Annotated in this window: 46 protein-coding genes and 1 pseudogene (1 of these 47 running past the window's edge); 31 read left to right on the top strand and 16 right to left on the bottom strand. The window is 72.8% G+C overall.

Going from position 1 to position 57,671, the window contains the following annotated elements; all coding sequences use genetic code 11:
* Positions 1-406 carry the 3' end of a sensor histidine kinase gene (locus tag PV410_RS30915; RefSeq protein WP_500329051.1) on the top strand. 983 nt of this gene lie to the left of the window's left edge, so the window shows 406 of its 1,389 coding nt (coding positions 984-1,389); the start codon falls outside the window, past its left edge; it ends in the stop codon at positions 404-406.
* Here PV410_RS30915 and PV410_RS30910 read toward each other — a convergent pair.
* Positions 381-1,148 carry a GntR family transcriptional regulator gene (locus PV410_RS30910; RefSeq protein WP_499514398.1) on the bottom strand — a complete coding sequence of 256 codons (768 nt, stop codon included), beginning with the start codon at positions 1,146-1,148 and terminating at the stop codon, positions 381-383. The two genes, PV410_RS30915 and PV410_RS30910, sit on opposite strands and share 26 nt — an antisense overlap.
* A 277-nt stretch (positions 1,149-1,425) precedes the next feature.
* On the opposite strand from PV410_RS30910, the gene PV410_RS30905 reads away from it, so the two are divergent.
* The 5 genes from PV410_RS30905 to PV410_RS30885 all read left to right on the top strand — a co-directional run bounded on the left by PV410_RS30905 (position 1,426) and on the right by PV410_RS30885 (position 7,245).
* Positions 1,426-2,586 (top strand): ABC transporter substrate-binding protein, encoded by a 1,161-nt coding sequence (locus PV410_RS30905; RefSeq protein ID WP_500329050.1) that lies wholly within the window; start codon positions 1,426-1,428, stop codon positions 2,584-2,586.
* The gene (locus tag PV410_RS30900) at positions 2,583-3,491 is read left to right on the top strand and encodes an ABC transporter permease (protein ID WP_500329049.1); all 909 of its coding nucleotides are present in this window, start codon (positions 2,583-2,585) and stop codon (positions 3,489-3,491) included. The genes PV410_RS30905 and PV410_RS30900 overlap by 4 nt, the downstream gene beginning before the upstream one ends.
* A complete protein-coding gene (locus tag PV410_RS30895) occupies positions 3,479-4,315 on the top strand; it encodes an ABC transporter permease (RefSeq protein WP_500329048.1) in 837 nt (278 codons plus the stop codon). Before PV410_RS30900 ends, PV410_RS30895 begins: the two co-directional genes overlap by 13 nt.
* 7 nt (positions 4,316-4,322) lie before the next feature.
* Complete coding sequence (locus tag PV410_RS30890; RefSeq protein WP_500329047.1) at positions 4,323-5,414, top strand: ABC transporter ATP-binding protein; 1,092 nt, start codon at positions 4,323-4,325, stop codon at positions 5,412-5,414.
* 94 nt (positions 5,415-5,508) lie between these two features.
* Positions 5,509-7,245, top strand: a complete 1,737-nt coding sequence (locus PV410_RS30885; protein WP_500329092.1) for an HAD-IA family hydrolase — start codon at positions 5,509-5,511, stop codon at positions 7,243-7,245.
* Positions 7,246-7,281: 36 nt separating this feature from the next.
* Here the strand turns inward: PV410_RS30885 and PV410_RS30880 are convergent, their stop codons facing one another.
* Positions 7,282-9,120, bottom strand: coding sequence for a bifunctional serine/threonine-protein kinase/glutamate ABC transporter substrate-binding protein (locus PV410_RS30880; protein WP_500329046.1), 1,839 nt, complete (start codon positions 9,118-9,120; stop codon positions 7,282-7,284).
* A 121-nt stretch (positions 9,121-9,241) separates the two neighbouring features.
* Entirely contained in the window at positions 9,242-10,225 is a 984-nt protein-coding gene (locus PV410_RS30875; protein ID WP_500329045.1) for a TAXI family TRAP transporter solute-binding subunit, read from the bottom strand.
* Positions 10,226-10,356: 131 nt separating this feature from the next.
* On the opposite strand from PV410_RS30875, the gene PV410_RS30870 reads away from it, so the two are divergent.
* The 4 genes from PV410_RS30870 to PV410_RS30855 all read left to right on the top strand — a co-directional run bounded on the left by PV410_RS30870 (position 10,357) and on the right by PV410_RS30855 (position 13,942).
* Positions 10,357-11,244, top strand: coding sequence for an MBL fold metallo-hydrolase (locus PV410_RS30870; protein WP_500329044.1), 888 nt, complete (start codon positions 10,357-10,359; stop codon positions 11,242-11,244).
* Positions 11,245-11,356: 112 nt separating this feature from the next.
* Entirely contained in the window at positions 11,357-12,847 is a 1,491-nt protein-coding gene (miaB, locus tag PV410_RS30865; protein ID WP_500329091.1) for a tRNA (N6-isopentenyl adenosine(37)-C2)-methylthiotransferase MiaB, read from the top strand.
* A 44-nt stretch (positions 12,848-12,891) separates the two neighbouring features.
* Entirely contained in the window at positions 12,892-13,221 is a 330-nt protein-coding gene (locus tag PV410_RS30860; RefSeq protein WP_499514407.1) for a hypothetical protein, read from the top strand.
* 25 nt (positions 13,222-13,246) lie between these two features.
* Positions 13,247-13,942, top strand: coding sequence for a class III extradiol ring-cleavage dioxygenase family protein (locus PV410_RS30855; RefSeq protein WP_500329043.1), 696 nt, complete (start codon positions 13,247-13,249; stop codon positions 13,940-13,942).
* A 31-nt stretch (positions 13,943-13,973) separates the two neighbouring features.
* Here the strand turns inward: PV410_RS30855 and PV410_RS30850 are convergent, their stop codons facing one another.
* On the bottom strand, positions 13,974-14,213 hold the full coding sequence (locus PV410_RS30850) for an antitoxin (RefSeq protein WP_499514409.1): 240 nt from the start codon (positions 14,211-14,213) through the stop codon (positions 13,974-13,976).
* A gap of 108 nt (positions 14,214-14,321) precedes the next feature.
* Between PV410_RS30850 and miaA the strand changes: the two genes are divergently transcribed.
* The 6 genes from miaA (at position 14,322) to hflX (ending at position 22,220) form a co-directional block, all read left to right on the top strand.
* Positions 14,322-15,263 (top strand): tRNA (adenosine(37)-N6)-dimethylallyltransferase MiaA, encoded by a 942-nt coding sequence (gene miaA / locus PV410_RS30845; protein WP_500329042.1) that lies wholly within the window; start codon positions 14,322-14,324, stop codon positions 15,261-15,263.
* A 99-nt stretch (positions 15,264-15,362) separates the two neighbouring features.
* Positions 15,363-15,839: a hypothetical protein gene (locus PV410_RS30840; protein ID WP_500329041.1), complete on the top strand. Its 477-nt coding sequence runs from the start codon at positions 15,363-15,365 to the stop codon at positions 15,837-15,839.
* Positions 15,840-15,855: 16 nt separating this feature from the next.
* A complete protein-coding gene (dapF, locus tag PV410_RS30835) occupies positions 15,856-16,734 on the top strand; it encodes a diaminopimelate epimerase (protein ID WP_499514411.1) in 879 nt (292 codons plus the stop codon).
* A gap of 152 nt (positions 16,735-16,886) precedes the next feature.
* Positions 16,887-19,019, top strand: coding sequence for a RelA/SpoT family protein (locus PV410_RS30830; protein WP_500329040.1), 2,133 nt, complete (start codon positions 16,887-16,889; stop codon positions 19,017-19,019).
* A 72-nt stretch (positions 19,020-19,091) separates the two neighbouring features.
* A complete protein-coding gene (locus PV410_RS30825) occupies positions 19,092-20,576 on the top strand; it encodes a M1 family metallopeptidase (RefSeq protein WP_500329039.1) in 1,485 nt (494 codons plus the stop codon).
* Positions 20,577-20,720: 144 nt separating this feature from the next.
* Entirely contained in the window at positions 20,721-22,220 is a 1,500-nt protein-coding gene (gene hflX / locus PV410_RS30820; protein ID WP_500329038.1) for a GTPase HflX, read from the top strand.
* A gap of 69 nt (positions 22,221-22,289) precedes the next feature.
* Here hflX and PV410_RS30815 read toward each other — a convergent pair whose 3' ends face one another.
* The gene (locus tag PV410_RS30815) at positions 22,290-23,465 is read right to left on the bottom strand and encodes a trypsin-like serine peptidase (protein ID WP_500329037.1); all 1,176 of its coding nucleotides are present in this window, start codon (positions 23,463-23,465) and stop codon (positions 22,290-22,292) included.
* 203 nt (positions 23,466-23,668) lie between these two features.
* On the opposite strand from PV410_RS30815, the gene PV410_RS30810 reads away from it, so the two are divergent.
* The 4 genes from PV410_RS30810 to PV410_RS30795 all read left to right on the top strand — a co-directional run bounded on the left by PV410_RS30810 (position 23,669) and on the right by PV410_RS30795 (position 29,823).
* Positions 23,669-25,051 carry a diaminobutyrate--2-oxoglutarate transaminase family protein gene (locus PV410_RS30810; RefSeq protein WP_500329090.1) on the top strand — a complete coding sequence of 461 codons (1,383 nt, stop codon included), beginning with the start codon at positions 23,669-23,671 and terminating at the stop codon, positions 25,049-25,051.
* Positions 25,052-25,118: 67 nt separating this feature from the next.
* Positions 25,119-26,984: an IucA/IucC family protein gene (locus tag PV410_RS30805; protein ID WP_500329036.1), complete on the top strand. Its 1,866-nt coding sequence runs from the start codon at positions 25,119-25,121 to the stop codon at positions 26,982-26,984.
* Positions 26,985-27,005: 21 nt separating this feature from the next.
* Positions 27,006-27,755 (top strand): GNAT family N-acetyltransferase, encoded by a 750-nt coding sequence (locus PV410_RS30800; RefSeq protein ID WP_500329035.1) that lies wholly within the window; start codon positions 27,006-27,008, stop codon positions 27,753-27,755.
* Positions 27,756-27,834: 79 nt separating this feature from the next.
* On the top strand, positions 27,835-29,823 hold the full coding sequence (locus tag PV410_RS30795; RefSeq protein ID WP_500329034.1) for an ATP-dependent DNA helicase: 1,989 nt from the start codon (positions 27,835-27,837) through the stop codon (positions 29,821-29,823).
* A gap of 105 nt (positions 29,824-29,928) precedes the next feature.
* Here PV410_RS30795 and lexA read toward each other — a convergent pair whose 3' ends face one another.
* Positions 29,929-30,699 carry a LexA family protein gene (lexA, locus tag PV410_RS30790; RefSeq protein WP_499514419.1) on the bottom strand — a complete coding sequence of 257 codons (771 nt, stop codon included), beginning with the start codon at positions 30,697-30,699 and terminating at the stop codon, positions 29,929-29,931.
* A 535-nt stretch (positions 30,700-31,234) separates the two neighbouring features.
* On the opposite strand from lexA, the gene nrdR reads away from it, so the two are divergent.
* The 5 genes from nrdR (at position 31,235) to PV410_RS30765 (ending at position 38,840) form a co-directional block, all read left to right on the top strand.
* A complete protein-coding gene (gene nrdR, locus PV410_RS30785) occupies positions 31,235-31,747 on the top strand; it encodes a transcriptional regulator NrdR (RefSeq protein ID WP_499514420.1) in 513 nt (170 codons plus the stop codon).
* 126 nt (positions 31,748-31,873) lie between these two features.
* Positions 31,874-34,777, top strand: a complete 2,904-nt coding sequence (locus PV410_RS30780) for a vitamin B12-dependent ribonucleotide reductase (protein ID WP_500329033.1) — start codon at positions 31,874-31,876, stop codon at positions 34,775-34,777.
* Between the two features lie 409 nt (positions 34,778-35,186).
* Entirely contained in the window at positions 35,187-36,554 is a 1,368-nt protein-coding gene (locus tag PV410_RS30775) for a dipeptidase (protein ID WP_500329032.1), read from the top strand.
* Between the two features lie 174 nt (positions 36,555-36,728).
* A complete protein-coding gene (locus tag PV410_RS30770) occupies positions 36,729-37,196 on the top strand; it encodes a hypothetical protein (protein ID WP_500329031.1) in 468 nt (155 codons plus the stop codon).
* A gap of 51 nt (positions 37,197-37,247) precedes the next feature.
* The gene (locus tag PV410_RS30765) at positions 37,248-38,840 is read left to right on the top strand and encodes a serine/threonine-protein kinase (RefSeq protein ID WP_500329030.1); all 1,593 of its coding nucleotides are present in this window, start codon (positions 37,248-37,250) and stop codon (positions 38,838-38,840) included.
* Here PV410_RS30765 and PV410_RS30760 read toward each other — a convergent pair.
* Complete coding sequence (locus tag PV410_RS30760; RefSeq protein WP_500329029.1) at positions 38,837-39,817, bottom strand: hypothetical protein; 981 nt, start codon at positions 39,815-39,817, stop codon at positions 38,837-38,839. The genes PV410_RS30765 and PV410_RS30760 overlap by 4 nt on opposite strands.
* Before the next feature lie 601 nt (positions 39,818-40,418).
* Here PV410_RS30760 and PV410_RS30755 point away from each other — a divergent pair.
* The 3 genes from PV410_RS30755 to PV410_RS30745 all read left to right on the top strand — a co-directional run bounded on the left by PV410_RS30755 (position 40,419) and on the right by PV410_RS30745 (position 43,451).
* On the top strand, positions 40,419-41,120 hold the full coding sequence (locus PV410_RS30755) for a DUF4232 domain-containing protein (RefSeq protein ID WP_500329028.1): 702 nt from the start codon (positions 40,419-40,421) through the stop codon (positions 41,118-41,120).
* A 607-nt stretch (positions 41,121-41,727) separates the two neighbouring features.
* Positions 41,728-42,678, top strand: a complete 951-nt coding sequence (locus PV410_RS30750) for a helix-turn-helix domain-containing protein (RefSeq protein WP_500329027.1) — start codon at positions 41,728-41,730, stop codon at positions 42,676-42,678.
* A complete protein-coding gene (locus PV410_RS30745) occupies positions 42,675-43,451 on the top strand; it encodes a GNAT family N-acetyltransferase (RefSeq protein WP_500329026.1) in 777 nt (258 codons plus the stop codon). Before PV410_RS30750 ends, PV410_RS30745 begins: the two co-directional genes overlap by 4 nt.
* Before the next feature lie 73 nt (positions 43,452-43,524).
* Here the strand turns inward: PV410_RS30745 and PV410_RS30740 are convergent, their stop codons facing one another.
* From PV410_RS30740 to PV410_RS30700, 9 genes are all read right to left on the bottom strand, one after another.
* Positions 43,525-44,109: a Pvc16 family protein gene (locus tag PV410_RS30740; RefSeq protein ID WP_500329025.1), complete on the bottom strand. Its 585-nt coding sequence runs from the start codon at positions 44,107-44,109 to the stop codon at positions 43,525-43,527.
* 210 nt (positions 44,110-44,319) lie between these two features.
* Entirely contained in the window at positions 44,320-44,910 is a 591-nt protein-coding gene (locus PV410_RS30735; RefSeq protein ID WP_500329024.1) for a hypothetical protein, read from the bottom strand.
* A 137-nt stretch (positions 44,911-45,047) separates the two neighbouring features.
* Positions 45,048-47,990: an AfsR/SARP family transcriptional regulator gene (locus PV410_RS30730; protein ID WP_500329023.1), complete on the bottom strand. Its 2,943-nt coding sequence runs from the start codon at positions 47,988-47,990 to the stop codon at positions 45,048-45,050.
* 80 nt (positions 47,991-48,070) lie between these two features.
* On the bottom strand, positions 48,071-48,919 hold the full coding sequence (locus PV410_RS30725; RefSeq protein WP_500329022.1) for a GNAT family N-acetyltransferase: 849 nt from the start codon (positions 48,917-48,919) through the stop codon (positions 48,071-48,073).
* 233 nt (positions 48,920-49,152) lie between these two features.
* Positions 49,153-49,542 (bottom strand): putative quinol monooxygenase, encoded by a 390-nt coding sequence (locus PV410_RS30720; protein ID WP_500329021.1) that lies wholly within the window; start codon positions 49,540-49,542, stop codon positions 49,153-49,155.
* A 168-nt stretch (positions 49,543-49,710) separates the two neighbouring features.
* Positions 49,711-51,030 (bottom strand): MFS transporter, encoded by a 1,320-nt coding sequence (locus PV410_RS30715; protein WP_500329020.1) that lies wholly within the window; start codon positions 51,028-51,030, stop codon positions 49,711-49,713.
* 28 nt (positions 51,031-51,058) lie between these two features.
* On the bottom strand, positions 51,059-52,642 hold the full coding sequence (locus PV410_RS30710; protein ID WP_500329019.1) for a hydantoinase B/oxoprolinase family protein: 1,584 nt from the start codon (positions 52,640-52,642) through the stop codon (positions 51,059-51,061).
* Positions 52,643-52,644: 2 nt separating this feature from the next.
* The gene (locus PV410_RS30705; RefSeq protein WP_500329018.1) at positions 52,645-54,651 is read right to left on the bottom strand and encodes a hydantoinase/oxoprolinase family protein; all 2,007 of its coding nucleotides are present in this window, start codon (positions 54,649-54,651) and stop codon (positions 52,645-52,647) included.
* 25 nt (positions 54,652-54,676) lie between these two features.
* Complete coding sequence (locus tag PV410_RS30700; RefSeq protein WP_500329017.1) at positions 54,677-55,267, bottom strand: helix-turn-helix domain-containing protein; 591 nt, start codon at positions 55,265-55,267, stop codon at positions 54,677-54,679.
* A gap of 447 nt (positions 55,268-55,714) precedes the next feature.
* Between PV410_RS30700 and PV410_RS30695 the strand changes: the two genes are divergently transcribed.
* The 3 genes and pseudogenes from PV410_RS30695 to PV410_RS30685 form a co-directional block, all read left to right on the top strand.
* Complete coding sequence (locus tag PV410_RS30695; RefSeq protein ID WP_500329016.1) at positions 55,715-56,818, top strand: ricin-type beta-trefoil lectin domain protein; 1,104 nt, start codon at positions 55,715-55,717, stop codon at positions 56,816-56,818.
* 308 nt (positions 56,819-57,126) lie between these two features.
* A complete protein-coding gene (locus PV410_RS30690; RefSeq protein WP_500329015.1) occupies positions 57,127-57,387 on the top strand; it encodes a DUF3311 domain-containing protein in 261 nt (86 codons plus the stop codon).
* Positions 57,384-57,671 (top strand): annotated as a pseudogene (locus PV410_RS30685) (sodium:solute symporter); the annotation flags it as partial. The gene PV410_RS30690 and the pseudogene PV410_RS30685, both read left to right, overlap by 4 nt.

Raw genomic sequence — 57,671 nt, 5'->3', positions numbered from 1 at the left:
GGTCGCCGAGCGCGACGGCGTGGAGCTCTCCTACGGGGGCGCCGCCGCCGTGACCGGCTGGGCCGACCCGGTGGCGCTGTCCAGCGCCCTCGACGCCGTGATCGACAACGCCGTGAAGTTCACCCCGGACGGTGAACGCGTGCGGGTCACCACCGAACTGCGCGGCCGCCCCGGCGCGATCGACGTGACCGTCGCCGACGGCGGGCCGGGCCTCACCGAGGACGAACTCGCCCGCATCGGCGACCGTTTCTGGCGCAGCCCGCGTCACCAGAACGTCGAAGGCTCGGGCCTCGGCCTGTCCATCGCACGGGTGCTGCTGGCGCAGGGCGGCGGCAGCATCGCGTATGCGCCGAACGAGCCGCACGGACTGGTGGTGACCCTCACGGTGCCGCGTACGGCTCCCTGAGTCCGGGGCCGGCCTGGCGGGCCAGCGGGTTGGAGCCGATCGAGTTGTGGATGCTGAAGTTGACGGCGTCCGAGCGGTAGCGGTCGTCCGACCACTCCACCGGGCGGCCCTTCTGCGTGGTGGTGACCCGGCGCACCCGCAGCAGCGGGCTCCCGCGCCGCACGCCCAGCAGTTCGCTGTCCCGGGTGCCGGCCGCGACCGCGTCGATCAGGTGCTCCCCGTAGGCGAAGACCAGGCCCGTGTCGTCGTACAGCCGCTGGGTGACCGACTCGCAGTCCGGCTCTATGCGCAGCACCGCGGGGGCGATCCAGTCGGCGTAGACCGTGCGCTCCACCAGGACGTGCTCACCGTCCAGTCCGCGCACCCGCAGCACGTACAGCACGTCCGCGCCCGTGCGCAGGTGCAGGCGCGTGGCGTCCTCCGCGGTGGCCGGACGGGTCTCGGTGCGGACCACGGTGCCCGAGGCGGCGCGCCCCATGGCCCGCGCCCACTGGGCGAAGCTGCGCAGCTCCGCGAAGCTCTGGCTGCGCCGGCTGGCCAGCACGACGCGGCGGGCGCCCTGACGGGAGCCGATCAGCCCCTCCGCGGTCAGCGCGGCCACGGCTTGGCGCACCGTGCCGCGGGAGACGCCGTACCGGGCGGCCAGTTCGGTCTCCGGGGGGAGCAGGGCACCGACGGTGTACTCCTCGTCGTCGATGGCCCGCCGGAGCTCCTCGGCGATCTCCTCGTGCCGCGCCGCCACCGCGCCCCCTTCCGTTCATTCACCGTCTGCGCACAACATCGCTCAGCGTAGACGAGCCGCGCGCCGATCGCGCGCAGGGGTTCCCGGCGTCCGGGGCCGCTCCCGGGGTCCTTGGCTGAAACGGGACGACTGCCCTCTGCAGGCTTGCCGAGGTTTTCCCGCCGTTTACGGAAAGGCCATTGACGCACGGCCTACTGAAGGCCAACTTGTTCGGACAAGTTGAACCGCCCCGACCTCCCTGGCCCTCAGGACCCGACTTCCCCTCCAGGAGACTTCCGTGCCCGCGTCCCTTCCGAAGGCGGCCGTACTCGCCGCCGGCCTCGCCGTGACCGCGCTGGCGCTCAGCGCCTGCGGCTCGGCCCCCACCACCCAGACCGCCGCCGACGGCAAGAACGGCAAGAGCGCGGCCACCGCGACCTCCGCCGAGGAGTTCGGCGGCATGGACGCCCTGGTCGCCGCCGCCAAGAAGGAGGGCACGCTCAACGCGATCGCCCTGCCCCGCGACTGGGCGAACTACGGCGCGCTGATCGACGGCTTCACCAAGAAGTACGGCATCAAGATCCAGAACGAGACCCCGGACGCCGCCAGCCAGGACGAGATCAACGCCGTCACCTCCCGCAAGGGCCAGGACCGCGCCCCCGACGTCCTCGACCTCGGCGCGTCCTTCGCGATCAGCGGCGCCCAGCAGGGCCTGTTCGCCCCCTACAAGGTCGCCTCCTACGACGACATCCCGGCCGCCCAGAAGGACGCCCAGGCCCGCTGGTACAACGACTACGGCGGCTACGTCTCCATCGGCTGCGACGCCAAGCGCGTCAAGAACTGCCCGACCACCTTCGCCGACCTCCTCAAGCCCGAGTACAAGGGCCAGGTCGCCCTCAACGGCAACCCGACCAAGTCGGGCTCGGCCTTCGGCGGCGTCTACGCGGCGGCGCTGGCCAACGGCGGCTCCTTCGACGACATCCAGCCCGGCATCGACTTCTTCGGCAAGCTGAAGAAGAACGGCAACTACAACCCCGTCGAGTCCACCCCGGCCACCGTCGAGAAGGGTGAGACCCCGATCAGCATCGACTGGGACTACCTCAACGCCGGCTACGCCGAGGAGTTCGCCAGCAAGGGCGTGGACTGGAAGGTCTCCGTCCCGAGCGACGGCGAGTACGCCCAGTACTACGCGCAGGCGATCAACAAGGACGCCCCGCACCCGGCGGCCGCCCGCCTGTGGCAGGAGTACCTGTACAGCGCCGAGGGCCAGAACCTGTGGCTCGCCGGCTTCGCCCGCCCCGTCCTGATGCCCGCGATGGACACGGCCGGCACCCTCGACAAGACCGCCGCCGGCAAGCTCCCCGCGGTCAGCGGCACCCCGTCCTTCCCGACCGACGCCCAGCAGAACAAGGCCAAGGAAGTGCTGGCCCAGGGCTGGGGCAAGGCTGTCTCCGGATGACCGACCCGATGACCGCCACCGCGGCGCCCGTCGCCGCCGCTGCCGGGGCCACCGCCCCGGCGCGGCGGCGCTCGGCCGGCTGGCTCGCGGTGGTCCCGCTGCTCGTCTTCGTGGCGATCGGTTTCGGGGCCCCCGCGGTCGCCATGCTCAACGGCGCCTTCACCGTCAAGGACCCCGCGACCGGGGCCACCTCGTACACCACGGCCAACCTGACCACCTCCCTGCAGGGCGCCTACCTGACCGCCCTGTGGGGCAGCGTGAAGCTGTGCGGGCTCTCCGCCGCCATCGGCGCGGTGTTCGGTCTGCTGCTCGCCCAGGCCGTGGTGACCTCGCGCTTCCGCGCGCTGCGTGAAGCCGTGCTGACGGCCTCCGGCGTGCTCGCCAACTTCGGCGGGGTGCCGCTGGCCTTCGCCTTCGTGGCGACCCTGGGCAACGCCGGCGTCCTCACCCGCCACCTGGGTCTCGCCGACCACGGCTGGAGCCTCTACAGCTTCTGGGGCCTGGTCATCGTCTACCTCTACTTCCTCATCCCGCTCATGGTGCTCACCGTGACCCCTGCGCTGGAGGGGCTGCGCGTCCAGTGGCGCGAGGCGGCCCAGAACAACGGCGCCACCAACGGGCAGTACTGGCGGTACGTCGCCCTGCCCGTGCTGGCCCCCTCGCTCCTCGGCGGCCTGGTCCTGCTCTTCGGAAGCGCCTTCGCCGCCTACGCCACCGCCGCGGCGATGGTCGGCAGCTCCGTGCCGCTGATCACCCTGCAGATCGCCGACGCCATCTCCGGCAACGTCCTGGTCGGGCAGGAGAACGTCGCCCTCGCCCTCAGCCTGGACATGGTCGTCGTCGCCGGCCTGGTCATGGCGGTCTACCTGCCCCTGCAACGACGGAGCGCGCGATGGCTGGTCTGACGAGCACCCGGATCCGGCCCTGGCGCGGCATCGTCCTCGCCGGTGCCGGCCTCTACTTCCTGGTGCCGCTGGCCGCCTCGGTGATCTTCACCGTGGACGTCCCCGGCCAGGGCATCACCTTCGACGCGTACGGGCAGATCCTGGGCGCCGAGGGCTTCACCTCCAGCCTGCTGCTCTCCCTGGAGCTCGGGGCCGCCACCATCGCCGTCGTCCTGCTGCTGATGGTGCCGGCCATGGTCGCGCTGCGGCTGTCCGCGCCCAGGCTGCGCCCGGTGGTCGAGGTCGTCTGTTCGCTGCCGCTGGTCGTGCCGCCGATCGCGCTGGTCGCCGGGGTGAGCAACGTGCTGCGCTGGGGCCCCGAGCACCTGGCCACCACGCCGCTCTTCCAGACCTTCGTGGCCATCCAGAACCCGTCCTTCCCGGTCGTCCTGGTGCTCACGTACGTCGTGATGGCGCTGCCCTTCGTGTACCGGGCCCTGGACGCCGGACTGCGGGCGGTGGACGTCCGCACCCTGGTCGAGGCGGCCCGCTCCTGCGGCGCCGACTGGCCGCGCGCGCTGGTCCGGGTCGTGCTGCCCAACCTGCGCGGGGCGCTGCTCAACGCCTCCTTCCTCACCCTCGCCCTGGTGCTCGGCGAGTTCACCGTCGCCCAGCTGCTGGGCTTCCAGCCCTTCGCGGTGTGGATCGTCACGGTCAGCGGCTCGCAGGCCCAGCTGTCCGTGGCCGTCTCGGTGCTCAGCCTGCTGGTCACCTGGGTGCTGCTGCTCATCCTGGCCGCCGTCGGCGGACGCCGCCCGACCTCACGTACCGCCTCCCGGAAGTGACCGAGACATGACCGACACCGTCCCCGCCCCGGCCGACGCCGCGCCGACCGTGCCCGGCGGCGCCACCGTCGAGTTCCGGGCGCTGCGCCGCGCCTTCGGGCCCACCGTCGCCCTCGACGGACTGGACCTGACCGTCCGGCCCGGAGAACTCCTCGCCCTGCTCGGCCCGTCCGGCTGCGGGAAGACCACCGCGCTGCGGATGCTCGCCGGATTCGAGCACCCCGACTCCGGTCAGGTGCTGGTCGACGGCAAGGACATCACCAAGATCCCCGCGCACCGCCGCGACGCGGGCATGGTCTTCCAGTCCTACAGCCTCTTCCCGCACCTGAGCGCCGCCGACAACGTCGCGTTCGGGCTGCGCATGCGCAAGGTCGGCACCGCCGAACGGCGCGCCCGCGCGGCGGAGCTGCTGGAACTCGTCGGCCTGCCGGACCACGGGGACCGCTACCCCCACCAGCTCTCCGGCGGTCAGCAGCAGCGCGTGGCCCTCGCCCGCGCCCTGGCGCTGCGGCCGCGCGTCCTGCTCCTGGACGAGCCGCTGAGCGCGCTGGACGCCAAGGTGCGCACCAACCTGCGCGAGGAGATCCGCCGTCTCCAGCTCGAACTCGGCATCACCACGTTGTTCGTGACGCACGACCAGGAGGAGGCGCTGTCCATGGCGGACCGCGTCGCCGTCATGAACGCCGGGCGGATGGAGCAGTGCGCCGCCCCCGCCGAGCTGTACGACCGCCCCGCCACCGCCTTCGTCGCCGAGTTCGTGGGCACCAACAGCCGCCTGCCGGGCCGGCTGACCGACGGCGGCACCGTCGAGGTCCTCGGCCGGCGGCTCCCCGCCCAGGGCGACGTGCCCGCGGGCACCGAAGTGGACGTTCTCGTCCGTCCCGAGGCGGTGCGCCTGACCGCCGACCCCGCCGGCGACGCGCGCGTCGTGGCGACCGCCTTCCTCGGCGCCGTCACCCGGGTGACCGTGCAACTGGCCGACGGCGCCTCCGTCAAGGCCGACGTGGCCGGCTCCGACGCCGCCGCCCTCCCGCCGGGGGCGACCGTCACCGTCTCCCTGCCCGACCGGCCCGTCCTGGTCACCGCGCGCACCGCCTGACCCCGATCGCACCTCCCATCCCCCCACACCCCCGAGGAAAGAGAGCCCCGTGACCCACCCACCGCACCACCCGCTCCAGGCCGTCCTGTTCGACATGGACGGCACGCTCGTCGACACCGAGGAGCTGTGGTGGGAGGCGGTCGCCGAGGTGGCCGCCGGGCTGGGGCACGTGCTCGGCGACGCGGACGTGGCCGAGGTCCTCGGCCGCGCCGTCGAGCACACCGCCGCCCACCTGGCCACCACGACCGGGACGGCGGCCGGTGCCGACGAACTGGCCGCCCTCCTGCACCGGGAGTTCGCCGAGCGGGTCCGTGCCCGCACGGTGCCCCGCCCCGGCGCGCTGGAGCTGCTGGACGAACTCGCCCGGCACGAGATCCCCATCGCCCTGGTCTCGGCGTCCCCGCGCGAGGTCGTGGACATCGTGCTGGCGGTGCTGGGCCGCGAGCGCTTCGCGGTCTCCCTGACCGCCGACGACACCCCCCGCACCAAGCCCGCCCCCGACCCCTACCTCGCCGCCGCCCACGCCCTCGGCGTGGACCCCGGCGCGTGCGTGGCCGTCGAGGACACCCCGACCGGTGTGGCCTCCGCCGAGGCCGCCGGCTGCCGCGTGCTGGCCGTGCCCTCCCTGGCGCCCATCGCCCCCGGCGCCGGACGCGCGGTGCTCGGCAGCCTGGAACGGGCCGACGTCTCTGTGCTGCGGGCCCTGGTCGCGCGGCCCCCGTCCTTCCTCGTGCCCGCCTTCACCAGCCGGCGCGCCCGCGTCGGCGAGCCATTCCGCGCCACGGTCGCCGGGCTCCTGCGCGGCGCCCCCGTCACCTACGCCGGGACCGCGGGCCCCGACTGGGCGCGGGTCTCCGCCGACGGCACCATCACCGGCACCCCCGACGCACCCGGCGACGCGGAGGTCGCCGTCACCGCCACGGACGCCGACGGCCGCTCCACCACCGTCACCGTGCGTGTGCCGGTCGTCGCGGCGGGTGAAACCGTCGTGCGCGAGCTGCGCGTCATGAGCTGGAACCTGTGGCTCGGCGGCACCCGCGTCGACGACCACCGGGACAAGCAGCTGCGCGTGCTGCTGGAAGCCGACGTGGACGTCGTCGGCCTGCAGGAGACGCGGACGCACTCCGCCAAGGAACTGGCCGAGGCGCTGGGCTGGGACCACCACCAGGCGGGCGACAACCTCGGCGTCATCAGCCGCTACCCGATCGTCTCCCGCCACGGCCTGCCCGCGAGCCCGTTCTACGGTGGCCTCGGTGCCACCGTCCGGCTCGACGAGGGCCACGACGTCACCTTGTGGAGCGCGCACCTGAACTACACCCCGTACGGCCCCTACGACGCCCTCCACGACCGGCAGCCGGTCGAGGTGCTCGTCGAGCACGAGGCGGCCTCGGGACGCGTGGACCAGATCCGGGACATCCTGCACGACATGGCCGGCGACCTCGCCGCCCGCGACACCACCCCGGTCGTCCTCGTCGGCGACTTCAACGTCCCCTCCCACCTGGACTGGACCGCCGAGGCGGCGCCCCTGCACGGCGGGTACGGACCCGTGCCCTGGCCGGTCACCCTCGCCGCCGAGGCCGCCGGACTGCGCGACTCCTACCGCGAGGCCCACCCGGACCCCGTGCGCGAGCCCGGCACCACCTGGTCACCCGTCACCCCCGAGCCCGAGCCGCAGGACCGGATCGACTACGTCCTGTACGCCGGGCGGGGCCTGCGGGTACTGGACTCCACCACCCTGGTCACCGGGGAGCCCCGCCCCGAACCGGACGTGGCAGGCAACGCCTGGCCCTCCGACCACGCCGCCGTGGTCACCACGTTCGCCCTGTCGTAACGGGCGGGCCCGCGCGACCGGCCGGTCGCGCGGGCCTCAGTCGCACTCGCTCATCTCGTCCAGCCGCGGCCGCTGGTCCGCCACCTCCTGTGAGGCCAGCGGCTTGAGGTGCTTGACGTACGAGGCGCGCCACGCCCCGGAGGAGATCTCGTCCTTGATGGCGTCGCATATGGCGTGCTTCAGTTCGGGCTCGTTCTGGGCCAGCCCCACGCCGTACTCCTCGGTCCCGAAGGGGACGCCCAGCAGCCGCAGTTGCCCGGTGTGCTGCGCGCGGTATCCGGCCAGGATGATGTCGTCGGTGGAGACGGCGTCGACCTTCCCCGCCAGCAGCTGGCCGACGCACAGCCCGTACGAGGTCTGCTGCTCGGTCCGTATCTGCGGGTACTCCTTGCGGAGCCGCTCGGCCGGCGTCGAGTCGGTGACGGTGCAGACGTGACGGCCGAAGAGGTCCTGCACGCTGTGGACGGGGGCGTCCTCGCGGACGAGGAAGTCCTGGCCGGCCTGGTAGTAGGGGCCCGCGAAGTCGACGGACTTCTTGCGTTCCTCCGTGATGGAGTAGCTCGCCACTATGAAGTCGACGTACCCGGCGCGCAGGAAGTACTCGCGCGACTGGGTGTCCACGACCGTGAACTGCACCTTGTCGAAGCCCAGATGCCTGGCGATGGCCCTCGCGAGGTCGATGTCGAACCCCTCGTACCCGTCCTTGGCGGTGCTGGAGGCCTCGCTGAGGCCCGGCTGGTCCTTCTTGACGCCGACCACGAGGTAGCCGCGGTCGCGCGCCGTCCGGTAGGTCGGCGAGGAGGAGAGGTCGGGGCCGTCGTCCCCCAGCCGGTCGACGGCGAACCACCCGCCCGCGGCCAGGACCGCGAGGGCGACCCCGCCCGCCGCCAGCGCGTACCAGCGTCGCCGGGAGGGGCGCGGTCGCGGGGGCCGCGGATCCTGCGACGGGGCCACGGAGTCGGGAACCTGCTGTGCGGTGCCGCCGGACCCGTCCGTCCGCGTGGCGTCCGGGTCGTAGTCCGGGTAGACGCCGACCGGGAACTGCGGGGTCTCCTGGGCCACGTGCTGCAGCAACTGCTCGGTGCGCTCCGCCGACAGCCGCGCCCCCGGCTCCTTGACCAGCAGCCCGTCGATCAGCGGGCGCAGCGGCCCCGCGTGCGCCGTCGGCGGCACCTCGGCCGTGCGGACGGCCTCCAGCACCTCGTACGGCGTCGGGCCGCGGAAGGGGGCCCGGCCCTCGACCATCTCGTAGAGGGTGACGCCCAGCGACCACAGGTCGGAGGCGGGCGTGGGCGGCAGCCGGTTGGCCAGCTCCGGTGCCAGGTACTGCGGGGTGCCGACGGTCTCGTGGACCCGCGTCACCTGGGCCGCGCCCTCGAAGGTGGCGATCCCGAAGTCCATGAGCACCGCCCGCCCGTCCCGTCGGAACAGGATGTTGTGCGGCTTCACGTCCCGGTGCAGCACCCCGGCCGCGTGCACCGCGCGCAGTCCGCGCAGCACCTCCAGGCCGATCCGCGCCGCCTGCAGCGCCGGGATCCGGCCCTGCTCGCGCAACTGGTCCGCCAAGGAGTGCGGGTTGACCTGCTCCATGACGATCCAGACCTGGCCGTCGGCCTCGATCACGTCGTGCACGGCGACCACGTGCTCGTGCCCGATCCGGGCGATGGCCTGCGCCTCCCGGCGCGCCCGCTCCACCCACTGTGCCTGCGTCTCCGGGTCCAGCGCGCCCCGGAACAGCAGCTCCTTGACGGCGACCTGACGGCCGAGCCGGTTGTCGTAGGCCTCCCACACCACGCCCATGCCGCCGCGCCCCAACTGCCGGCGCAGTTCGTAGCGGCCGTCGACGAGGGTGTGCGGCATCCCCCCAGTACTCATGCGTGTTCCCCCATCGGTACGTGGTCCGCTACAGGTTAGGGGGCTCTGACGGTGATGAACATCGTCCCCGGGGTGGTGGACGATCACATGTCGGGCGCAATGGTCCGTACCGGTCCAGGGCTCAGGGCTTCACGGACTGGTAGTAGCGCTCGGCGCCGGCGTGCAGCCTCAGCGGGTCGGTGAAGACCGCCGTCCGCAGGTCCATCAGCTGCGCGGCGTGCACCTCCTGACCGATCCGGTCACGGCTGTCGATCACCGTGCGGGTGAGGCGCTCCACCAGCCCGGTGTCCGTCCGGTCCGTGGTGATCAGCAGGTTGGCCACGGCGATCGTCTGCACCGCGCGGCCTCCCTGGACCATGGGGTACGCGTCCGCCGGCATGACGGCCTGCCGGTAGTAGGCCGACTCGTCGCTCTCGGCGTGCAGCCGGGCCACCAGGTCGCCGAGTTGCACCAGCTTCACGTTGGTGGTCTCCGCCAGGTTCGCGATGGTCTTGGTCGGCAGTCCGCCCGACCAGAAGAACGCGTCCAGCTTCCCCTGGCGCAGCATCTCTGGCGCCCGGTCGATGCCGACCGTCCGGCGCCGCACGTCCCCGGGCTCCCCGAGGTCCGCCGCCTCGAGCAGCCGCTGGGCTATCAGGCTCACCCCGGAGCTGGGCTGGCCGATCCCCACCCGCAGTCCGCGCAGGTCCTTCGCCGACCTCACGGGCGAGTCGGCGGGCACCACGAGCTGCATGTAGTCGTCGTACAGCCGGGCGCAGGCACGCAGCCGCCCCGCGCCCGGGCCGTCGTAGTCGGCGACGGCGTCGGCCGCGGCGATCGCGAAGTGGGCCTTGCCGGTCGCCACCCGCCGGACGTTGTCCACGGACCCCTCGGACCGCACCAGGCGCACCGGCACCCCGGGCAGGTCGGTGTGCAGGTAGGGCTGGAGCCGCTTGCCGTACGTGTCGTACACGCCGTTGCGCACACCGGTGGCGAAGTCGACCCGGTCCTTCGGGTACGACGGCCCGTCGGAGGGCAGCACCCACCACAGCAGCAGCGCGACCGCCGCCGCCACCGCCAGCACGGCCTGCACTGCCCTGCGTCTGCCGATACGGGGGAACTCCATCCCCGCGATAGTGCCAGGCCCGGCGCCGCGCTGGCCAGTGCCTCCGGCCGCGTCCGGTCACCGCAGGTGACGGCCCGCCCCGCGGGGAACACTCGTCCCAGGGCGCACCCCGCCCGAAGGGAGGCCCCGCCATGGGACGCAACGTGAGCTGGACGGTGGGCGACCTCGTCGTGCACCGCGTCGACGAGACCACGCTGCCCGCGGCGACCGGACGGCGGCTGCTGCCCGCCGCGACCCCGCAGGTGGTGGCGGCGGCGCCGTGGCTGCGGCCGGACTTCGCCGCCCCCGACGGCACGCTCCGGCTGGCCACCCACACCTTCGCCGTGGTGGCCGGCGGCCTGCGCGTCCTGGTGGACACCGGGATCGGCAACGGCAAGACCCGGTCCGACCCCGCGTGGCACCGGCTCGCCACCGACTACCCGCGGCGGCTGGCGGAGGCGGGCTTCCCGCCGCACGCCGTGGACCTGGTGATCCTCACCCACCTGCACACCGACCACGTCGGCTGGAACACCCGTGACGACGGCGGCACCTGGGTGCCCGCCTTCCCCCGCGCCCGTTACCTGGTCTCCCGTGCCGAATGGGACCACTGGGCGGGCACGGACCTGGACGACGACCACCGGCAGGTCTTCCGCGACTCGGTGCTGCCGGTCCGCGACGCCGGACTGCTCGACCTGGCCGACGTCGCCGACGCCCCCGTGGAGGCCGCCCCCGGCATCCGTCTCCTGGCGGTGCCCGGGCACACCCCGGGGCAGGTCGCGGTGGAGCTGCACGGTGCCGGGCGGTCCGCGCTGGTCACCGGCGACAGCTTCCACCACCCCGTGCAGATCGCCGACCCCGCGATCACCAGCACCGCCGACTCCGACGCGGCCCTGGCCGTGCGCACCCGCCGCGCGCTGCTCAGCGCGTACGCGGGTACGGACACCCTGCTGCTCGGCACCCACTTCCCGCCCCCCACCGCGGGAAGCGTCGTCCCGGGGGCGGGCGGCCACCGCCTCCTCGCCGAGCCACCCGGCACCTGATGCGGCGGGCGCCGCCCGGTGCCGCCCGGCGCCGTCCGCGCGGGGGCGGGCGCGGGCACGAGCGCGCGCGGCGCGCCCTTACCCTGGATGGGTGCAGCGTGAAGAGCAGGATGTGAAGAGCTACGAGATCCGCACCTACGGGTGCCAGATGAACGTCCACGACTCCGAGCGGCTGGCAGGCCTCCTGGAGGCGGCCGGCTACGTCCGCGCGCCCAAGGACGAGGACGGCACGGTGTCCGCAGATGTCGTCGTCTTCAACACCTGCGCGGTCCGGGAGAACGCCGACAACCGCCTGTACGGCAACCTCGGCCGCCTGGCGCCGCAGAAGGCCGCCCGGCCGGGCATGCAGATCGCCGTCGGCGGCTGCCTGGCGCAGAAGGACCGGGACACGATCGTCAAGAAGGCCCCCTGGGTCGACGTCGTCTTCGGCACCCACAACATCGGCAGCCTCCCCGTGCTGCTGGAGCGCGCCAGGATCGCGGAAGAGGCGCAGGTCGAGATCGCCGAGTCGCTGGAGACCTTCCCGTCCACGCTGCCGACGCGGCGCGAGTCGGCCTACGCGGCGTGGGTGTCGATCTCGGTCGGCTGCAACAACACCTGCACGTTCTGCATCGTCCCCGCGCTGCGCGGCAAGGAGAAGGACCGCCGCCCCGGCGACATCCTCGCCGAGGTCGAGGCGCTGGTCGCCGAGGGCGTCACCGAGGTCACCCTGCTCGGCCAGAACGTCAACGCCTACGGCTCCGACATCGGCGACCGCGAGGCCTTCAGCAAGCTGCTGCGCGCCTGCGGGAAGATCGACGGCCTGGAGCGGGTCCGCTTCACCTCGCCCCACCCGCGCGACTTCACCGACGACGTGATCGCGGCCATGGCCGAGACCCCGAACGTGATGCACCAGCTGCACATGCCGCTGCAGTCCGGCTCCGACGCCGTGCTGCGCGCGATGCGCCGCTCGTACCGGCAGGACCGCTACCTCGGCATCATCGAGAAGGTGCGCGCGGCCATGCCGGACGCCGCCATCTCCACCGACATCATCGTGGGCTTCCCCGGCGAGACCGAGGAGGACTTCGAGCAGACGCTGCACGTCGTCCGCGAGGCGCGCTTCGCGCAGGCCTTCACCTTCCAGTACTCCAAGCGCCCGGGCACGCCCGCCGCCGAGATGGAGGGGCAGGTGCCGAAGGCGGTCGTCCAGGAGCGCTACGAGCGGCTGGTCGCGCTGCAGGAGGAGATCTCCTGGGCCGAGAACAAGAAGCAGGTCGGCCGCGTCCTGGAGGTGCTGGTCGCCGAGGGCGAGGGCCGCAAGGACGACGCCACGCACCGCCTGTCCGGCCGCGCCCCCGACAACCGCCTGGTGCACTTCGCGCCGCCCGCCGAGCCGGTCCGCCCCGGGGACATGGTCATGGCGGAGATCACCTACGCCGCGCCGCACCACCTGCTCGCCGAGAGCCCGGCCTTCGGCGTCCGCCGCACTGCGGCGGGCGACGCCTGGGAGCGGCGTACCTCGGCCGCGGCGGCCAAGCCCGCGGGTGTCATGCTGGGCCTGCCGACGATCGGCGCGCCCGTTCCCGCAGCGGCGGTCGCCGCGCCGGGCTGCGGCTGCGACTGACGGAGCGGGGTCCGCGAGGACCGCGGAGACGAGGGGGGACACGGATGGCTCGTTGGGGGCTCTTCGCCGAGGAGACCGTGGGCAGCGGCGACGCCAGGCGCTGGGAGTTCGAGCTCCTCGGCCACGCCGAGGGCACGCGCGAGGAGGCGCTGGGCAAGCTGGAGGAGGCGGCGCTGGCCTACCGGCCCAGCAAGCCGTTCAGCGTGCGGCGCAGCTGGCTGTACCGCTCGGGGGAGGGGTTCGTCCAGGTCAACGAGGGTGTGACCACGACCTACATCTGCCGTTTCACGGTCGCCGAGCTGGTCCGCGACAGCAAGGACCCGAAGGTCGCCGCCACGGCCGAGCCCTGGGACCGCGTGCCCGAGGGCTTCTGAGACGGCGGACGGTAGGGTTCCGATCATGCTGGTCGCCGCCGCCGTCTGCCCCTGTCCGCCGCTGCTCGTGCCCGACGTCGCGTCGGGCGCGGCGCCGGAACTGGACCCGCTGCGCGCCGCCTGCGCCGACGCGTTGGCCGTGCTGGCCGCCGCGCGTGCCGATCTGCTGGTCGTGGTGGGTGCCGCGGACTCCGCGCACGTCTGGGAAGGCGGCGGTACGGGCTCGCTGCGCCCGTACGGCGTCAACCTGACGGTGCGGCTCGGCGACGGCAGCGACCCCGAGCCCCTGGCCCCGTCGCTGACGCTCGCGGCCTGGCTCCTGACGCAGGCGGGCTCCGCGGCGCCCCTGCACGCCTGCGCCGTGCCCGCGCACGCGCCGGCGGCCAGGATGCTGGAGCTGGGACAGGGACTGGCGGGGCTGGCCGACCGGGTGACGCTGCTGGTCATGGGCGACGGCACCACGTCCCGCACGCTCAAGGCTCCCGGCTACCTCGACGAGCGGGCCGAGCCCTTCGACGCGTCCGTGGCGCGCGCCCTCGGTGCCGCCGACACCGGGGCGCTGGCGGCCCTGGACGCACGGCTCGCCACCGACCTGGGGGCGGCAGGCCGCGCCCCGTGGCAGGTCCTGGCCGGCGCCGCGGACGGCGCCGGGCTCGGTGGCCAACTGCTGTACGACCAGGCGCCCTACGGCGTCGGCTACTTCGTGGCGGCCTGGTCGTAGACCGGCCGGTCCCCGGGGTCCGGGACCGTCCTCAGGGCGTGCCCTTGGAGCCGCCCTCCTTGAGGTGCTCCATGGCGTCCTTCGTCTTGTCCACGCCCTTGTGGATCTTCCCGCTGTACTTGTGCTTGGTCTTCTCGTCGACCGTGCGCGCGACCTTGTCCAGGCGGGAGCCGATCGACTCGCCGTGGTGCTCCATGAAGTCGCCGGCCTTCGCGCCGGCCCTGGCCTTGGCGTGCTCGGCCTTGGCCTTCAGCGTGTCCTTGAAGCTCATGCGTCACCGTCTCCCGTGGATGCCTTTGCCGGAAATGACCCCTTTCCCGTAAAGATCTTACCCGTCCACCGGTGAATCCGCGCCGCCGGAATTTGCGAAACTGTGCACGTGAGAATCGACGTCCCCCACGTGATCGCCGTCGTCGGCCCCACCGCGGTCGGCAAGTCCGACCTCGGAGTCGCCCTTGCGCAGGCCCTCGACGGCGAGGTGGTCAACGCGGATTCCATGCAGCTCTACCGCGGCATGGACATCGGCACCGCCAAGCTCACCGAGGACGAGCGGCAGGGCGTGCCGCACCACCTGCTCGACATGTGGGACGTCACCCAGGCCGCCAGCGTCGCCGAGTACCAGCGCCTCGCCCGCGCCGAGATCGACCGGCTGCTGGCCGCCGGTCGCACCCCCGTGCTCGTCGGCGGCTCGGGGCTCTACGTGCGCGCCGCCATCGACGCCCTGGAGTTCCCCGGCACCGACCCGCAGGTGCGCGCCCGGCTGGAGGCCGAGCTCGACACGCTCGGCTCCGGCCCGCTGCACGCCCGCCTGGCCGCCGTGGACCCGGAGGCGGCCCGCGCGATCCTGCCCAGCAACGGCCGGCGGATCGTCCGCGCGCTGGAGGTCGTGGAGATCACCGGCCGCCCCTTCACCGCGAACCTGCCCGGGCACGACTCCGTGTACGACACCGTCCAGATCGGCGTCGACGTCCCCCGCCCGGAGCTCGACGAACGCATCACGCTGCGGGTCGACCGCATGTGGGAGGCCGGACTGGTCGGCGAGGTGGCCGCCCTGGAGACGGCCGGCCTGCGCGAGGGGCGCACGGCCTCCCGGGCGCTCGGCTACCAGCAGGTGCTGGCCGCGCTGGCCGGGGAGTGCACGGACGCGGAGGCGCGCGCCGAGACCGTCCGCGCCACCAAACGCTTCGCGCGCCGGCAGGACTCGTGGTTCCGCCGGGACGGCCGGGTGCACTGGCTGGCGGGCCGTGGACAGGAACTGGTCGGCCAGGCGCTCGCCCTGCTCGGCCCCGCCCGGTCGGGCGGTCACAGCCTGATCACGTGATGGCATCGGGACGCCCCAGCGGCACTTGACGCCTCTTCGAGCGTGCCATCATCGAGCATCGGAGCTACGGTGTCGGACTTCTTGGGAGGGCGCGTGGCGATGGAAGCCGGCCCTCGCAACGGACCGCAGCCGGAACACACCGAGCGCACCTCTGGCGAGGAGCTCGAGCCGCGCGACCGGCTCGTGGTGGACGGCCCCCTGGAGGACCCACTGGACGGGCAGACCCTCGCGGAGGAGGAGCAGTCCTTCCGCGAGCTGCGTCCCGAGCGGCGCCTGCGCGCGTGGCAGCTCGCCCCGATCGTCGCCCTCGGCGTGCTCGGCTCGCTCATGTTCGCCTTCCCGCTGGCCTTCGAGACCGGCGACGGCGGTGCCGTCGTCGCGATGCTCGGCCTCCTGCTGGGCTGCTGCGCCGCGGGCTGGGGGATCATGGCCGCCCGGCGGGTCGGCTACACCTGGCCGGGGCTGCCGGCCCGCGGCTCCGGCCGCCGCCCGGACTGGCGCTTCGTGGCGCTGTACGCGGCGATCACGGTGGTGCTGACGCTGCTCGCCTTCTGGCGGGTCGCCCGTCTGCGCTGACCCGTAGACTCGGCGCATGACCAGCGCAGCACCGCAGGGCCTGCCCTTCCTCAAGGGGCACGGCACGGAGAACGACTTCGTGATCATCCCCGACCCCGACGGGGCCCTCGACCTGACCGCGGGGACCGTCGCGCGCCTGTGCGACCGCCGCGCCGGGATCGGCGGCGACGGGGTGCTGCGGGTCGTGCGGTCGGCGAAGCACCCGGAGGCCGCGGCCATGGCCGCCGAGGCCGAGTGGTTCATGGACTACCGCAACAGTGACGGCAGCATTGCGGAGATGTGCGGCAACGGCGTGCGGGTCTTCGCCCACTACCTCCGGCGCGCCGGTCTCACCGGTGCCGGGGACGTCGCCGTGGCGACCCGCGCCGGCGTGCGCCGGGTGCACATCGACAAGGACGGCGACATCACCGTCGACATGGGCCGCGCCGCGCTCCCCGCCGGCGAGGTCGAGGTGGCGGTCGGCGAGCGCAGCTGGCCCGCCCGCAACGTGAACATGGGCAACCCGCACGCCGTCGCCTTCGTCGACGACCTCGCCGACGCCGGCAAGCTGCTGGACCCCCCGGCCCACACGCCTGCGGCGGCCTACCCGGACGGTGTGAACGTGGAGTTCGTCGTCGACCGGGGGGAGCGCCACGTCGCCATGCGGGTCCACGAGCGCGGCTCCGGCGAGACCCGTTCCTGCGGCACCGGGGCCTGCGCCGTCATGGTCGCCGCGGCCCGGCGCGACGGCCGCGACCCGGCCGTCACCGGCCGTCCCGAGACGTACCGCGTCGACCTGCCGGGCGGCACCCTGGTGATCACCGAACGTCCCGACGGCACCGTCGAGATGACCGGTCCCGCCGTGATCGTCGCCGAGGGCGTCATCGATCCGGCCTGGCTCGGCGACGGCGGCTGAGGATACCCGCTCCGAGGGCCCGGTATTCGCTCGAACGGGTGATGCCGATCACGCTGGGCGAGAGCGTGGCAGCGGCACGTGATGGGCTCGGTAGCATCAAGCACCGGCACGGAAGCCATCCCGCCGGTGGGTGACGCTGCCGGAGGTGCCGCATGAGACCGGACAACGCAGTGGAGACCGCCCCGGGCGCCGCAGGACGCAGGCGCATCCCCCGGGCCGCGGACCTGCGCCGGCTGGGGCGCGCCGCTCTGCTGGGCCCCGGCGGCCGCGCCGGCCGGCTGCCGGAGTCCATCGAGCACATCGCCAAGGTGCACCGCGCCCGACATCCCGGCGCGGACCTCGCCATCCTGCACACGGCGTACGTGCTCGCCGAGTCCTCGCACCGCGGCCAGATGCGCAAGAGCGGGGAGCCGTACATCACGCACCCGCTCGCCGTGACCCTGATCCTCGCCGAACTCGGGGCGGAGACCACGACGTTGACCGCGTCGCTGCTCCACGACACCGTCGAGGACACCGATGTGACGCTCGATCAGGTGCGGGAGGAGTTCGGCGAGGAGGTCCGCTTCCTCGTCGACGGCGTCACCAAGCTGGAGAAGGTGGACTACGGCGCCGCCGCCGAGCCCGAGACCTTCCGCAAGATGCTCGTCGCCACCGGCAACGACGTCCGCGTCATGTCCATCAAGCTCGCCGACCGGCTGCACAACATGCGCACCCTCGGCGTCATGCGCCCCGAGAAACAGGCCCGCATCGCGAAGGTCACCCGGGACGTGCTGATCCCGCTCGCCGAACGCCTCGGCGTCCAGGCGCTGAAGACCGAACTGGAGGACCTGGTCTTCGCCATCCTCCACCCCGAGGACTACCTCCGCACCACCGAACTCATCCTGGAGCACGCCGCCCTGCCCGATCCGCTGGGCGCCGTCGCCGAGGACGTCCGCAAGGTGCTCCGCGAGGCCGGCATCAGCTCCGAGGTCGAGGTACGGCCCCGGCACGTGGTGTCCGTGCACCGGGTGCGGCTCAAGCGCGGCGGCGCGCAGCCCGGCGGCAGCGACTTCGGGCGGGTGCTGATCCAGGTCGCCGAGGACGCCGACTGCTACGCCGTCCTCGGTGAACTGCACACCTGCTTCACCCCCGTGATCGCGGAGTTCAAGGACTTCATCGCGGCGCCCAAGTTCAATCTGTACCAGTCGCTGCACACCGCCATCCGCGACGGCGAGGGCCGCATCGCCGAAGTCCTCATCCGCACACGGCAGATGCACCACACCGCCGAGGCCGGGGTCATCGCGCTCGGCAACCCGTACGCCACCGCCGAGGCGGCGGACTCCGACGAGGGCGAGCGCGTCGACCCCACGCGCCCCGGCTGGTTGGCCCGGTTGCTGGAGTGGCAGCGCGAGGCCCCCGACCCGGACTTCTTCTGGAGCACCCTGCGCGACGAGCTCGCCCAGGACCGCGAGATCACCGTCTTCTCCGCCGACGGCGGCACCGTGGGCCTGCCCGACGGCGCCACCTGTACCGACGCCGCGTACGCACTGCACGGTGAGGGCGCCCACTCCTGCGTCGGCGTGCGCGTCAATGGGCGGCTCGCGCCGCTCGGCACGGTCCTGCGGGACGGCGACACCGTCCAGCTCCTGATGGCCGAGGCCACCGACGGGGACGGGGACGGGTACGGGCCGTCGCCCGAGTGGCTGGAGCACGCCCGCACCCCGGCCGCCCGGATCGCCATCGCCCGCTGGCTGGAGGCCCACCCGGCGGCCACCGCCGAGGAGGAGCCGGCCGCCCCCGCCGTCCGCGCCGCCGCGACGGCCGCCCGCAGGGCCGCCGAACCGCTCGCGGACACCGACCCGCCCGGGACCGCTGTCCGCATGGCCCGCTGCTGCACGCCCGTGCCGCCCGACGGGATCACCGGCTTCCCCATCCGCGGCGGCACCGTCGCCGTGCACCGCAGCGAGTGTCCCGTCGCCGCGCGCATGGCCGCCTCGGGCCGCGCCAGGGTCGCCGTCCACTGGCGCTCCGACGCCCCCGTCACCGGCCATCGGGCCACCCTCTACGCCGAGGCGCTCGGCCGGCCCCGGCTGCTCGCCGACCTCACCGAGGTGATCGCCACCCAGGGCGTCGCCATCGTCTACGCGGCCGTGGAGCCGCCGCAGGAGCACCGCGTACGCCACACCTACACCGTCGAACTGCCCGACCCGGAAGCGCTGCCCGCCCTCATGCGCGCCATGCGCGCCGTCCCCGGTGTGTACGACGTGTACCGCGCCCAAGAGGCCGTGGCCGCCGCGCAGCCGTAGGGGAGTACCCGATCGGGTGGGGTGCTGACGTGCCGCCGTCGGGCGGGCACGGTGCGCTGATACCGGTATCCCATGATCGGATCCTTTGCGCGCCGTGCCACCGTCACCGCGGCGGCCGTGGTGGCGCTCACCGCGGCCGGACTGCCCGGCGACGCGACGCCCGCGGGGCTCGGTGACCGGCTCTACCCCGAACTCGGCAACCCCGGGTACGACGTCTACGACTACGACATCTCGTTCACCTACCGCGGCAACGACCGGCCCCTGGACGCGGTGACCCGGGTCGACGCGCTCGCCACGGACACCCTCGACCGCTTCCACCTCGACTTCCGCGGCGACGTCCGTTCCGTGCAGGTCAACGGCCGCCGGGCGGCGTTCAGCACCTGGCGCGAGGAACTGGTCGTCACCCCCGCCGTCCCGGTACCGCGCGGCGACCGCCTGCGGGTGACCGTCGTCCACACCAGCGACCCCGCGGTCAAGGGCGACACCGGCTGGATCCGCACCAAGGACGGCCTGGCCATGGCCAACCAGGCAGCCGCCGCCCACACCGTCTTCCCCTGTAACGACCACCCCTCGGACAAGGCCCGCTTCGCCTTCCACGTCACCGCGCCGAACGACCTCACCGTCGTCGCCAGCGGCCTGCCCGAGACGGCCGTCCGCAAGGGCCCCGTGACGACCTGGAACTACCGCACCGTCCACGTGATGGCCACCGAGCTCGCCCAGGTCTCCATCGGCCGCTCCGCGGTGCTGCGCCGCACCGGCCCCGGCGGCCTCCCGCTGCGCGACGTCGTCGGCTCCGCCGACCCCGACCGGGCCAAGCTGGAGAAGCGCCTGGCGATGACCGCCGGGCAGATCGCGTGGATGGAGCAGCAGGTCGGCCCGTACCCCTTCGAGACGTACGGCATCCTCAGCGCCGACACCGTCACCGGCTTCGAGCTGGAGACCCAGACCCTCTCGCTCTTCGAGCGGCGGGTGCTGCTGGCCCGGGAGGCCGACGCGGCTCCGGTGATGGTGCACGAACTGGCCCACCAGTGGTTCGGCGACAGCGTCTCGCCCGCGACCTGGTCCGACCTGTGGCTCAACGAGGGGCACGCCACCTGGTACCAGTGGCGCTACGCCGCCGAGCACTACCACGAGCTCACCCTGGAGCAGCTGGCCAAGGCCGCCTACGGCGCCGACGCGCGTCTGCGCCGCGACGGCGGCCCGGCCGCCGCCCCCAAGCCGCCCGGCGCCGACGGCAAGCTCGGCATCTTCCGCGGCAACGTCTACTACGGCGGAGCGCTCGTGCTGTACGCGCTGCGCCAGGAGATGGGCGCCGACGCCTTCCAGCGGCTGGAGCGGGCCTGGGTCGCCCGCCACCGCGACGGGGTCGCCTCCACCCGGGACTTCATCGCCCTCGCCTCCGAGGTCGCCGGCCGCGACCTGGGCGGCTTCCTGGGCGCCTGGCTCTACGGCCCGACCACGCCCCCGATGCCGGGCCACCCCGACTGGAAGCGCTCCGTGCCCGCCAAACCGGTGCACGGTCCCGCGCACCGGCGCAAGGCGGGGAAAGTCGCGTGACCCGGCGGCGACGACCGTGCGACCATCTAGGTGCGGCGACGGCGGCGTGCCCGGGCCGGGGGAATCCTCCGGGTCCGTTCGGCGTTGTCTCCGTACGAGGGGCGAGAGCCCCCCGTCCCGCCGATCTTTCGAGCAAAGGATCCAATGACCTCCTCTTCCTCCTCTTCTTCTGCCCGCAGCCGCCAGCGCCTCCCCGAGAGCCTTCGGGCCGACGCCCTGATGGAAGAGGACGTCGCCTGGAGTCACGAGATCGACGGAGAGCGTGACGGCGACCAGTTCGACCGCTCCGAGCGGGCGTCGCTGCGCCGCGTCGCAGGCCTCTCCACCGAGCTCGAGGACATCACCGAGGTCGAGTACCGCCAGCTCCGCCTGGAGCGGGTCGTGCTCGTCGGGGTCTGGACGGACGGCACGGTGCAGGACGCCGAGAACTCCCTCGCGGAGCTCGCCGCCCTCGCCGAGACCGCCGGCGCCCTCGTCCTGGACGGTGTCATCCAGCGGCGTGACAAGCCGGACCCGGCCACCTACATCGGTTCCGGCAAGGCCCAGGAGCTGCGCGACATCGTCATGGAGAGCGGTGCGGACACTGTGGTCTGCGACGGTGAGCTCAGCCCCGGCCAGCTCATCCACCTCGAGGACGTCGTCAAGGTCAAGGTCGTCGACCGCACCGCACTGATCCTCGACATCTTCGCGCAGCACGCCAAGAGCCGTGAGGGCAAGGCCCAGGTCTCGCTCGCGCAGATGCAGTACATGCTGCCGCGGCTGCGAGGCTGGGGTCAGTCGCTGTCCCGGCAGATGGGTGGCGGTGGCGCCGGCTCCTCGGGCGGCGGCATGGCGACCCGTGGTCCCGGTGAGACCAAGATCGAGACCGACCGGCGGCGCATCCGCGAGAAGATGGCCAAGATGCGCCGGGAGATCGCGGAGATGAAGACCAGCCGCGACCTCAAGCGCCAGGAGCGCAAGCGCCACAAGGTGCCCTCGGTGGCGATCGCCGGTTACACCAACGCCGGCAAGTCCTCACTGCTCAACCGGCTCACCGGCGCGGGCGTCCTGGTGGAGAACGCGCTGTTCGCCACCCTGGACCCGACCGTGCGCCGGGCGGAGACCCCGAGCGGCCGGCTCTACACCCTGGCCGACACCGTCGGTTTTGTGCGGCACCTGCCGCACCACCTGGTCGAGGCGTTCCGCTCCACCATGGAGGAGGTCGCCGAGGCCGACCTCATCCTGCACGTGGTGGACGGCTCGCACCCCAACCCGGACGAGCAGCTCGCCGCCGTGCGCGAGGTCTTCCGCGACGTCGGCGCGCTGGACGTGCCGGAGATCGTGGTGATCAACAAGGCGGACGCCGCCGACCCGGTGCTGCTGCAGTCCCTGCTGCGCCGTGAGAAGCACGCGATCGCCGTATCCGCCCGCACCGGGCGGGGCATCGCGGAGCTGCTCGCCATGGTGGACGACGAGCTGCCGCGGCCCGCCGTCGAGATCGAGGCCCTGGTGCCGTACACGCGCGGTGCGCTCGTCGCCCGCGTGCACGCGGACGGCGAGGTGCTCTCCGAGGAGCACACCGGCGAGGGCACCCTGCTCAAGGCGCGGGTGCACGACGAGCTCGCGGCGGAGCTCGAACCGTTCGCGCTGGTCGCGCGCCGCTAGGCGGCACGCACGTACGAGGAGGGCCCGCCCCAGGCCGGGGGCGGGCCCTCCTCGTGTCCGGCGGCGGTGTCAGCCGCGGATCGCGTCGAAGACCTCCTCGGCCTCGGCGCCCAGATGCGGTCCGGCCAGCCAGCGCGGACTGTCCTGCGGACCGATGGAGGTGTTGCTGACCAGGGCCGGCTTCCCGCCGGGCCCCCGGGCGAACCAGCCGCCGCCGGAGGATCCCGCCGTCATGGTGCAGCCGAGCCAGTGCATGGTCGGTGCCCCCGGGTCCAGCGCGAGGCGGACCGGGTCGCCCGAGCAGTGGTACTGCTGGTAGCCGAAGCCGTCGAAGGGGGCCGCGGCGGGGTAGCCGCGGATGTCCATGGAGTCGATGCTGGCCGAGGTGGGCGCGTCGAACCAGACCGGCACCGACGCCCCGACGGTCTCCTCCAGCGACGTGCCGGAGTCCGGGTTGGTCACCTTCAGCACCGCGAAGTCGTAGGGGTAGGCGGAACTCGTCTCCGAGGACTCCCCGCCCCCGTCGATCCACTGCTGGGAGGTCCCCGCCTCCGTCGCCCACCACGTGCCGTAGGGGGCGAGCTGCTCCTTGGTGGCGCTCCGCAGCGCGGCGCCGCTCAGGCCCGTGTCGTTGAAGGACGGCACGAAGACGATGTTGCGGTACCAGCCGCCCTGGGCGCCGGCGTGCACGCAGTGCCCCGCCGTCCACACCAGGTTGCTGCGGCCCGGGTTGGCCGGGTCGCCGACCACGGTCGCCGAGCAGACCGCCTGGCCGTCGGGCATGTCGAAGAGCAGCTTGCCCGTCGCCGGGGAGGCCTCGTGGTACGGGGTCGAAAGGCGCTGCGCCCGGATCGCGGCGGGCTCGCGGTCGGTGGTGCCGTCGTCCACCCGCCCCAGGTCGGGCCGTTGCTCGTCGTCCGGGGTCCCGTCGGCGTTGCGGAGCCGGTCGGCGTCCCAGAGGTCCTTGATGACGGGATTGATGAAGTCGGCCGCGTCGCGCAGCCACTTGTCCTTGTCCCAGTCCTTCCAGCCGCCGTTCTTCAGCGCGTCGGCCCACTGGTCCAGGTCGTCGAGGCTGGTCGGGAGGGCTGTCGGCAGCTGGAGGCCGCCGTCACCGGCCGTGGCGCTGGGTGTCGGGCTCGGCTTGGCGTCGGCGTTGTCGTCGGACGGGCCGCAGGCGGTCGCGGTCACGACGAGCAGCGCCGCGGCGACGGCGGCCACGGCCAACCGGCTTATCGGTGCCATGGGTTGTGGTCCCCCTGTTGTGAACATGTCGTCTGCCCGCTCAAGGGCAACGCCTCACCGTGCCCTCGAAGGGAGGACGGCGGGTGCCGCACCCGCGGTTCCTCGCCAGGATCTCGGCCCGAGACAGTTGCCGGTAAGCGCGTGCGTCGTTGGTAGCTCCGGGGACGGAGCAGACGACACCGAGGAGTGAGCACGTGGCCGCCATGCCGAGCGCCAGGAGCCGACCGGCGGTGCACGAGGGCGAGTTCGACGACACCGAGGGCATCCTGCGGCGTCAGTCGGCGCGCGAGTCCGCCGCCCGCACCTACGCCCGCTCGCTGCCCGTCGTCCCCGTGCGCGCCCGCGGCATGACCGTCGAGGGAGCCGACGGCCGCCGCTACCTCGACTGCCTCTCCGGCGCCGGCACCCTCGCCCTCGGCCACAACCACCCCGTCGTCCTCGAGGCCATCCGCGCCGTCCTCGACTCTGGTGCCCCGCTCCACGTGCTGGACCTCGCCACCCCCGTCAAGGACGCCTTCACCACCGCGCTCTTCGAGACCCTGCCGCGCGAACTCGCCGACCACGGACGCATCCAGTTCTGCGGCCCGGCCGGCACCGACGCAGTCGAGGCCGCCCTCAAACTCGTCCGCACCGCCACCGGCCGCAGCGGACTGCTCGCCTTCTCCGGCGGCTACCACGGCATGACCGCCGCCGCCCTCGCCGCCACCGGGGACATCGCCGTGCGGGGCGCGGCCGGCGCCGTCGACGCCCGGATCACCCGGCTCCCCTACCCGTACGGCTACCGCTGCCCGTTCGGCGTCGGCGGGGAACACGGCGCCGAACTCTCCGCCCGCCTGACGGAGAACCTGCTCGACGACCCCAAGGGCGGCATCCAGCCCCCCGCGGGCATGCTCCTCGAACCCGTCCAGGGCGAGGGCGGTGTCATCCCCGCCCCCGACACCTGGCTGCGGCGGATGCGCGACCTCACCGCGGCCCGCGGCATCCCGCTCATCGCCGACGAGGTGCAGACCGGCGTGGGGCGCACCGGGACCTTCTGGGCCGTCGAGCACAGCGGCGTCGTCCCGGACGTGATGGTGCTGTCCAAGGCGATCGGCGGCAGCCTCCCGCTCGCCGTCATCGTCTACCGCGAGGAACTCGACTCCTGGCAGCCCGGTGCCCACGCGGGCACCTTCCGCGGCAACCAGCTCGCCATGGCCGCGGGCACGGCCACCCTCGCCTACGTGCGGCGCAACGGCCTCGCCGAGCGCGCCGCCGAGCTCGGTGCCCGGATGCTCGCCCGGCTGCGGGCCCTGGCCGCGGAGCACCCCTGCGTCGGCGACGTCCGCGGCCGCGGCCTCATGCTGGGCGTCGAACTCGTCGACCCGGACGCCGCCCCCGGCCCCCGGGGCGTCCCCCCGACCGCGCCCCGCCTCGCGGCGGCCGTCCGGCGGGCCGCCCTCGACCGCGGCCTCATCGTCGAACTCGGCGGCCGCGACGCCGCCGTGATCCGGCTGCTGCCCCCGCTGACGATCACCGAAGAACAGTCAGAAGCCGTCCTCGACCGCCTCGCCGACGCCCTCGTCGCGGCGACGGCGGTCCGGGCGTGACCTCGTGCCCACCGGCCCCGCCCCGGGGCGGACCGCACCGGGCGCCGACCCCTCACGGAGCGAAGCGATGACCGTACGTCCCGGCGACGAAGCCACCGTGGCAGCCGTCCCCCAGCAGCGCGCCGCCGCGGCCGAAATGCCGGGCCGGGCCGAACCGCCGGCCCACGCCGGGCTGCCCGGACCGTCCGCCCCGTCACCCGGCGACGACCCCCTGGAGCAGGCGGATCCGTGGGCCGCCGCCGACGCCGCCGGCACGGAGGCCCTGCTGCGCTGCTGGGTCCGCGAGACGGGGCTGCCACCGGAGCCGGACGGCCGCACCCTGCGCGTGCCGCTGCCCGCCGGCGGCGCGGAACTCCTCGTCCCGGTCCTGCACTGGTCGGCCGTCGGCCACCACCGTCTCGGCGCCCCGCGCCCCGCCGCCGGGGGCGCCGCACTGGACGCCGTCACCCTCGCCGCGCTGCTCGCACGGGAGGCCGCCGCGGCCGGTCCGGACGGTCCCGGCCTCGTCGCGCGGGTCGCCGACTCCGTACGCCAGACCGCCGCCTTCCTCTCCGCACGCCGCGCCCGCCCCGCCGCCCCCCGGGGGACCCACCCCTTCCTCGACTCCGAGCAGGCCCTCGTCCTGGGCCACCCGCTCCACCCCGCGCCCAAGGGCCGGGAAGGACTCACCGAGACCGAGGCCGTGGTCTACGCCCCGGAAACGCGCGGGGCCTTCGCCCTGCACTGGCTGTCCGTGCACCGCTCGCTGCTGGCCACCGACTCCGCCTGGACCGAACGCGGCCGCCCGGTCCCCGCCGAGCACCTGCTGGCGGCCCTCGCCGGACCGGAACTCGCCCGGCGGCTGCCCGCCGGCACCGTGGCCCTGCCGCTCCACCCCTGGCAGGCCCGCGAGGTCGCCCACCGCCCGGCGGTGCGCGCACTGCTGGAGGCCGGGCTGCTCCACGACCTCGGGGCCGCGGGCGACCCCTGGCACCCCACGTCCTCGCTGCGCACGGTGTTCCGTCCGGGCGCTCCCGCGATGCTCAAGCTCTCGCTGGCCCTGCGGATCACCAACTCCCGCCGCGAGAACCTCCGCAAGGAACTCCACCGGGGCGTCGAGGTGCACCGGCTGCTGCGGGCCGGCCTCGCCGCGCGCTGGCACGCCGCGCACCCCGGGTTCGACATCGTCCGCGACCCCGCCTGGCTGGCCGTCGGCACCGCCTCCGGCGCCCCCGTACCCGGCCTCGACGTCGTCCTGCGGCACAACCCCTTCGGCCCCGGCGACGAGGTGCGCTGCCTCGCCGGGATCACGGCCCTGCGCCCCGCGCCGGACGGGGGCGCCCTGCGGTCCCGGCTCGGCGAACTGCTGGGCCGGCTCGCGTCCCGTACCGGACGACCGGTGACGGCCGTCGCCACCGAGTGGTTCCTGCGCTACCTGGACGCCGTGGTCCGGCCGGTGTTGTGGCTGGACGGCGAGGCGGGCATCGCCCTGGAGGCCCACCAGCAGAACACCCTGGTCGTCCTCGACGCCCACGGCTGGCCGGCCGGCGGCCGCTACCGCGACAACCAGGGCTACTACTTCCGCGAGTCCGCGCGCGCCGGGCTCACCGCCCTGCTGCCCGGGGCCGGCGGGAGCAGCGACACCTTCGTGGCCGACGCCGTGGCGGACGAGCGCTTCGCCTACTACCTCGGCGTCAACAACGTCCTCGGCCTGGTCGGCGCCCTGGGTTCCCAGCGCCTCGCCGACGAACGGGTGCTCCTCGCCGCCCTGCGCCGCTTCCTGGAGCAGGCCGCCCGCACCGGCCGCTCCGGCCTGCCCGCACGGCTGCTGGCGGAACCCGGGCTGCGCTGCAAGGCCAACCTCCTCACCCGGCTGCACGGGATGGACGAGCTGGCCGGCCCCGTCGACACCCAGTCCGTCTACGTCACCGTCCCCAACCCCCTCACCGCCTGACGAGAGGAGGCCGCGACCACCGTGGCGACCGCCGACCCCACCCCCGCCCCCGTGTGCCCGCCCGCGACCGCCGACCCCCGGGACCCCGGTGCCGGGAACGCCGACGACACCCTCGACCTGGAACTGCCGCCCGAGCTCCGCGCCCTCCTCGACGAGGACGTCACCGCCGACGACCGCGCCGGCGGCCCGGCCCCGCTCGACGACCTCCTCGACGGCGTCGCCGACTGGGGGCCGGTCGGCACCCCCGCGGGCACCTTCCAGCTCGTCCCCGTACGCCCCGAGCGCGACCTCCCGGTCATCACCCACTGGATGAACGACCCCGCCGTCGCGGAGTTCTGGGACCTCGCGGGCCGGCCCGAGGTCGCCGAGCGGCACCTGCGCGCCCAGCTCGACGGCGACGGGCGCAGCATGCCCTGCGTCGGGGTCCTCGACGGGGTGCCCATGAGCTACTGGGAGGTGTACCGCGCCGACCTCGACGCGGTGGCCCGCTACTACCCGGCCCGCCCTCACGACACCGGGCTCCACCTGCTCATCGGTCCCGTCGCCGACCGGGCCCGCGGCCTCGGCGGCACCCTGCTGCGGGCCGTCGCCGACCACGCCCTGCGGCAGCGCCCCCGGTGCACCCGGGTGATCGCCGAGCCCGACCTGCGCAACACCCCGTCCGTGGCCGCCTTCCTCGCCGCGGGCTTCCGCTTCTCCGCGGAGGTCGAGCTGCCCGGCAAGCGGGCCGCGCTGCTGGTCCGCGACCGCACGCTGCGTCACGTCCTGTGACCGGCCGCGCCCGCGGGCGGGCGCCGGTACGTGCGGTGGCGACCGCGGTGTCAGTGCCGCCCCGTAGGCTGGATGCCCTATGACACAGCCCGCGAAGCCCGCCCTCACCGACCTCCTCCACGCCGCCGTCACCGCGGTCGGCGGAGTGGAGCGCCCCGGCCAGGTCACCATGGCCGAAGCCGTCGCCGAAGCCGTCGACAGCGGCTCCCACCTGCTGGTCCAGGCCGGCACCGGAACCGGCAAGTCGCTGGGCTACCTGGTGCCCGCGCTGGCGCAGGGCGAACGCGTCGTGGTGGCCACCGCGACCCTGGCCCTGCAGCGCCAGCTCGTCGAGCGCGACCTGCCCCGCACCGTCACCGCGCTGCAGCCGCTGCTGCGCCGCGAACCGCAGTTCGCGATGCTCAAGGGCCGCTCCAACTACCTGTGCCTGCACCGGCTCCACGAGGGCGTGCCGCAGGACGAGGGCGACGGGCTCTTCGACCAGTTCGAGGCCGCGGCGCCGACCAGCAAGCTCGGCCAGGACCTGCTCCGGCTGCGCGACTGGTCGGACGAGACGGAGAGCGGCGACCGCGACGACCTCACCCCCGGCGTATCGGACCGCGCCTGGCAGCAGGTCTCGGTGACCTCCCGCGAGTGCCTGGGCGCCTCGCGCTGCGCCTACGGCGCCGAGTGCTTCGCGGAGGCGGCGCGCGAGCGCGCCAAGCTCGCCGACGTCGTGGTCACCAACCACGCGCTGCTGGCCATCGACGCCCTGGAGGGCGCGCCCGTCCTGCCCAGCCACGAGGTGCTGGTCGTCGACGAGGCCCATGAACTGGTCTCGCGCGTCACCGGGGTCGCCACGGGCGAGCTCACCCCCGGCAGGGTCAACCGGACGGTGAAGCTCGCGGCCAAGCTGGTCAACGAGAAGGCCGCGGACGCCCTGATGAGCGCGTCGGAGGGCTTCGAGCGGCTCATGGAGCTGGCCCTCCCCGGGCGTCTGGAGGAGCTGCCCGAGGATCTCCGCTACGCCCTGATGGCGCTGCGCGACGCCTGCCGTCAGGTCATCACCTCGCTCGGCGAGACCCGTGACCGCTCCGTGCAGGACGAGGACGCCGTGCGGAAGATGGCCCTCGCCGCCACGGAGAACGTCCACGAGGTCGCCGAGCGCATCGTGGAGGGCTCCGAGTACGACGTCGTCTGGTACGAGCGCCACGACCGCTTCGGCGCCTCGCTGCGGGTCGCCCCGCTCAGCGTCTCCGGACTGCTGCGGGAGAAGCTGTTCACCGAGCGATCCGTCGTCCTGACCTCGGCCACGCTGCGGCTCGGCGGCGACTTCAACGGGGTCGCGGCCTCGCTCGGGCTGGCCCCGGAGGGCACCGTGGCCGCCGAGGGCGAGGAGGAGCCGCCGGTGTGGAAGGGCGTCGACGTCGGTTCGCCCTTCGACTACCCCCGGCAGGGCATCCTCTACGTCGCCCGTCATCTGTCGCAGCCCGGCCGGGACAGCGGCCGCGAGGACATGCTGGACGAGCTCGCGGAGCTGATCGAGGCCGCGGGCGGCCGTACGCTCGGGCTGTTCTCGTCCATGCGTGCGGCCCAGGGCGCCGCCGAGGTGCTGCGCGGCCGCATCGACCACCCGGTCCTGCTGCAGGGCGAGGAGACCCTGGGCGAGCTGATCCGCCGCTTCGCCTCCGACGCCCGCACCTGCCTGTTCGGCACCCTCTCGCTCTGGCAGGGCGTGGACGTGCCCGGGCCGAACTGCCAGTTGGTCGTCATGGACCGGATCCCGTTCCCCCGCCCCGACGACCCGCTGATGAGCGCGCGCCAGAAGGCGGTGGAGGACAGGGGCGGCAACGGTTTCATGGCGGTCGCGGCCACGCACGCGGCCCTGCTCATGGCGCAGGGCGCCGGCCGGCTGGTGCGGGCCTCCGGGGACCGCGGGGTCGTCGCCGTCCTCGACCCCCGGCTGGTGACGGCCCGCTACGGCGGCTTCATCAAGGCCTCGATGCCGGACTTCTGGCAGACGACCGACCGCAACCAGGTCCGCCGTTCGCTGGCCGCCATCGACGCCGCCGCCTCGGCGGCCGAGTGACGCCACCGGGCACCCCCGGCAGAGCACGACAGCAGCCCCGGCACACAACGGGGCCCCGGAACCGGCGCAGAGGTTCCGGGGCCCGGTCACGGGCGGGTCCTTGGCTCAGACCCGGCGCAGTACCGCCACCACCTTGCCGAGGATGGTCGCCTCGTCACCGGCGATGGGCTGGTACGCGGCATTGTGCGGCATCAGCCACACATGCCCGTCCTCGCGCTTGAAGCGCTTGACCGTGGCCTCTCCCTCGATCATCGCGGCGACGATGTCGCCGTTCTCCGCGACCGGCTGACGGCGCACGGTCACCCAGTCGCCGTCGCAGATGGCCGCCTCGATCATCGAGTCGCCCACGACCTTCAGGACGAACAGCTCGCCGTCGCCCACCAGCTGGCGGGGGAGCGGGAACACGTCCTCCACGGACTCCTCGGCGAGGATCGGGCCACCGGCGGCGATCCGGCCCACCAGGGGGACGTACGACGCGGACGGCTTGCCCGCGGTGTCCGTGGGCTGCGCCTGCGCGGAGTCGGAGGCGCGTACCTCGTAAGCGCGGGGCCGGTGCGGGTCACGCCGGAGGAAGCCCTTGCGCTCCAGCGCCATGAGCTGATGGGCGACCGACGAGGTGCTCGACAGCCCGACGGCCTGGCCGATCTCGCGCATGGACGGCGGGTATCCGCGCCGCTGGACGGAATCCCGGATCACCTCGATGACGCGCCTTTGGCGGTCGGTGAGTCCGGAACTGTCCGCCCGGATTCCTGGAGGTCGTCCGGGTAGCGCTCGCGCGGGCTTTGGCGTCTCGTCGTTCATCGCTTCCATCGGGCGTAGCCGGTCCTGGGGGCGGTCATGGGCGGTCAATGTGGCGCTGTCGGCGGTGGTGGTCACGGCGGCCCCTCTCGAGATGTTCTCCCTAGTAGGACAACGGTAGTTGCTTTCGAAAGGTTGCGCCAAACACACGTTCGAGTGAATTTGCGCGGATCCGGTGACGCGATCAAGGTGTAGATGGTATTGATCGAATATAATTTCGAATTCAGCCCGCATTCGGGATCCGAACGCCGTTTCCCCGGGCCGGTATTGCGGTGTCGCCCCGGTCCGCCCGCCCGGTTCCATGATGCGCGAGCCGTGACGATCCGTACACCCAGTGTGTCATCCGCGCCCCGGCTCTCCCGGGAGGCCGCGCGTCGCGTAGGCTCCCGTCCCGTCGGCGGGCCGCGACACGCGGTCCGCGCGATGGGTGCATATGGCCGCCACGCCACCAGATCTAGTGGTTGGATGGGGTCCAGCCCCCACAAGTAGTGGTCCCCGGGTCATCAAGCCCTCCCGGATCGCCTATGCTTGTGGCTGCTTCGCGGGGCCGTGACCGGCCCCTCGGGCTCAGAAGTCGTGCGCTCACCGTGGGTGAGGGAGGGAGAGGGAAACGATGCACTGCCCCTTCTGCCGACACCCCGACAGCCGCGTCGTCGACAGCCGGACCACCGACGACGGCACCTCGATCCGTCGTCGCCGGCAGTGTCCCGACTGCGGCCGCCGCTTCACCACCGTGGAGACGGCCTCGCTGATGGTGATCAAGCGCAGCGGGGTCACCGAACCCTTCAGCCGTAACAAGGTCATCGCCGGAGTCCGCAAGGCCTGCCAGGGCCGGCCCGTCACCGAGGACGCCCTCGCCCAGCTCGGGCAGCGCGTCGAGGAGGCGGTGCGCGCCACGGGCAGCGCCGAGCTGTCGACCCACGACGTCGGACTGGCCATACTCGGCCCGCTGAAGGACCTGGACCTGGTCGCCTACCTCCGCTTCGCCTCCGTCTACCGGGCCTTCGACTCGCTCGAGGACTTCGAGACGGCGATCGCCGAGCTGCGCGACCAGGGACCACCGGACGACACCGGTGGGCGGGACCGGGACGGAGCCGTCCCGACCGCCGCCGTCGCCGCAGAGTAGCGGCGGCACACCGGTACGAGACTTGCCGGGCACCCGGGGGTGTACCGGCCGTGAGAGACACAGACGCGGGAAGACCGCGGCGCTTCAGGGCGTTTTACCTGTAATGCCTGTAATGGGAGGCGGCACATGACAGAGACGACGAGCGGCCCGGCACGGAGCTCCCGAGCCAAGGCCGGCAAGGCGGCCGCGGCGGCTCCGGCCGCCAAGGGCCTGCGCATCGAGCGCATCCACACCACCCCGGGGACGCACCCCTACGACGAGGTGGCCTGGGAACGCCGTGACGTCGTCATGACCAACTGGCGCGACGGCTCGATCAACTTCGAGCAGCGCGGCGTGGAGTTCCCCGACTTCTGGTCGGTGAACGCGGTCAACATCGTCACCAGCAAGTACTTCCGCGGTGCCGTCGGTTCCCCGCAGCGCGAGAGCAGCCTCCGCCAGCTGATCGACCGCGTGGTCACGACGTACCGCAAGGCCGGCGAGGACCACGGCTACTTCGCGTCGCCCGCCGATGCGGAGATCTTCGAGCACGAGCTCACCTGGGCCCTGCTCCACCAGGTCTTCAGCTTCAACTCCCCGGTCTGGTTCAACGTCGGCACCGCCCAGCCGCAGCAGGTCTCGGCGTGCTTCATCCTCTCGGTCGACGACTCCATGGAGTCCATCCTCGACTGGTACAAGGAAGAGGGGATGATCTTCAAGGGCGGTTCCGGCGCGGGCCTGAACCTCTCCCGCATCCGCTCCTCCAAGGAGCTGCTCTCCTCCGGCGGCAACGCCTCCGGCCCCGTCTCCTTCATGCGCGGCGCGGACGCCTCCGCCGGCACCATCAAGTCCGGCGGCGCCACCCGCCGCGCGGCCAAGATGGTCGTCCTGGACGTCGACCACCCCGACGTCGAGGCCTTCATCGAGACCAAGGTGAAGGAGGAGGAGAAGATCCGCGCCCTGCGCGACGCGGGCTTCGACATGGACCTGGGCGGCGACGACATCGCGTCCGTCCAGTACCAGAACGCCAACAACTCCGTCCGCGTGAACGAAGAGTTCATGAAGGCGTACGAGAACGGCGAGAAGTTCGGCCTGCGCGCCCGGATGACCGGCGAGGTCATCGAGGAGATCGACGCCAAGGCGCTGTTCCGCAAGCTGGCCGAGGCCGCCTGGGCCTGCGCCGACCCCGGCATCCAGTACGACGACGTCATCAACCACTGGCACACCACGCCGGAGACCGGCCGCATCACCGCGTCCAACCCCTGCAGCGAGTACATGCACCTGGACAACTCGTCCTGCAACCTCGCCTCGCTCAACCTGATGAAGTTCCTCGACGACGACGGGAAGGGCAACCAGCGCTTCGACGCCGTGCGCTTCGCCAAGGTCGTCGAGCTCGTCATCACCGCGATGGACATCTCCATCTCCTTCGCGGACTTCCCGACGCAGAAGATCGGCGAGACCACCCGGGCCTTCCGCCAGCTGGGCGTCGGCTACGCCAACCTCGGCGCGCTGCTCATGGCGACCGGCCACGCCTACGACTCCGAGGGCGGCCGCGCGCTGGCCGGTGCCATCACCTCCCTGATGACCGGCACCTCGTACAAGCGCTCCGCGGAGCTCGCCGAGGTCGTCGGCCCGTACGACGGCTACGCCCGCAACGCCACCGCCCACAAGCGCGTCATGAAGCAGCACTCCGACGCCAACGCGGTCGCCACGCGGATGGACGACCTGGACTCCCCGGTCTGGGCCGCGGCCACCGAGGCCTGGCAGGACGTCCTGCGCCTCGGCGAGAAGAACGGATTCCGCAACGCGCAGGCCTCCCTGCTGGCCCCGACCGGCACCATCGGCCTGATGATGGACTGCGACACCACCGGGATCGAGCCGGACCTCGCCCTGGTCAAGTTCAAGAAGCTGGTCGGCGGCGGCTCCATGCAGATCGTGAACAACACGGTCCCGCAGGCCCTGCACCGCCTGGGCTACCAGCAGGAGCAGATCGAGGCGATCGTCGCCCACATCTCCGAGCACGGCAGCGTCATCGACGCGCCCGGCCTGAAGTCCGAGCACTACGAGGTCTTCGACTGCGCCATGGGCGAGCGCTCCATCGCGCCGATGGGCCACGTCCGGATGATGGCCGCGACCCAGCCGTTCCTGTCCGGCGCCATCTCCAAGACGGTCAACATGCCGGAGTCGGCGACCGTCGAGGAGATCGAGGAGATCTACTACGAGGGCTGGAAGCTCGGCCTGAAGGCGCTCGCGATCTACCGCGACAACTGCAAGGTCGGCCAGCCGCTCTCCGCCAAGAAGAAGGCGGACGAGAAGAAGGCCGAGACGGCGGAGGCCCCCGCCGCGGTCGAGAAGGTCGTCGAGTACCGCCCGGTCCGCCGCCGGCTCCCCAAGGGCCGTCCGGGGATCACCACCTCCTTCACGGTGGGTGGCGCCGAGGGCTACATGACCGCGAACTCCTACCCGGACGACGGTCTGGGCGAGGTCTTCCTGAAGATGTCCAAGCAGGGCTCGACCCTCGCGGGCATGATGGACGCCTTCTCCATCGCCGTCTCCGTCGGCCTGCAGTACGGCGTGCCGCTGGAGACCTACGTCTCGAAGTTCACCAACATGCGCTTCGAGCCGGCCGGTCTCACGGACGACCCGGACGTGCGGATGGCGCAGTCGATCGTCGACTACATCTTCCGCCGCCTGGCGTTGGACTTCCTGCCCTTCGAGACCCGCTCCGCCCTCGGCATCCACTCCGCCGAGGAGCGCCAGCGCCACCTCGACACGGGCTCGTACGAGCCCGCCGCCGAGGAGGTCGACGTCGAGGGCCTGGCGCAGTCCGCCCCGCGCCAGACCGAGGCGCCCAAGCCGGCCGCCACGGCCAAGCCCGAGGTCGTCGCGGTGACCCCGGCGCCGAAGACCGCGCACAACTCCACGGAGCTGCTGGAGATCCAGCTCGGCCTCAACGCCGACGCCCCGCTCTGCTTCTCCTGCGGCACGAAGATGCGCCGCGCGGGCAGCTGCTACCTCTGCGAGGGCTGCGGCTCCACCAGCGGCTGCAGCTGATCCCGGGCGGTCGTCACCCGAAGGTGCCCGCGAGGGGGATCCGGATTCGTCCCGGATCCCCCTCGCGGGTTTTCCCGTCGGCACCGCCCGGGGCTCGCCGGCACCTGAAGTGAGGCCGGGCCGTCAGGCCGGCAGCGGCCGGTAGGCGGTGCCGGCCAGGACGCCGCTCGTCGAGGACGGGCCCCGGCCCTCCTCGATGAGCGGCGCTCGGCCGGCCAGCGCCTCCGTGGACCTCCGGCCGGATTGCTTTTCCTCCGGTATTCGTGCCGCCGAGAATGGCACGCACCTTCTATTCCCCTGCGTCGCGACGCGATTAGGGTCGAGGGGGTTGTCGAATTCCCGTGACGGTGAGGCGTTTTCCCTCCTCCGGCGATCGGCGCTCCCTTCCCCGCACGCCAAGGAGTTGCCGTTGTCCACCGATCCCCTCGCCGACACCGTCGCCTCGCTGATCCCGGCAGCGCGGGACGAGCTCGCGGAACTCGTCGCGTTCAGGTCGGTCGCGGACCCGGCCGTGTCACCCCCCGAGGAATGCCACAAGGCTGCCGCCTGGGTGGCCGGCGCCCTGCGGGACGAAGGATTCGACGACGTACGCGTCCTCGACATGCCCGACGGCCACCAGTCCGTCCACGGTCACCTCGCGGGGCCGGCGGGGGCTCCCACGATCCTGTTGTACGCGCACTACGACGTCCAGCCGGCCCCGGACGAACAGGCCTGGCGCACCCCGCCGTTCGAGCTGACCGAGCGCGACGGACGGTGGTACGGACGCGGCACCGCGGACTGCAAGGGCGCCGTGGTCATGCACCTCCTGGCCCTGCGCGCGCTCAAGGCGCACGGCGGCGTGCCGCTGAACGTCAAGGTGATCGTGGAGGGCTCCGAGGAGCAGGCGACGGGCGGCCTGGAACGGTACGCGCGGGCCCACCCCGAAGTGCTCGAAGCCGACGTGATCCTCATCGGTGACGCCGGGAACTTCCGCCTCGGGATGCCGACCGTCACCGCGTCGCTGCGCGGCATCACGATGCTCCGGATCGGCGTCGAGACCCTGCGCGGCAACCTGCACTCCGGCCAGTTCGGCGGGGCCGCGCCCGACGCGCTCACCGCGCTCGTGAAGATCCTCGGCTCGCTGGTGGACGACGACGGATCGCCCCGGGTCGAAGGCCTGGAGACCGGCGGCGCATGGCGAGGACTGGCCTACCCCGAGGCCGATTTCCGCGTGGACGGCGGGGTACTGGACGGGGTGGACCTCGTCGGCACCGGCTCCGTGGCGGACCGGCTCTGGGCACGGCCGTCCCTCAGCGTGATGGGCATCGACTGTCCCCCCGTCGTGGGTGCCACCCCTTCCGTCCACGCAAGCGCGCGGGCGGCGATCAGCCTGCGCATCCCTCCGGGCGTCGACGCCGCGCAGGCCACGGAGCTGCTGACCGCCCAGATCGAGAAGCACACCCCGTGGGGCGCACGGGTGTCCGTGGAGCAGGTCGCCCAGGGCGAGCCGTTCCTCGCCGACACCTCGAGCCCCGCCTACACCGCCATGGCCGAGGCCATGCGCACGGCCTACAGCGGTCGCGACCTGAACATCGCGGGGCTCGGCGGCGGCATCCCCCTGTGCAACACCCTCGCCTCCCTCTACCCACGGGCGGAGATCCTCCTGATCGGGTTGTGCGAACCGGAGGCACAGATCCACGCCGTGGACGAGAGCGTGTCCGTCGACGAACTGCGGCGGCTCGCCGTCGCCGAAGCCCATTTCATGCGCCACTACGCCGGAACGGGAATCCGCGGATAGCGGGCGGATCCCATGAATCAGGTGCCATTACCGAGGGGAAGCGCCGTCGTCCACACCGCGGCCCCCGATCCGCGATCCGTCACTGATCCCGCAGCACCCGCGGCGACCCGCTGCCCGGAGGCATCCGCCGTCCGGCGGCGCGCGCCGCGGCTCGCCCGCCTCCTGGAGCACCCGGTGCGGAAAGCACTCGTACCCGCCGTACTCGCCACCGCCGTACTCGGTGTGTTCGCCGTCGTGCAGCCACGCGGTTCCGACGCGCACGGGGCGGCGGTCGAGGCCGCCCCGCCGGCCGGTCTGCGGGTCGGCGCCGTCTGCTCGTCGGACATCGACTACGCCACCGAGGTCTCCTGCGGGCTGGGGAACTTCGGCGACGTCCGCTTCCGGTGCGGGTCCGCGGGCACCGCGGCCGCTCCGTGCCCGCGGACCCGCACCGTCACCCTCGAGAACACCGGGCGTACCGCCCTGCGGCTCGTCACCGTCAGCGGCTCGGCGCCGGGTGAGCGGCACGAGACCGTCTCCCGCCTGCTGCGCCCCGGGACCCGGACGGCCCTGGGGCCCCGGGCCGGCGACACCTACCTCTACGACATCGTCCTGCGTTTCGACGCGGGCCCGGCGCAGGCACGGGTCGTCGCCCTGTCCTGAGCCCGGCCGGTCGAAGGGACCCGTCAACGGATGACCAAGGAGAATCGCGCGATGTCCGAGCTCGGACGCCTGGTGGCCGGGAGATACCGGCTGGTCGAGCGGATAGGCCGTGGCGGCATGGGTACGGTCTGGCGGGCCGAGGACGAGCTGCTGGGCCGTGCGGTGGCGGTCAAGCGCCTCCACCAGCCCCAGCCGCACCTGCAGGACGACGAGCTGGAGACGTTGTTCGAGCGGACCCGGCGGGAGGCGCGCAGTGCGGCGCGGATCAGTCATCCCAATGTCGTGGTGGTGCACGACGTGGTGGACGACGAGGGTCTGCCGACGATCGTGATGGAGTACGTGCCGTCGACGACCTTGGGCGATCTGCTGAAGGAGCGGGGTCCGGTGGCGCCGGGGGAGGCGGCCCGGATCGGCCGGGGGATGGTGGCGGCGTTGCGTGCGGCGCATGCGGCGGGGGTGCTGCACCGGGATGTGAAGCCGGGCAACGTGCTGTTGTCGGCGTCGGGGCGGGTGGTGCTGACGGACTTCGGGATCGCGCAGGCTTCGGGGACGTCGACGCTGACGCGGACGGGTGAGCTGATCGGTTCGATCGACTTCCTGGCTCCGGAGCGGCTGACCGGTGGTGCTCCGGGGCCTGAGGCGGATCTGTGGGCGTTGGGGGCGACGTTGTTCCAGGCGGTGGAGGGGCGTTCGCCGTTCCGCCGGGACACGGCGATCGAGACGGCGTACGCGATCGCCACCGATGAGGTGCCGGTGGCGGGCCGGGCGGGGCCGTTGGCGCCGGTCATCGCGGGGTTGCTGGTGCGGGAGCCGGAGCGGCGTCTGTCGGCGGCGGAGGCCGAGCGGGTGCTGCGGGCGAGCGCCGCCGAGACCGAGACCGAGAACGTGTCGCGGGACGGCCTCGCATCCCCGGTCGGGCCGGCCCCTGCCGTGCGCCCCCGGAGCAGCGGCACCACGACCGCGCCCGTCCGCTTGCCGCGCCCCCGGCGCCGCGGCGCCCCGTTGTGGACCGCCGCCGCCCTGGTGCCCGTCCTCGCAGGCGGGGTCGTGTACGGCGTGCCGCACTTCGGCGACCGGCACCACGGCACGGCGACCTCGCCCTCGTCCCCGCCCGCGGTGACCACGCCGGGCACGCCCTCCGCCTCCGCCGCGGCCGGCCCTTCCCCGTCGGCGGCACCCTCGTACGCACCGCCCCCCGTCCCGGACGGCTACCACCTTGTCGAGGAGCGGGACCGCGGCTTCTCCGTCCCCGTGCCGGACGGCTGGAAGCGCCAGGTGAGCGACGGCGGGCGGCAGTTCGTCTACGTCGACCCGACGGGGCTGGTGGGCCTGCGGGTCGCCGCGCTCGACTTCGCGGGCCCCAGCCCGCTGCAGCACTTCGAGGACGTCGAGGAGCAGATGGTCCCCGACCTGGAGGGCTACGAGCGGCTGCGGATGCAGAGCACCCGGTGGCGCGGGAGGCCCGCCGCCGTATGGGAGTTCACCTTCAAGGGGACGGCCCGGGACTTCCGGGCCGTCGACCTCGGCTTCGGGCAGCCCGGGGAAAAGGAGTTCACCGTCTACCTCTCCGCTCCGTCGGACCGGTGGGGCTCCTACCGGGCCGTCTTCGACAACGCGGTCGCCGGACTCCGCCTCGACGACTAGGTGCGCTGTGCGGGGTCGCCGGCTTCGGCCGCCCCGGCCGGTACCGAGGGGGCGGTGTCCGCGAGGGTGCGCAAGTGCGGCCGGCGGTCGCGGCGGAGGTCCCCGGCGACGAGGGCGACGACCGCCGCGGAACCCACGAACTCCAGCAGGCTCTGGGACGTGTCCACGAGGGACTGCGGCACCGTGCCTGCCGCGTGCGCCCACAACTCCGTGAGCGCCGACGGCATCATGAACAGCGACAGACCCACGGAGAAGCCGGTCGCGACGGGGCGGCGCCGGGTGGCGAGGAACACGCCGGCCCCGCACAGCACCGTCAGGCAGGCCCACTGGTAGGGGGCGGAAACGCCGAGGACCGCCCGCCCGGTGCCCTTGCCGACGAGCAGCTCGCCGAGCGTGCCGGGGCCCACCTCGAAGGCCGTCACCGCGTTCCGGCCGATGTAGAAGACGTTGAGCACCGCCAGCAGCAGGCCGGAGGTCGTGGCCGTGACCTTCACCGGGCGGATCCCGCCACCGGAGACCGCGTCCGCGGCGGAGGCCCCGTACTCCATCTGCCGCGCCAGGACCAGGAGCCCGCCGAGGACGAGGGCCAGCACCACGGCGACGGCGGCGGTGCCGCCGACGGCGCTCACCGAGGCGCCCTTGAGCGTGCCGAACCACGGGTCGGAGGGCGAGTCGAGCAGGAAGTACCAGACCGCGGGCAGCCGGAAGCCGAACGTCACCGCGCACGCGGTCACCAGCAGACCGCCGGCGCCCCGGGTCTGATGGAGCGCCGCCAGCCCGGCGGCCAATTGCAGCGCCGCAAGGCCGAGGTCCAGCGAGGACGTCGCCGACAGGCCGGGCGCGTCACCGGCCGTCCACAGCGCCCATGCACCCGGCAGGCCGCGCACGACGACGTCGCGCACGAGCCAGATCGCCGTCTGGGCGAACAGCGCGAGGCTCAGCACGGCCATGGTGACGCGCACCTGATGAAACGACACGCGCGGATGGTTCACGGTGTGCGGTCTCCTTCGACCTCGGACGGCGGTTGACGCACCAGGGACCGCGCGGCACGGCGATGCGCGAGGCACAGGGGGCGGCGGGCCATCAGCATGACAAAGCGTCAGAGGCGATGGCCAACACCCCTGAGATATCGGCACATCCCTTCCATCGCCGGGCGCGGATCTTCCAATCGGGCGTGCCGGGAAGCCCGGTCGGGCGGGACCCGCGTCAACCGGCCGAGGACGATTCGTCAACGCACAGTCGACGAGGCGTGAACACCCACCGGGTTGACTGATGGGAGCGACAGCACACCACGAACGAAGACGACGGAACGGACACATGGTGGACGTCAAGAACTTCCAAGGGCGCCGTGGAAGCGCCGGCAGGCGGATCTATTTCCCGTGCGCCGGCGGCACGGGCTGAATGCATGCGCATCTATTTGGGTGCCGAGAATTTCTGCGGTGTCATCGGTCGGTAACCGATCACGGATGAGGTCGTCACAGGGTCCCTGCGTGCCTGGTCCGGTGCCGGGTGAACGGCCAGAGTGAGGGACATGGCGGGGAGGGGCCTCGCCGGCGTCAAGAAATTGGGGTTATTCCGATGCAGGTTTCGACTGTCCGCCGTGCCGTTCCCGTTCTCGCTCTGGTCGTGGCCGGTTTCGCCGTGACGGCGTGCGGACCGGATACGAAGGACGCTTCCGGAGCCGGCTCCTCCCCGTCCTCCGCGGCGGCGCCCTCCGGGATCACGTCACCGGCCCGCGGAAATTCGGGCGACGCCGGTTCGGACGGGGAGGACCGGGATTCCGAGGCCGGGTCGTCCGACCGTTCCGCGGGACAGGATTCCGTCGCCGATTCCGGCTCGGGGCGTGAGGGCGGAGCACAGCGGTGCGCGTCCTCGCAGCTCTCGGTTTCCATCGGGGACAAGGAATCCGGCGCGGGCACGACGCATTTCCAGCTGGTCTTCCGGAACACGGGCAGGGCGGCGTGCACGCTCACGGGCTTCCCCGGGGTGTCCTTCCACGGGCGTGACGGCGGGCAGGTGGGCAACGCCGCGGAACGCACCACGGGGACGCCGGTCGCCACGGTGACCCTGGACCCGGACGCCCGCGCCGTCGTCGACGCGCAGGCGCCGAACGGGCAGGCCGGGTACTCCGACGACGCGTGCGCGCTGCGGAGCGTCAACTACCTCGGCGTGTTCCCGCCCGGTTCGAAGGACCAGATCAACGTGGCGTGGAAGGCCTCGCAGTGCAGCGGCCGGGGCGCGGGCGGCCTGAAGGTCGGCCCGGTCCGGCCCGCCCGCTGACCCGCGCGTCCCGGGGGGGGGCCGGCCACCGGGCCGGCGGCCGGATCCCCCAGGCGGCCCGGGGCCGTGACGCATGGAAGCGGAGTGCCGGTCCCACGCTCCACGCGGACGCCGATCTGGCACGGTCGTACTATTCGGTGAGCGGTGCCGTCGGAAATAATGCCGACGAGCAGCCGTCGACGCGCCCGTGGCGTGTCGTACGAGCTGTGCCCGCCCCCGCCGTGCGGTGTTGCCGTCGGCTGACGCGCACTCCCGGCGCCGGGCGCACCCGGTCGTGAACGACCTCACGGGCAATGAGGCCCGTCTCGGTGACAACCTTGTCAGAGGTGCCGGAGCGCGCTGTGGCCCTCTTGGGCACGGGGCGCCCTGGTGCGGCGTCCGCATCGTCGGGAATCGGCTGAGGTGCTCGGCATCCCTTTGCGGGTGTGTAGACCGGGCGGCCGATCGGGGGTGAACAATATCAATTCAGGTTTCACGTCGATCGCTCAACGCGTTCTGCGGCGGGTGACGGGGCGATCGCGGGAGGATGCGGGTGGAAGGTCAGCGGACGGCGGGCTCGGTGAATTCATGGCCGGTTCACGACAGCGCGATAAAGTACCGGGAGAGAATGAGCCTCACGGCCGAACAGGCACAAGTTTCTGAGCGCCATTTCACGCAATGGGAGCGGGGTCCGTTCTCCCACCTCATACGCCTGGCCGTTCCTCGTCCCGCCGTTCACCGCGGTTTTCGATTCGCCGCGAACGGGCACCTCATCGACGGCCTGCTGTCCGCCCAGGTGTACTGCGATTCGCTGACCGGGGTATCGGGCAACAACCACGACCGTGATCCGATCGTGGCCGATCTGGTGACCTCGGGATGGATCGAGTTCCTGGGCGGGAAGAAAAGGCATGCGGTCAGGCCCGGGCAGATCTGCATACGCGACACCAAGTCCTCCTGGGAGTTCTCCTGCTCGCCGGCGACGACCGCGCACGTCATATCGATCCCGCGGCACCTCGTCGTTCCGCGCCTCGGATCGCTCAAGGCGCTCAGCGACGCGTACGTGTCGGACGTCGACGTCCCCGAGGTCCGGTTCTTCGTCAACTTCCTTGAAACGATCAAGAGGAGCAGCGGCGAACTGGCCGGTTCGGTCGCCGCGCAGCGGATGGCCAGGGACGCCGTGGCCACCCTGTTCTCCCGGATCATCTCGGAGCGCCCCGGTCCTGGGCTGGACGACCACCCCAGGGCCGTCGTGGTCGCCGCCAAGAACGTCATAGAGAAGCACCTGGAGAGCGGCGACCTGTCCCCTCCGATGGTCGCCCGGAGCGTCGGGGTGTCCCTGCGGACGCTGCACCGGTGCTTCTCGGCGTCGGACGACTCCGTCATGGCGTTCGCCCGGCGGAGGCGGCTGCAGAGGGCGCACGACGAGCTCATGAACGTGGGCGGCGCGGCCGGGATGTCGGAGATCGCGGCGCGTTGGCACTTCTCGGACGCCAGTCACTTCATCAGGCACTTCAAATCGTTCTACGGGGCCACTCCGGCCGCCTACTTGAGAGACCAGAGAAAGGTCGGTCCGTCATGACCCGAGTCCAGGACCCGCTCGCGCCGGTCGCATCCGCCTACACCGACGTCGTGGAGGGACTGGCCGGCGCGGCCACCGGACGCACCCGCAGGGGTGCGGGCGGCACCCTGCTGGCCGTCACCGGGGCGCCGGTCGCCTCGCTGAACGGCATCCTCGCCCCGGCGCTGGAACCGGATGCGGTAGAGATGGCCGCGCTGGCGGCCTCCGAGCCGTGGGACGTCCCCTGGAGCATCTACGTGCGCGGGGTACCCGGAGCCGAGGTCACCGAGGTGGCGGCACAGTACGGGCTGACCCGGTTCGACCGCACACCGCTCATGATCAGGAACGCAGCCGAGGGAATGCCACCGGAGCCCGTCGACGGGTCCCTGACCGTCCGCGCGCTGGGCGGCGGCGAACTCGGCCTGTACGCCGAGGTGATGGCGGAGGGCTTCGAGGCACCGTACGAGTTCTTCGGCATGTTCGCCGATCCGGCCGTCGCCCGCATCGAGGGGTTCACCTGCTACCTGGCCGAGGTGGACGGCGTGCCGGTGGGGACGGGGCTGGGAGCCGTGTCCGGCGGTCTGACGGGGATCTTCAACATCTCCACGCTCCCGGAGTACCGGCGCCGCGGCTACGGGAGGGCCGTCACCATGGAGATCGTGCGTGCGGGCCATGCCGCAGGTGCCACCACCGCGTACCTCTACGCGAGCAGCATGGGCGAATCCGTGTACGCCTCGGCCGGCTTCCGCACCGAGGAGCAGCTGACCATGATCTCGGCCCCGCCGCAGGCGTGACGACCGGTGCGGCCCGGCCCGGACGGTGTCCCGCGCCGCCGCGCCGGGCCGGGGCACCTGGAGTCCCCGCCCTTCACGGCCGCCGGGGGAAGTCGTGCACCATCGCCACCCTCGGCTCCAGGACCTGCCGCGGCACCGTGTGGTCCGTGTGGACCGCCACCGGCATGGTCACCACGACCTCCAGCGAGGGTTTGAGCTCCCCGCCGAGGGCGGACCGGGTGTCCGCGCTGGATCGGGGCTCGCCCTGCCGGGTACCGATCACGAGGGGAACGGTCAGACCGAGGTCCGCCAGGGCTCCTCCGAGGTACCCGGCCGGCAGTGACTCGTGGGGGAGCAGGCAGGACAGGACCGCGGAAAGGAGCCGGTGCTCGTCCTCGGCGCGGTCGGCCCACGCCGTGAGCAGGTACGACAGCCGGAACCAGCGGGGCGGTCGCCGATGCGCGGTGAACGTGCCGGCGGGATCGCGCAGTGCCGCCGCACCGTGCTCCCGAGCGGCCGTCTCCTCCCGCACGTCGTAGAGGTGCGCGTTCACGGTGGGAGCCCCGCGCCGGGTCGCCCAGGCGCGGGTGGGAGCGTCGAAGACGATGTCCGCGGTCCCGCCGGGCAGCGCCCGCGCGGACAGCAGGCGCCGCAGCGCCTCGTCGACCTCGTGGATCACCGGTGGGCTTCCGGGGTGCCGGCGCGTGCGCCCGTTGTGAGGCGGGGCCGCGGCCGCCGGGTGATCACCCCGGCCGCCCTTCCTGCCGTAGCTGCCGCACTTGTCATACCTGTCGTACCTGTCGCGTGTGCCGCCATCGTCGTCACCGTCCTGTCCCACGCGTCCCGGGCGCCGGGCCGGTGGGGGTCCGGCCCGGCGCCCGACCGGCCGTCAGTCCTTGCTGTCCTTGGCCTTCGTGCCGTCGGGGGCGACGGCGAACCAGGTGCCGCCGACGCCCTCGCCCTTGGTGTCCCCGGCCGCCGTGTCCTTGGAGAACTTGTAGACCGGCCAGCCCCCGATGGTCAGCTGATGCGTGCCGTCGGGCCTGGTGACCGCGGAGATCGTGGTGCTGTCCAGCCCCTTGAAGGTGATCTCGTCGTTGACGAGGACGGGCGGCCAGGTGACCGCGCAGGCGTCGACGCAGGTCGCCTTCGAGGGATGGGCGGAGTCCGGGTCGAAGCGGTAGAGCGTCCTGCCCTCACCGTCCACCACGGTGCTGCCGAGACCGTCGTTGTGGCCGAGCTGCACGGTGGCGGGCCAGTAGCCCCCCGACGGGTTGGTCGCCCCGGCCCCCTGACCGCCGGAGGCGCCGTTCCCGGTACCGCCGTTCGCGGTACCGCCGGATCCGGCGTCCTGCGAGGCGGCGGCGGGTGCGGCGGGAGCCTGGGACGCGGATCCGCCGTCGGGGTCACCGCATCCGGCGAGCAGCAGGACACCTCCGAGTGCTGCGGCCATGCCGAGCGATGCGTAGGAACGCGACATTGCTTCTTCCCTTGCTGTGTTCGTACGAGCAGGTGTACATGGCACGCGGGGGCGCAGCGCCCACGGGACGCTGCCGTGCCACCGACAGACAACCGAACGGGCATCCACGTTCCATGGACGTCTCGTTGACGATCCGTTCACGGGCGACCCGGCGCGGCTCCCGGGGGCGGCCGGGGAGGCGGGACCTCACCGCCCCCGTCCAACTCCTTGATCCTGGTCCGGATGTCGTCGCCCCGCCCGTGGCCCATCGCGTCGAAGACGTCCAGGGCGTCGCACCAGGCGTCCCGCGCGTCCGCCGGCCGGCCCATGCTCAGGTAGGTGTCGCCGAGCCGGCCGAGGGTGTCGGCACTGCCGTACAGGACGCCGATCGCGCGGTAGCGGGAGAGGGCTTCCCGGTAGGCGGACACGGCCTTCTCGTGCTGGCCCAGTCGATGGTGGGCATAGCCGATGCTGTCGTGGGTGTCCGCCGAGCCGCACACGTCACCGACCGCGTCGTGCAGGGGCACGGCCTCCCGGCAGTGGACCAGGGCCTGGTCGTACTGTCCGAGCAGGGCGTGGTACCAGCCGACCGCGTTGAGCGAGCGTGCCGTCGTCACGGCGTCGCCGCTCGCCCGGCTCAACTCCAGCGCCCGTGAGGCGTGGTCCAGCGCGCCGCGTACGTCGCCCTGGCGCTCGGCCAGCCATCCGGCCTGGCGGTAGGCGTTCCCGGCGGTGGCGGCGTCCCCGGTGCCGACGAACAGCTCCACCGAGCGCGCCATGTGCGCACGGGCCTCCTCCATGCGGCCGAGCGTCGCCGTCGCCCGGGCGAGCCCCAGGAGGGTGTGCGCCTCGGCGAGCAGGTCCCCCAGGCGGCGCGTCGCGCCCAGGGCCGCCCGGTGGGTCTCCTCTATCTCGTGCCATCCGAACCGGCGGTCCAGGTAGGGCCTGACGGCCCAGGCGAGTCGCCACGCGTGCGTGTCGAAGGACCGGTCGGAGGCCAGGCCAACGCAGGCGACCAGCGCGGCGTGCTCGGCGTCGAACCATCGTCGTGCCGCTTCGCCGCCGCCCCCGCGGGCGAACTCCTCGACGTACGCGCCCGGCGACGCCGGGGGTATGCCGATGTCGTCCCGGCCCGAGGTGAAGAGCCGCCTCGCGTGGCCGGCGCTGTGCAGGTAGTGGTCCAGCAGCCTGCGGCGCCCCGCGTCCTGCTCGTCCTCCGTCTCCGTCGAGTCGAGCAGTTCGGATGCGTACGCGCCCAACAGGTCGTGCGAGACGAACCGGCCGGGGCTGCGCTCGTCCACGAGGTGGGCCTGGAGCAGTTCGTCCAGCAACCGGCGCGTGTGCGCCATGGAGAACCCGCCGAGGCTCGCCGCGGCACCCGTCCCGGCGTCGGGGCCGGGATGGAGCGCGAGCATCCGGAACAGCCGCGCGGCATCGGCGCCGAGGGCGCGGTAGGAGCAGGCGAAGGCGGCGCGGACGTCGGCCGCGGCGTCGCCGCTGCGGAAGGCGTCGAGGTCACCGGCGCTGCCGTGCAGTTCCGCCGCGATGACCGACAGCGGCATGGCCGGGCGGGTCACCGCACGGCCGGCGGTGATCGCCAGCGCCAGCGGCAGCCGGCAGCACATCGCGACGATGTCCGCGACCGCCTCGGGCTCGGCCGCCGTCCTGGTACCTCCGAGACGACGTGTCAGGAGGCTGTGCCCCTCCGACGCCGACAGCACGTCCAGGGGGATCGGCCGGGCACCGTCGACGGCCACCAGGCCGGCCATCTGGTCGCGGCTGGTCACGATCACCAGGCATCCGGGCGCCCCCGGCAGCAGGGGCCGGACCTGGGCGGCGTCTCGCGCGTTGTCCAGGAGCAGCAGCACGCGCTTGCCGGCGAGCCAGGTGCGGTGCAGGGCCGCCAGCGCGTCGACGTCCTGCGGCTCGCTCCCGACGGTGGCACCCAGGGCGTCCAGCACCGTGCGCAGGGCCTGTTCCGGGCCGAGCGGAGGACCCGCGTGGTCGAAGCCCCGCAGATTGAGGTAGATCTGCCCGTCGGGGAAGCCGTCGGCGACCTGCCGGGCCCAGTGGACGGCGAAGGCCGTCTTCCCGACGCCCGCCATGCCGGTGACGACGCTCACCGCCGCCGCCCCGCTCTCCGCCGGCAGGCCCGTCGCGGCGGACAGTTCGGCCTCCCGGCCGACGAACGTCGCGGGGCCCGCGGGCAATTGGGCCGGCGTCGCCGCCGCGGTGGGAACCTGCCCGCGGGCGGTGTCCACCTGCTCCGTACGGGTCTGCTCCGTACGGGCCTGTTCCGTGCGGGCCTGGGCCGTACCCGTCCGGGCCGCCGGGGCGACGAGGTCGCCGTCCGCACGCAGCACGCGCTGGAACATCCGCTGGAGGCCCGGGCCGGGGTCGACGCCGAGCTCCTCCGCCAGCAGTTCCTGTCCCTCCCGGTAGGTGGCCAGGGCCGCCGCCTGCCGTCCCGACCGGTAGAGGGCGAGCATCAGCATCTCCCGGAACCGCTCGTCGAGCGGGTGCTCGCTCACGAGGCCGGTCAGCTTGCCGACCGCCTGCACGTGCGAACCGAGGTCGATCTCGGCCCTCATGAGCATCGCCTCGCCGGACAGCCGTTGTTCACCGAGCCTGTGCCGCTGGGAGTCCGCGTACGCGCCCCGGACTCCCGACAGGGCGGATCCCTGCCACAGCGCCAGGGCCGCACGTGCGTGCCCGGCCGCCTCCTTCGGGCTCCCCGCGTCGAGGGCGCGCTCCGTCCGGGTGAGCAGCTCCTGGAAGATCCCGAGGTCGAGTCCGTCCGGTGGCATGCGGAGCTGGTAACCGCGTCCCACGGACTGGATCGTGGAGGACGCGCCCTCCCCACCGGGGTCCAGTGCCCGGCGCAGCCGGTGCACATAGGTGCGCAACGTGCCCAGCGCCGAAGCGGGCGCCCGCGTGCCCCACACCGCGTCGATCAGTTCGCCGGCCGAGACCTGGGCACCGTCGGCCAGCAGGAGCGCGGCCAGCACCGCCCGCTGCTGGGGCGGTCCCAGGTCGACCTCGTCCGCACCCCGCCATGCCCTGACCGGCCCCAGGACGGCATAACGCAACTGGTCCTTCAATGGTCTTCCTTCTGGGCATCCCTGATGCCACGCCGTGTGCGGCGGGCCGCCCGCGCCGTGGCCGGCCCGCGCGAACCGCCTTACGTGCCGGTCGGTCGCCAGGTCCAGCTCGGCCGCTGGTAGGCGATCCCGAAGCCGTACCGCAGCATGTTCCGGTAGGAGGGGTTCGGGTCTTCCGGGGTCGAGGGCCCGGTCTCCACGACGAGCCACTCGCAGCCCGCCTCGCGGGCCGCCAGGGCCCGGGCGTGGATGAGGGCCCCCTGCGCCCCGAGGTTGCGCGCCTGCGGCAGGGTCCCTCCCGCGAAGAGGGAGGCCACCCGGCCGTGGATGCGGAGCTTGCCTCCCGCGACGATCTTCCCCCCGCCGTCCCTCACGCCGAAGGGACGCCATGAGGGATGTCCTGCCGTGGCGACGGCGGCGGGTGGGAAGCACCGTCCGCCGATCCCCATCGCGGTGGCGACCGTACGTGCCCACTCCGCGGCGTGCTGCGGTCGTACGACCTCCACGGACAGGCCGTCACCCAGGCGGAGGGAGCGGCCGGCGGCGATGACGTCCTCCACCGGAGCGGCGAACTTGACCACTCCCGCGCCGCCCTGCAGCGCGAACTTCTCGGCGATCCGGTCCCAGTCCGCCGGCAGCACGGAGGGCGCGAACTGGAGAACGGCCAGGCCGGGCCGGTGAGCCGTGTAGAAGTCGAGCACGTCGGCGACGAGGCCCGCGGTGACGGGTGTCCCGAAGCCGAACCCGAGCGCCCTGCTCCAGCACCTGTCGGGGTCGTCACCGACCGACAGGCAGACGCCTCCGTGGAGCCGTGCCGCCGCCATGGCCAGGTCGACGCGGTCCTGGCCGGACACCAGACCCTCGAACTCGAACATCTCCTCCGCCTCCGCCGACTCCAGGAGGGGAAGGACGTCGCTCGGAAACCTCATGGAACCCCCGTGATGCGCCGCTCGCCCCGTGCCGCCCCCGCGCCCGCCCGGACCGTCCCGCGGTGCGCGGGGCCGCCCGGCGAGGGCGTGTCCGAGGGCAGGCCGAGGTGTCCGCGACCTGGGCGAAGTCTTCAGGCCCCAGTTTTCCCGGCCGTCGCGGTGATGAATAGAACGGACGTGCCATGTTCGCCTCGCCGTGCACACCTTTTGGCGTGGGGAGCTCTCCGGCCGCCTCACACGACGGTGGTGACGACCGCGTGACGGTCGCTCAGGAGCGGGATGACGCGCTCCAGGGCGAGGTCGCGGAAGTGGGGGCTGTCGCGGTGGGCCTGGAGGGCCGCCCGGTCCTCGTAGCGCTCGACCAGCACGATGTCCCCGTCGTCGGTCCCGTCCGGGTGGAAGACCTGGTAGCCCAGGCAGCCCGGTTCGTCCCGGGAGGCCCGTACCAGTGCCGTGAGCGTGGCGAGGACGGTGTCGCGGCTGCCGGGCGCGGGGTTCCACCGGGCGATCACGACGACCTGGCCCGGCTGGGCGTCGGTCAGCGGCCACGTCGCCTCGGGGGTGTCGTTCATCGGCTCGGTGCTCCCGTCGTCCGCGGCGTCGGTGGCGCGCACACCGGCCACCCAGGGGCATGGTGGCACCCGTCAACGGGGAGGCCGGTGCCCTGGGCGGCGTGTCCCTTCCCCTTCGCCCGGAGGCCGGACGGCTATTCGAGTCCGGCCGACCGCGAACCCGACCTGGCACGCCGGGGCCGGCCCGCCCGAAGCGGGCCGGCCCCGGACCCGGCTGCCTCAGACGGCGGCCCCGGCCGGCTGCCGGGGAGACTCACGCAGTGCGCTCTCACGCTTGGGCAGGGCGACGCAGGCCAGCGCGGTCAGCAGCGAGACCGCCGCGGTGAAGAGCGCGACGGGCCAGGAGGAACCGCCCAGTGACAGGAGGTAGGTGGCGACCATCGGGCCGAAGCCGCCACCGACCGCGGCGGCCAGGTGGTAGCAGAGGCTGCTTCCCGTGTAGCGGACCTCCCGCGCGAACAACTCCGCCACCTCGCCGGCGAGTACGCCGTACCCGGACCCGATGAAGACCATCGCCCCGCCCACCGCCACGTAGAGCAGGGCCGGCTCACGCGTCTGCATCAGCGCGAAGGCCGGGAACGCCCAGACGAGCAGCGCGGACGTCGAGATGACGGCCACCCGGCGAGCCGTGATGCGACGGGCCGCGAGGACGCCCCCGTAGATGAAGGCTCCCTGGACGACGGCCGCGATCAGGTTCGCGGGGAGCGCGATCGAGGCCGGCATGGACAGCGTCGTCGTGGCGTAGCTGAGGACGAACGAGGTGAGCAGGTAGTAGGTGAGGAAGACCCCGGAGAAGGCGAGCGTGCCGATGAGGACCTGCCGGGACCCGCTCCTGAGGACCTGGAAGAACGGCACCCGGGCCCGCTCCTGCCGCTCCGCCGCCGTGGCGTACTCGCGGGTCTCGGACACCTTCACGCGGATGTACAGGCCGACCGGGACGAGCAGCGCCGACGCCAGAAAGGGTATGCGCCATGCCCAGTCCCGGAGTTGCGCCGTCCCGACGGAGGTGCTCAGCACGGTGAAGACGGTCGTCGCGAGCAGCAGACCGCCGGGGCTCCCCAACTGTGCGAAGGAACCGTAGAGCGTCTTCTTCCGCTCGGGGGCGTTCTCCGTGGCGATGAGCACGGCCCCCGCCCATTCGCCGCCGACCGCGAGGCCCTGCACGAGCCGGAGGACGATGAGGAGGATCGGGGCCGCCACGCCGATGGCGGCGTAGGTGGGCAGCAGGCCGATGAGGAAGGTCGCGCTCCCCATCGCCAGGAGCGTCACCACGAGCGTGCTCTTCCTGCCGAAGCGGTCACCGAAGTGGCCGAACACGACGGCCCCCAGGGGACGTACGAAGAAGCCGACCGCCAGCGTCATGAACGACAGGAGTTTTCCGACCAGGGGGTCTTCCGAGGGGAAGAACACGTCGTTGAAGACCAGTGCCGTCGCGGTGCCGTAGATGAAGTAGTCGTACCACTCGATGGCCGTGCCCACGAACGAGGCGGCGGCTATGCGGAGCGGGGACGTGGTCGAGTGGGTCGCGCTGGTGCTCATGAGTCACCTCTCGTCGGTGGCGCCATCGTCAGTGAGCCGATCCGTAGCCGCCGCCACCGCCGGTGCGGACGGTGATCCTGTCTCCGCGGTTGAGGATCTCCTGGTACGTGCAGTCGAGGACCTCGACGCTGCCGTCGGCCCGCTCGATCGTGAAGTTGCCCGTGCCGCCCTGGTCGCCGCCCTTGATCCCGGCGGCTCCGACCGTGTGCCGGTCCGCGTACCCGGCGACCGAGACTCCGTCGGTGGTCGCCACGTAGGTGCGGCTGATGCCGCGTCCGCCGCTGTGGGCGCCGGCCCCACCGGAGCCGTCCACCAGCGCGTACTCCTCGATCCGAAAGTGGTCGAAGTCCGTCTCCAGGGCCTCGACGGGAGCGTTGGCGCAGTTGGAGATGGGGTTGTCCAGAGCGTCGGGCCCGTCGTGATCGGCGCACGCGCCCCAGCCGCCGCCGAGGATCTCCAGTGACACCTGGTAGCCGTCGGTGCCACGCTTGCTGACCGCGATCGCCGTGGTGGTGTCGAATCCGGTCGCCACGGCACGCTCGGGCAAGGCCTGTCCGAGCGCCCGGACGACCGCGTTGAAGACCCGGGAGGCCGGCGTCAGCCGCGCGCGTACGGCGGCCGGTGGCCGCGGATTGAGTACGGAGCCGTAGGGGGCCGACACGGTGATCGGACGGTTGCAGCCCTCGTTGAAGCCGATGTCGGGCGAGTCCAGCATGCATCGGACGGCCGACTGGACGGCTGAGACGGTCGACGCCATCGGGCAGTTGACATTGCCGAGGATCTGTTCGGAACTGCCGCCGAAGTCGACGGAGATCTCGGTGCCCGAGACGGTGACCTCGGCCTCCACCCGGGCCTGGCCGGCTCCCCACGGGGTGGCGTCGAACGTCTCCACGGCGCGGTAGACGCCGTCCGGGATGAGGCCGATGGCCGCACGGACCCGCTTCTCCGCGTAGTCCTTGACGTCCGTCATCGCCTGGAGCACCTCGTCCCGGCCGTGCCGTCGAACGAGATCGGTCAGCCGCCGCACCGCCGTGCCGCTCGCGGCGAACTGCGCCTGGAGGTCCCCGATCACCGCATCGGGGACCCGTACGTTGGCCGCGATGATCTGGCGGACGAAGCCGTTCGGATCGTCGAAGTCCCGCGAGACCGAGAAGCGGGAGAGCGGCAGCCGCAGCCCCTCCTGGTACAGCTCCGTGGCGTGCGCCGAGAGTCCGGCGTGCGAGCCTCCGATGTCGACGTGATGCGCGGTCGAGGCACCGAAGCCGATGAGTTCCCCGTCGACGAAGACGGGGGTCAGCAGGTAGATGTCCTGGAGGTGCTGGCCGCCGTGGTACGGATCGTTCATCAGCAGCGCGTCGTCCTCCGTCAGGTCCGCGAGGTCGATGCGCCGGGAGATCCCCTGCAGTGCGAGCGCGATGCCCGCGGTCATGATCGGTATGCACTCGGCCTGGGCCACGACCTCGCCCTTGGCGTCGGTCAGGGCCACGGAGAAGTCACGTGCCTCGCGGACGATGGACGAGATGGCCGAGCGGCGCAGGTTGACCGCCATCTCGCGGCCGATGGCATCCAGACCGGTCTTGATGACGCTCAGCTGGCTGGGGGCGAGATGCATGGTCAGTTCCGTTCCAGGAGGAGGTTGGTGTGGGCGTCCACGGATGCCGACCAGCCCGTCGGGACGAACGTCGTGGAGGTGCCGTCCTCGATGACGGCAGGGCCGATCTGCCTGCCGCCGACCGGCAGGCTGCGCCGGGAGCGGAAGACGGCGTCCACGACGGCGCCGTTCTCGGTGACCGGGTGGGTGCTGACGGGCAGCTCCGCGTCGATGTCCACCCGGGGCAGCACCAGTGGCGGCCGCGGTCGGGTCACGGTGAGCCGCACCGTGACCACCTGGACGGGACGGTCGCTCTCCGCGTGGCCGTACCGGCGGCCGTGCACCTTGTGGAAGTGCCCCACCAGCCCGTCGACCGTCGTCGAGGGCCCGTCGGGCAGGTCGACCGGTACCTCGAAGCCCTGCCCGCCGTACCGCATGTCGGCGGCGAAGGAGAAGCCCGCGTCGTCCAGGGCGACACCCTGGGCCCCGAGCTGCTCCTCGGCCGTGGCGCGCAGACCGTCCATCACCGGCCGCAGGCATTCCTCCCCCAGTGCGGCCGCGTCGCTCAGGTACGTCTGGGAGAACTCCCTGCGGAATCCCGCCGTCAGCAGGCCGTAGGCCGACGCCAGGCCGGCGTGCGGCGGAACGATCACCCGCGTCATCCCCAGGTCCTCGGCCACGGTGGCGGCGTGCAGCGGTCCCGCACCGCCGTAGGCGACTAGGGTGTAGGACTTGACGTCGTGACCGCGCTCGGTCGTGGTGACCCGGATGGCTCCGGCCATCGCCACGCTCGTCAGCAGGTAGACGTCCTCGGCGATCTGCTCCACCGTCCGGCCCAGCCGCTCCGCCAGGGGAGCGAGGGCCTCCCGGGCGGCCGAGGTGTGCAGGGTGTGGCGTCCGCCGAGGAAGGTCTCGGGGCGGAGCAGCCCCCGCACCGCGTTGGCGTCGGTGACGGTGGGCCGGGTGCCGCCCCTGCCGTAGCACACCGGTCCCGGGTCGGCACCGGCCGATCGGGGGCCGACCGTCAGCAGACCACCGCTGTCGACGTCCACCAGGCTGCCGCCGCCCGCTCCGACGGCTGTGATGTCGACCATCGGCACCCTGACCGGAAGCCCGTCGGCGAGCACCTCGGTGGTGAGTTCCGTCCGTCCCTCGTGGACGACGGCGACGTCCGTGCTGGTGCCGCCCATGTCCATGGTCACGATGTTGCGGACGCCGGCGTTCTCGGCGACGGCTATGGCGCCGGCCACGCCGGCCGCCGGCCCGGACCGCAGCATGCTCAGCGGGGCCGACGCCGCCGCGCGGGCCGGGACCATGCCGCCGTTCGACTGCATGACGTGCAGCTCGGCGACGCCGCCTTCGTGGGCCGAAGCTTCCAGATCCGCCAGGTAGCGCTGGATGCGGGGGCGCAGGAACGCGTCGATCGTCGTGGTCGTGGTGCGCTCGTACTCTCGGAACTCACGTGCGCAGGAGCTGGAGAGGGACACCACCAGGCCGGGGAACTCCGCCGCGGCCAGCTCCGCGATCCGCTCCTCGTGCGCCGGTTCGGCGTAGGAGTGCAGCAGGCTGACCGCGACCGCGTCGGCCCCGCGTTCCGTGAGGTCCGCGAGCGCGGCACGCACGCTGTCCTCGTCGAGCGGCTGGAGAACGGCACCGGAGCGGTCGAGGCGCTCCGACACCTCCGCGACCAGTTCGCGGGGCACCAGCGGGGCCGGCTTGCGGTAGGCGAGGTCGTACATGCTGGAACGGTCCTGGCGCTGCAGCTCCAGCAGGTCGCGGAAGCCCCGGGTCACGATGAGCCCGACCCGTGCGCCCTTCCGTTCGATCAGCGCGTTGGTCGCGACGGTCGATCCGTGGAGGAGCACCGCGTGGTCACGCAGGGCGGGATCGAGGTTCCGCAGACCGGTGGTCACCGCCCGGTCAGGATGGGAGGGGGTGGAGAAGACCTTGTCGGTCGCGCGGAGGACCCCGTTGTCGTCCAGCACCACGAGATCGGTAAATGTGCCGCCGCATTCGACGCCGATGCGCATGTTGTGTCCTCGCTGATGGTTGAGGTCAGTAACTGGGCGGTGCTATCGCCCACAAGACCGTGGCTGTTGCGTTTCCGACCTCTCGGACGCGATGGGGTTCGCTGCTCGAGTAGGTGATCGAATCGAGTGCGGACAACCGGTGGACGGCCTCGGCGACCGTCACCTCGACTTCGCCGGAGATCACGAGCAGCAGTTCCTCCGAGTCGCCGTGGCTGTACGGTTCGACGCCTGTCGAGCCGCCCGCCTCGAAAACCCCGATGAAGGCTTCGAGGTGGTTGAAGTGCTTCGGGGTGAGCCGGAGCTTGCGCCCGTCGACCCCGAAGGAGAATCCCTGCTGATCGGTGAATCTGGTGACCGCCGGCCTGTTGTCCCAGGAAGCGGTGAAGAGATCACCCACCTCGAGCCCCAGCACCTTCGCGATCTTCTGCAAGGTCGCGATGCTTCCCGAGTGGACGCCCCGCTCGAGCTGTGACACGAAGCCTTCCGACAGGCCGGCCGCTTCCGCCACGTTCCGCAGCGTCAGCCGGAGAGCCAGCCGCCGTTGCCTGAGCCGAGCACCGATGTGATCGGCCTCCATGTCCTGCTTGGCGGTCGATGACTCCGGGGACTTGACCATGACCCTCCGATCGTTGAGGTGAAATTACATACGGCTGAGCCCGTGCACAAGAGCCTTGTGGAATTGCCTCAGATCTCTGAGGTGAGCTCAAGGTGCGCCCACCGCCGCGAGGTTGGCGCTGGTCAGCGGTTTCGCCGACGAGTCGGTCGTCGATCCACGGCGACGCCAGGATGGCACGCGGGTTCTATCGACCGACGGTGCGCTCGGGGATAGTGGGAGCGGCTGTCGCCGGCGGGTCGGCCCTGCCCTGCCCCGGACGTGATGCGGCCGTTCGGACGGGGTGGATTCCCGGGTCGGGACGGGCGCCGGCGGGGAAAGGCCGTGCGGGCGCCGGCACCTCGGTCCGGTGCGCCTCGTCGTCGCCTGCCGCGCGTGCGGCCGGCCGCGGCTTGCGCTTCCGGATCGCGCGGTGAAGCCCTCTCACCCCCCGGATGTTGGAAGGATTCGATGGCAGCCTCTCCTGACGAGCCGACGGCTGCGGACGACGAGGCGGGGGCCGTGCGCCGCCGCGGCCCGTCGCCGTTGCCCCGGCGGACGCGGAGGACGAACGCGATCGCCGAGGCCGACGCCACCCGGAGCCAGGACCCCCCGGACTGGACCACGCACAGGACCGAGACGCTGCGCGCCAGGCAGGCCGCCGCCCTTCCGGTCGAACCCGAGGACACGTCCGGAGGGTCGCCGTCCGGCTATGCGGACGGATTCGCGGCCGGGCTCGCCTTCGCCTCGTACCCCGAGGTGCCCGTGGCCGAGGGCGGTCCGACGCCCGGAGCTGAACCGCACGGGGGCGCCGGCCGGGAGGGGACCGCGCTCGCGGCCCCCCGTACCCGCGGGCCCCGGCGGCTGCTGCTGGCGGGCGCCTGCCTGGTGGCCGGCCTGCTGCTGTGCGTCCCCTTCCTGTTGCGGGGTTCGGACCCCGGCGAGGGCGGTTCGGCGGCCGCTCCCCGCCCCGGCTCCGTGCCGGGCACCGGGTCCTCCTCGGTCGGCACCGTCCCGGCGAGCCCGCTCGACGTGACGCGCCCGTCCCCGGGACGGGCTCCGGGGCAGTCGTCCGCGGGCGATGCCGAGAGCGAACTCCCGCCGTCCCCTCGGGATCCCGAACCCGGTGAGGCCGCCCCCGGGGCGGAGAGCGGCGAGGTTCCCGTTTCCGCGAGACCCTCCTCCTCCGAGGTGGCTCCAGGTGTGGCGATACGCAGTCACGCTTCCCGAAGGTGCATCGACGGCGGCCCCGTGGAGGGCGCGCTGCTGAGGCTCCGGGACTGCACGGTCAGCGCCGGACAGTCATGGCGGATCGTGCCGGAGGACAGGAGCATCAGGATCTCGGGCACGTGCATGGACGTCGCGGGCGGATCAACGGCCGACGGTGCGGCCGTCCGACTGGCCGACTGCAGCGGCGCCGCCTCCCAGAGGTTCCGGCTCAACCCCGCCCACGACCTGGTCAACCTCCAGGCCCACAAGTGCGTGGAGGCCACGGACCCGTACGGAGGCAACGGCACGGCGCTGCGGCTGTGGACCTGCACGGGCGCGGACAACCAGAAGTGGAGTTCGGGCTGATCCCTCGGCCCGCGGGTCACGCGGAGGGGGAGGGGGGCAGCGGCACGCATGATCAATGGAATTGTCTCCCTCGTTCAATGAAGTCCAGGTGGGAGGCACTACGTTTGAAAGTGGCACCCCGCGTGCCGCTTCCACGTGTCCGGCCCCTCGTACGGCCGTCGGCCCCCGGCATTCTTCGTGGCGACGAAGCCGCCGCAGGTGTCCGGGGGACGCGTGAAATTCCGCTCCCGTGCCGCATCGCATGACGACCGGGTGCTTTTCGTCCCCCGCGCGTATTCCTGACGTGCTGAAAGTCTGAGGAGAATGCAGTGTCCGAACAGCGGACCGACGGCCCGGCACGGCCACCGGTGGTGACCACCGCTCGCGCGGTCGCCGGTGTCTGCCTCGTCATCCCCTTCGTCGCCATGCTCTGGGTCGGCTCGTACGCGAAGCTGACGCCGGAGTTCATCGGCATCCCGTTCTTCTACTGGTACCAGGTGCTGTGGGTGTTCGTGTCCTCCGGGCTGACGTACGCCGCGTACGTGCTGGTCCGTCGTGAGGAGCGGGCACGGAAGGAGGCCGCGAAGTGAAGGACGGGGTCAACGGCGTCGCGCTCGGCGTCTTCATCTTCTTCTTCCTGGTCGTGACGGTCCTGGGTTTCCTGGCCGCACGCTGGCGCAGGGCGGAGAACGCGCTGCACCTGGACGAGTGGGGCCTGGGCGGCCGCAGCTTCGGCGGCTGGATCACCTGGTTCCTGCTCGGCGGTGACGTCTATACGGCTTACACGTTCGTGGCGGTGCCGGCGGCGGTGTACGCGGCGGGTGCGTCCGGCTTCTTCGCCGTGCCGTACACGATCCTGGTCTACCCGCTGATC

Origin of the sequence: Streptomyces sp. PA03-5A, assembly GCF_033792725.1 — a bacterium.
GTDB lineage: Bacteria > Actinomycetota > Actinomycetes > Streptomycetales > Streptomycetaceae > Actinacidiphila.
This window is presented reverse-complemented; position numbering and strand designations above follow the sequence as displayed.

Bases quoted from the DNA above. Each gene is read 5' to 3' on its own strand.
- hflX (WP_500329038.1), top strand. From the start codon at position 20,721: ATGACCTCCTCTTCCTCCTCTTCTTCTGCCCGCAGCCGCCAGCGCCTC.
- PV410_RS30705 (WP_500329018.1), bottom strand. From the start codon at position 54,651: ATGCGCATCGGCGTCGAATGCGGCGGCACATTTACCGATCTCGTGGTG.
- PV410_RS30870 (WP_500329044.1), top strand. From the start codon at position 10,357: ATGGGACGCAACGTGAGCTGGACGGTGGGCGACCTCGTCGTGCACCGC.
- PV410_RS30695 (WP_500329016.1), top strand. From the start codon at position 55,715: ATGGCAGCCTCTCCTGACGAGCCGACGGCTGCGGACGACGAGGCGGGG.
- PV410_RS30850 (WP_499514409.1), bottom strand. From the start codon at position 14,213: ATGAGCTTCAAGGACACGCTGAAGGCCAAGGCCGAGCACGCCAAGGCC.
- PV410_RS30875 (WP_500329045.1), bottom strand. From the start codon at position 10,225: ATGGAGTTCCCCCGTATCGGCAGACGCAGGGCAGTGCAGGCCGTGCTG.
- PV410_RS30745 (WP_500329026.1), top strand. From the start codon at position 42,675: ATGACCCGAGTCCAGGACCCGCTCGCGCCGGTCGCATCCGCCTACACC.
- PV410_RS30710 (WP_500329019.1), bottom strand. From the start codon at position 52,642: ATGCATCTCGCCCCCAGCCAGCTGAGCGTCATCAAGACCGGTCTGGAT.
- PV410_RS30755 (WP_500329028.1), top strand. From the start codon at position 40,419: ATGCAGGTTTCGACTGTCCGCCGTGCCGTTCCCGTTCTCGCTCTGGTC.
- PV410_RS30815 (WP_500329037.1), bottom strand. From the start codon at position 23,465: ATGGCACCGATAAGCCGGTTGGCCGTGGCCGCCGTCGCCGCGGCGCTG.
- PV410_RS30765 (WP_500329030.1), top strand. From the start codon at position 37,248: ATGTCCGAGCTCGGACGCCTGGTGGCCGGGAGATACCGGCTGGTCGAG.
- PV410_RS30855 (WP_500329043.1), top strand. From the start codon at position 13,247: ATGCTGGTCGCCGCCGCCGTCTGCCCCTGTCCGCCGCTGCTCGTGCCC.
- PV410_RS30895 (WP_500329048.1), top strand. From the start codon at position 3,479: ATGGCTGGTCTGACGAGCACCCGGATCCGGCCCTGGCGCGGCATCGTC.
- PV410_RS30795 (WP_500329034.1), top strand. From the start codon at position 27,835: ATGACACAGCCCGCGAAGCCCGCCCTCACCGACCTCCTCCACGCCGCC.
- PV410_RS30880 (WP_500329046.1), bottom strand. From the start codon at position 9,120: ATGAGTACTGGGGGGATGCCGCACACCCTCGTCGACGGCCGCTACGAA.
- PV410_RS30810 (WP_500329090.1), top strand. From the start codon at position 23,669: ATGCCGAGCGCCAGGAGCCGACCGGCGGTGCACGAGGGCGAGTTCGAC.
- PV410_RS30825 (WP_500329039.1), top strand. From the start codon at position 19,092: ATGATCGGATCCTTTGCGCGCCGTGCCACCGTCACCGCGGCGGCCGTG.
- PV410_RS30735 (WP_500329024.1), bottom strand. From the start codon at position 44,910: ATGTCGCGTTCCTACGCATCGCTCGGCATGGCCGCAGCACTCGGAGGT.
- dapF (WP_499514411.1), top strand. From the start codon at position 15,856: ATGACCAGCGCAGCACCGCAGGGCCTGCCCTTCCTCAAGGGGCACGGC.
- PV410_RS30780 (WP_500329033.1), top strand. From the start codon at position 31,874: ATGACAGAGACGACGAGCGGCCCGGCACGGAGCTCCCGAGCCAAGGCC.
- PV410_RS30725 (WP_500329022.1), bottom strand. From the start codon at position 48,919: ATGAGGTTTCCGAGCGACGTCCTTCCCCTCCTGGAGTCGGCGGAGGCG.
- PV410_RS30890 (WP_500329047.1), top strand. From the start codon at position 4,323: ATGACCGACACCGTCCCCGCCCCGGCCGACGCCGCGCCGACCGTGCCC.
- PV410_RS30700 (WP_500329017.1), bottom strand. From the start codon at position 55,267: ATGGTCAAGTCCCCGGAGTCATCGACCGCCAAGCAGGACATGGAGGCC.
- PV410_RS30840 (WP_500329041.1), top strand. From the start codon at position 15,363: ATGGAAGCCGGCCCTCGCAACGGACCGCAGCCGGAACACACCGAGCGC.
- PV410_RS30900 (WP_500329049.1), top strand. From the start codon at position 2,583: ATGACCGACCCGATGACCGCCACCGCGGCGCCCGTCGCCGCCGCTGCC.
- PV410_RS30860 (WP_499514407.1), top strand. From the start codon at position 12,892: ATGGCTCGTTGGGGGCTCTTCGCCGAGGAGACCGTGGGCAGCGGCGAC.
- PV410_RS30805 (WP_500329036.1), top strand. From the start codon at position 25,119: ATGACCGTACGTCCCGGCGACGAAGCCACCGTGGCAGCCGTCCCCCAG.
- PV410_RS30750 (WP_500329027.1), top strand. From the start codon at position 41,728: ATGAGCCTCACGGCCGAACAGGCACAAGTTTCTGAGCGCCATTTCACG.
- PV410_RS30715 (WP_500329020.1), bottom strand. From the start codon at position 51,030: ATGAGCACCAGCGCGACCCACTCGACCACGTCCCCGCTCCGCATAGCC.
- PV410_RS30830 (WP_500329040.1), top strand. From the start codon at position 16,887: ATGAGACCGGACAACGCAGTGGAGACCGCCCCGGGCGCCGCAGGACGC.
- nrdR (WP_499514420.1), top strand. From the start codon at position 31,235: ATGCACTGCCCCTTCTGCCGACACCCCGACAGCCGCGTCGTCGACAGC.
- PV410_RS30885 (WP_500329092.1), top strand. From the start codon at position 5,509: ATGGACGGCACGCTCGTCGACACCGAGGAGCTGTGGTGGGAGGCGGTC.